General features: G+C 71.3%; 45 protein-coding genes and 3 pseudogenes (2 of these 48 only partly in view). 27 read left to right on the forward strand and 21 right to left on the reverse strand.

Annotation, left to right across the window (positions count from 1 at the left end; all coding sequences use genetic code 11):
• The 3 genes from AB0J57_RS05900 to AB0J57_RS05910 all read left to right on the forward strand — a co-directional run.
• Positions 1-284 carry the 3' portion of an NUDIX domain-containing protein gene (locus AB0J57_RS05900; protein WP_366126743.1) on the forward strand. 193 nt of this gene lie to the left of the window's left edge, so the window shows 284 of its 477 coding nt (coding positions 194-477); its start codon lies beyond the left edge, outside the window; its stop codon occupies positions 282-284.
• Positions 285-344: 60 nt separating this feature from the next.
• Positions 345-1,130 (forward strand): 3-hydroxybutyrate dehydrogenase, encoded by a 786-nt coding sequence (locus AB0J57_RS05905; RefSeq protein WP_366126744.1) that lies wholly within the window; start codon positions 345-347, stop codon positions 1,128-1,130.
• A 74-nt stretch (positions 1,131-1,204) separates the two neighbouring features.
• Positions 1,205-3,169, forward strand: coding sequence for a GAF domain-containing protein (locus AB0J57_RS05910; protein WP_366126745.1), 1,965 nt, complete (start codon positions 1,205-1,207; stop codon positions 3,167-3,169).
• 46 nt (positions 3,170-3,215) lie between these two features.
• On the opposite strand, the gene AB0J57_RS05915 is transcribed toward AB0J57_RS05910, so the two are convergent.
• Complete coding sequence (locus AB0J57_RS05915; protein WP_366126746.1) at positions 3,216-4,574, reverse strand: MFS transporter; 1,359 nt, start codon at positions 4,572-4,574, stop codon at positions 3,216-3,218.
• A 257-nt stretch (positions 4,575-4,831) separates the two neighbouring features.
• Positions 4,832-5,333: pseudogene (locus tag AB0J57_RS05920) on the reverse strand (IS5 family transposase); the annotation flags it as partial.
• 611 nt (positions 5,334-5,944) lie between these two features.
• Here AB0J57_RS05920 and AB0J57_RS05925 point away from each other — a divergent pair.
• Together AB0J57_RS05925 and AB0J57_RS05930 are read left to right on the forward strand one after the other, a co-directional pair.
• Positions 5,945-6,289, forward strand: coding sequence for a MerR family transcriptional regulator (locus tag AB0J57_RS05925; RefSeq protein ID WP_366126747.1), 345 nt, complete (start codon positions 5,945-5,947; stop codon positions 6,287-6,289).
• 1,308 nt (positions 6,290-7,597) lie between these two features.
• Positions 7,598-8,359: pseudogene (locus tag AB0J57_RS05930) on the forward strand (collagenase); the annotation flags it as partial.
• A 341-nt stretch (positions 8,360-8,700) separates the two neighbouring features.
• Here the strand turns inward: AB0J57_RS05930 and AB0J57_RS05935 are convergent.
• The gene (locus AB0J57_RS05935; protein WP_366126748.1) at positions 8,701-9,189 is read right to left on the reverse strand and encodes a hypothetical protein; all 489 of its coding nucleotides are present in this window, start codon (positions 9,187-9,189) and stop codon (positions 8,701-8,703) included.
• A 621-nt stretch (positions 9,190-9,810) separates the two neighbouring features.
• Between AB0J57_RS05935 and AB0J57_RS05940 the strand changes: the two genes are divergently transcribed.
• On the forward strand, positions 9,811-10,296 hold the full coding sequence (locus AB0J57_RS05940) for a TetR/AcrR family transcriptional regulator (RefSeq protein ID WP_366126749.1): 486 nt from the start codon (positions 9,811-9,813) through the stop codon (positions 10,294-10,296).
• 1 nt (position 10,297) lies between these two features.
• Positions 10,298-10,663 (forward strand): hypothetical protein, encoded by a 366-nt coding sequence (locus AB0J57_RS05945; RefSeq protein ID WP_366126750.1) that lies wholly within the window; start codon positions 10,298-10,300, stop codon positions 10,661-10,663.
• A gap of 290 nt (positions 10,664-10,953) precedes the next feature.
• Here AB0J57_RS05945 and AB0J57_RS05950 read toward each other — a convergent pair whose 3' ends face one another.
• Entirely contained in the window at positions 10,954-11,568 is a 615-nt protein-coding gene (locus tag AB0J57_RS05950; protein ID WP_366126751.1) for a helix-turn-helix domain-containing protein, read from the reverse strand.
• Between the two features lie 97 nt (positions 11,569-11,665).
• Between AB0J57_RS05950 and AB0J57_RS05955 the strand changes: the two genes are divergently transcribed.
• Positions 11,666-12,625, forward strand: coding sequence for an alpha/beta fold hydrolase (locus tag AB0J57_RS05955; RefSeq protein WP_366126752.1), 960 nt, complete (start codon positions 11,666-11,668; stop codon positions 12,623-12,625).
• A 385-nt stretch (positions 12,626-13,010) separates the two neighbouring features.
• On the opposite strand, the gene AB0J57_RS05960 is transcribed toward AB0J57_RS05955, so the two are convergent.
• Positions 13,011-13,562: a hypothetical protein gene (locus AB0J57_RS05960; protein WP_366126753.1), complete on the reverse strand. Its 552-nt coding sequence runs from the start codon at positions 13,560-13,562 to the stop codon at positions 13,011-13,013.
• 321 nt (positions 13,563-13,883) lie between these two features.
• Here AB0J57_RS05960 and AB0J57_RS05965 point away from each other — a divergent pair, with 321 nt between their 5' ends.
• Positions 13,884-15,884: a VWA domain-containing protein gene (locus AB0J57_RS05965; protein WP_366126754.1), complete on the forward strand. Its 2,001-nt coding sequence runs from the start codon at positions 13,884-13,886 to the stop codon at positions 15,882-15,884.
• A gap of 1,256 nt (positions 15,885-17,140) precedes the next feature.
• Positions 17,141-17,731, forward strand: a complete 591-nt coding sequence (locus AB0J57_RS05970; RefSeq protein WP_366126755.1) for a dihydrofolate reductase family protein — start codon at positions 17,141-17,143, stop codon at positions 17,729-17,731.
• A 156-nt stretch (positions 17,732-17,887) separates the two neighbouring features.
• Here AB0J57_RS05970 and AB0J57_RS05975 read toward each other — a convergent pair.
• Positions 17,888-18,462 (reverse strand): annotated as a pseudogene (locus AB0J57_RS05975) (BtrH N-terminal domain-containing protein); the annotation flags it as partial.
• A gap of 634 nt (positions 18,463-19,096) precedes the next feature.
• Between AB0J57_RS05975 and AB0J57_RS05980 the strand changes: the two are divergent.
• Positions 19,097-19,585: a hypothetical protein gene (locus tag AB0J57_RS05980; RefSeq protein ID WP_366126756.1), complete on the forward strand. Its 489-nt coding sequence runs from the start codon at positions 19,097-19,099 to the stop codon at positions 19,583-19,585.
• Between the two features lie 7 nt (positions 19,586-19,592).
• Here AB0J57_RS05980 and AB0J57_RS05985 read toward each other — a convergent pair whose 3' ends face one another.
• Entirely contained in the window at positions 19,593-19,919 is a 327-nt protein-coding gene (locus tag AB0J57_RS05985; RefSeq protein ID WP_366126757.1) for a restriction endonuclease, read from the reverse strand.
• 690 nt (positions 19,920-20,609) lie between these two features.
• Between AB0J57_RS05985 and AB0J57_RS05990 the strand changes: the two genes are divergently transcribed.
• From AB0J57_RS05990 to AB0J57_RS06005, 4 genes are all read left to right on the forward strand, one after another.
• Complete coding sequence (locus tag AB0J57_RS05990; RefSeq protein WP_366126759.1) at positions 20,610-21,158, forward strand: Hsp70 family protein; 549 nt, start codon at positions 20,610-20,612, stop codon at positions 21,156-21,158.
• Complete coding sequence (locus AB0J57_RS05995) at positions 21,128-21,319, forward strand: Hsp70 family protein (RefSeq protein WP_366127160.1); 192 nt, start codon at positions 21,128-21,130, stop codon at positions 21,317-21,319. The genes AB0J57_RS05990 and AB0J57_RS05995 overlap by 31 nt, the downstream gene beginning before the upstream one ends.
• Positions 21,264-21,989 (forward strand): Hsp70 family protein, encoded by a 726-nt coding sequence (locus AB0J57_RS06000; RefSeq protein ID WP_366127161.1) that lies wholly within the window; start codon positions 21,264-21,266, stop codon positions 21,987-21,989. Before AB0J57_RS05995 ends, AB0J57_RS06000 begins: the two co-directional genes overlap by 56 nt.
• 366 nt (positions 21,990-22,355) lie before the next feature.
• On the forward strand, positions 22,356-23,387 hold the full coding sequence (locus tag AB0J57_RS06005; protein WP_366126760.1) for a hypothetical protein: 1,032 nt from the start codon (positions 22,356-22,358) through the stop codon (positions 23,385-23,387).
• 196 nt (positions 23,388-23,583) lie between these two features.
• Here the strand turns inward: AB0J57_RS06005 and AB0J57_RS06010 are convergent, their stop codons facing one another.
• Positions 23,584-24,177 carry a VOC family protein gene (locus tag AB0J57_RS06010; RefSeq protein ID WP_366126761.1) on the reverse strand — a complete coding sequence of 198 codons (594 nt, stop codon included), beginning with the start codon at positions 24,175-24,177 and terminating at the stop codon, positions 23,584-23,586.
• A gap of 621 nt (positions 24,178-24,798) precedes the next feature.
• On the opposite strand from AB0J57_RS06010, the gene AB0J57_RS06015 reads away from it, so the two are divergent.
• Both AB0J57_RS06015 and AB0J57_RS06020 read left to right on the forward strand, forming a co-directional pair.
• Positions 24,799-26,166, forward strand: a complete 1,368-nt coding sequence (locus AB0J57_RS06015) for a serine/threonine-protein kinase (RefSeq protein WP_366126762.1) — start codon at positions 24,799-24,801, stop codon at positions 26,164-26,166.
• A gap of 94 nt (positions 26,167-26,260) precedes the next feature.
• Positions 26,261-26,758, forward strand: coding sequence for a protease inhibitor I42 family protein (locus AB0J57_RS06020; RefSeq protein WP_366126763.1), 498 nt, complete (start codon positions 26,261-26,263; stop codon positions 26,756-26,758).
• Positions 26,759-26,821: 63 nt separating this feature from the next.
• On the opposite strand, the gene AB0J57_RS06025 is transcribed toward AB0J57_RS06020, so the two are convergent.
• Together AB0J57_RS06025 and AB0J57_RS06030 are read right to left on the reverse strand one after the other, a co-directional pair.
• The gene (locus tag AB0J57_RS06025; RefSeq protein ID WP_366126764.1) at positions 26,822-27,193 is read right to left on the reverse strand and encodes a hypothetical protein; all 372 of its coding nucleotides are present in this window, start codon (positions 27,191-27,193) and stop codon (positions 26,822-26,824) included.
• Between the two features lie 8 nt (positions 27,194-27,201).
• Positions 27,202-30,582 carry an ALF repeat-containing protein gene (locus AB0J57_RS06030; protein ID WP_366126765.1) on the reverse strand — a complete coding sequence of 1,127 codons (3,381 nt, stop codon included), beginning with the start codon at positions 30,580-30,582 and terminating at the stop codon, positions 27,202-27,204.
• 378 nt (positions 30,583-30,960) lie between these two features.
• Between AB0J57_RS06030 and AB0J57_RS06035 the strand changes: the two genes are divergently transcribed.
• From AB0J57_RS06035 to AB0J57_RS06045, 3 genes are all read left to right on the forward strand, one after another.
• The gene (locus AB0J57_RS06035) at positions 30,961-31,476 is read left to right on the forward strand and encodes a hypothetical protein (RefSeq protein WP_366126766.1); all 516 of its coding nucleotides are present in this window, start codon (positions 30,961-30,963) and stop codon (positions 31,474-31,476) included.
• Positions 31,477-31,538: 62 nt separating this feature from the next.
• The gene (locus tag AB0J57_RS06040; RefSeq protein ID WP_366126767.1) at positions 31,539-33,737 is read left to right on the forward strand and encodes a trypsin-like serine protease; all 2,199 of its coding nucleotides are present in this window, start codon (positions 31,539-31,541) and stop codon (positions 33,735-33,737) included.
• Between the two features lie 94 nt (positions 33,738-33,831).
• A complete protein-coding gene (locus tag AB0J57_RS06045) occupies positions 33,832-34,689 on the forward strand; it encodes a fructosamine kinase family protein (RefSeq protein WP_366126768.1) in 858 nt (285 codons plus the stop codon).
• Between the two features lie 24 nt (positions 34,690-34,713).
• Here AB0J57_RS06045 and AB0J57_RS06050 read toward each other — a convergent pair whose 3' ends face one another.
• Complete coding sequence (locus tag AB0J57_RS06050) at positions 34,714-35,223, reverse strand: hypothetical protein (RefSeq protein ID WP_366126770.1); 510 nt, start codon at positions 35,221-35,223, stop codon at positions 34,714-34,716.
• 64 nt (positions 35,224-35,287) lie between these two features.
• Between AB0J57_RS06050 and AB0J57_RS06055 the strand changes: the two genes are divergently transcribed.
• From AB0J57_RS06055 to AB0J57_RS06080, 6 genes are all read left to right on the forward strand, one after another.
• Complete coding sequence (locus AB0J57_RS06055) at positions 35,288-36,391, forward strand: AI-2E family transporter (protein WP_366126771.1); 1,104 nt, start codon at positions 35,288-35,290, stop codon at positions 36,389-36,391.
• Positions 36,392-36,515: 124 nt separating this feature from the next.
• Positions 36,516-38,336 (forward strand): ABC transporter ATP-binding protein, encoded by a 1,821-nt coding sequence (locus AB0J57_RS06060; RefSeq protein WP_366126772.1) that lies wholly within the window; start codon positions 36,516-36,518, stop codon positions 38,334-38,336.
• A 48-nt stretch (positions 38,337-38,384) separates the two neighbouring features.
• Positions 38,385-38,951, forward strand: a complete 567-nt coding sequence (locus AB0J57_RS06065) for a DinB family protein (RefSeq protein ID WP_366126773.1) — start codon at positions 38,385-38,387, stop codon at positions 38,949-38,951.
• 187 nt (positions 38,952-39,138) lie between these two features.
• Complete coding sequence (locus AB0J57_RS06070) at positions 39,139-40,503, forward strand: DEAD/DEAH box helicase (protein ID WP_366126774.1); 1,365 nt, start codon at positions 39,139-39,141, stop codon at positions 40,501-40,503.
• Positions 40,504-40,692: 189 nt separating this feature from the next.
• On the forward strand, positions 40,693-41,073 hold the full coding sequence (locus AB0J57_RS06075) for a DUF485 domain-containing protein (protein ID WP_366126775.1): 381 nt from the start codon (positions 40,693-40,695) through the stop codon (positions 41,071-41,073).
• Positions 41,070-42,668 (forward strand): cation acetate symporter, encoded by a 1,599-nt coding sequence (locus tag AB0J57_RS06080; protein WP_366126776.1) that lies wholly within the window; start codon positions 41,070-41,072, stop codon positions 42,666-42,668. Before AB0J57_RS06075 ends, AB0J57_RS06080 begins: the two co-directional genes overlap by 4 nt.
• A gap of 54 nt (positions 42,669-42,722) precedes the next feature.
• Here the strand turns inward: AB0J57_RS06080 and AB0J57_RS06085 are convergent, their stop codons facing one another.
• The 8 genes from AB0J57_RS06085 to AB0J57_RS06120 form a co-directional block, all read right to left on the reverse strand.
• Entirely contained in the window at positions 42,723-43,463 is a 741-nt protein-coding gene (locus tag AB0J57_RS06085; protein WP_366127162.1) for a class I SAM-dependent methyltransferase, read from the reverse strand.
• A gap of 118 nt (positions 43,464-43,581) precedes the next feature.
• Complete coding sequence (locus AB0J57_RS06090; RefSeq protein WP_366126777.1) at positions 43,582-45,003, reverse strand: SPFH domain-containing protein; 1,422 nt, start codon at positions 45,001-45,003, stop codon at positions 43,582-43,584.
• A gap of 21 nt (positions 45,004-45,024) precedes the next feature.
• The gene (locus AB0J57_RS06095) at positions 45,025-45,534 is read right to left on the reverse strand and encodes a hypothetical protein (RefSeq protein WP_366126778.1); all 510 of its coding nucleotides are present in this window, start codon (positions 45,532-45,534) and stop codon (positions 45,025-45,027) included.
• Positions 45,535-45,714: 180 nt separating this feature from the next.
• The gene (katG, locus tag AB0J57_RS06100) at positions 45,715-47,904 is read right to left on the reverse strand and encodes a catalase/peroxidase HPI (protein ID WP_366126779.1); all 2,190 of its coding nucleotides are present in this window, start codon (positions 47,902-47,904) and stop codon (positions 45,715-45,717) included.
• A 277-nt stretch (positions 47,905-48,181) separates the two neighbouring features.
• On the reverse strand, positions 48,182-49,774 hold the full coding sequence (locus tag AB0J57_RS06105; protein WP_366126780.1) for a mucoidy inhibitor MuiA family protein: 1,593 nt from the start codon (positions 49,772-49,774) through the stop codon (positions 48,182-48,184).
• A gap of 9 nt (positions 49,775-49,783) precedes the next feature.
• Positions 49,784-51,880: a DUF4139 domain-containing protein gene (locus AB0J57_RS06110; RefSeq protein WP_366126781.1), complete on the reverse strand. Its 2,097-nt coding sequence runs from the start codon at positions 51,878-51,880 to the stop codon at positions 49,784-49,786.
• An 89-nt stretch (positions 51,881-51,969) separates the two neighbouring features.
• Entirely contained in the window at positions 51,970-52,785 is an 816-nt protein-coding gene (locus tag AB0J57_RS06115; protein ID WP_366126782.1) for a lysyl oxidase family protein, read from the reverse strand.
• Between the two features lie 35 nt (positions 52,786-52,820).
• Complete coding sequence (locus AB0J57_RS06120; protein WP_366126783.1) at positions 52,821-54,320, reverse strand: cytosine permease; 1,500 nt, start codon at positions 54,318-54,320, stop codon at positions 52,821-52,823.
• Between the two features lie 191 nt (positions 54,321-54,511).
• On the opposite strand from AB0J57_RS06120, the gene AB0J57_RS06125 reads away from it, so the two are divergent.
• Positions 54,512-56,083, forward strand: a complete 1,572-nt coding sequence (locus AB0J57_RS06125) for a PucR family transcriptional regulator (protein ID WP_366126784.1) — start codon at positions 54,512-54,514, stop codon at positions 56,081-56,083.
• Between the two features lie 43 nt (positions 56,084-56,126).
• Here the strand turns inward: AB0J57_RS06125 and bfr are convergent, their stop codons facing one another.
• Together bfr and AB0J57_RS06135 are read right to left on the reverse strand one after the other, a co-directional pair.
• A complete protein-coding gene (gene bfr / locus AB0J57_RS06130; RefSeq protein ID WP_366126785.1) occupies positions 56,127-56,606 on the reverse strand; it encodes a bacterioferritin in 480 nt (159 codons plus the stop codon).
• Between the two features lie 112 nt (positions 56,607-56,718).
• Positions 56,719-57,311, reverse strand: the 3' portion of a protein-coding gene (locus AB0J57_RS06135) for a DUF2470 domain-containing protein (protein WP_366126786.1). It continues 130 nt past the right edge of the window; the window shows 593 of its 723 coding nt (coding positions 131-723); its start codon lies beyond the right edge, outside the window; it ends in the stop codon at positions 56,719-56,721.

Raw genomic sequence — 57,311 nt, forward strand, 5'->3', positions numbered from 1 at the left:
GGGAGGTGCACGAGGAGACGGCCGTGGAATGCGTCGCCGAACGCGTGGTCCTGGTGGAGACGCTGCCGACGGTCACGTACGACAACGGCGACCAGTGCCAGTACGTGGACATCTGCTTCCGCTGCCGGGCCGTCGGCGGGGAGGCGCGCGTCAACGACGACGAGTCGCTGGAGGTGGGCTGGTTCCCGCTGGACGCGCTGCCGCCGCTGCGCGAGGGCGAACTGTTCCGGATCAAGCAGGCCCTCACCGACGGCCCCACATGGTTCTCCACCATGGCTGAATAGGGCGAAGTATGTGCCCGGGCCACATCGGCCGTGGGCGCCACGCTCCCTAGGGTGCGGAACATGACCGCACCCCACACCGTCACCTCCCTCGACCTCGGCGGCCGCACCGCGCTCGTCACCGGCGCGGCGAGCGGCATCGGCCGCGCCTGCGCGCTGCGGCTCGCGGCCGCCGGGGCGAAGGTCCGGGCCGTCGACCGGGACGCCCAGGGCCTGGACGCCCTGACCCGGACGGCGCCCGCGACGGCCGGGGCGGTCGAACCCCACGTCCTGGACCTCACCGACCTCGACGCCGCCGAGGAACTGGCGGCGGGCACCGACATCCTCGTCAACAACGCCGGGCTGCAACTGGTCCGCCCCATCGAGGAGTTCCCCCCGGACGTCTTCCACACCGTCCTCACCGTGATGCTGGAGGCCCCCTTCCGGCTGATCAGGGGCGCGCTGCCGCACATGTACGCGCGAGGATGGGGCCGAATCGTCAACCTCTCCTCCGTACACGGCCTGCGCGCCTCCCCCTACAAGTCCGCCTATGTGGCCGCCAAACACGGCCTGGAAGGCCTGTCCAAGACCGCCGCCCTCGAAGGCGCACCGCACGGCGTCACCTCCAACTGCGTCAACCCCGGCTACGTACGCACCCCCCTGGTCGAAGCACAGGTCGCGGACCAGGCGGAGGCCCACGGCATCCCGCCCGAGCGGGTCCTGACCGACGTCCTGCTCAAGGACTCCGCGCTCAAGCGGCTCGTCGAACCCGAAGAGGTCGCCGAGGCCGTCGCCTACCTCTGCTCCCCGCACGCCTCGTTCATCACCGGCACCTCGCTCGTCCTCGACGGCGGCTGGACCGCGCACTGAGCGAGGCACGGAGCACCCCGCGAGTTGTCCACAGGGCTGGTGCGACCACCCGTACGGCAGGTATCCCTGTGACCATGTCCGAAGAACAGCTCCGCACGCCGGAGCCCAGCGCCGACCCGGCCGCCTACCTGGGGCTTCTCGCGCGCGGGGCAGCCGTCGAGGCGTACGACCGGCCCGTGCTGCTCGCCCGTGCGAGCGGCGCCGGCCCCGACGCGCTCGCCGCGCTCGAGCACGCCAAGCAGCTCGCGCTGCGCGTCCGCGCCGAGCTGGAGGGACGCCGGCGCCGCGAGGCCGAGCTGTCGGCGCTGTTCGAGACGGCCCACGACCTGGCCGGGCTGCGCGACCTGGACGCGGTGCTGCGCGCGATCGTGCAGCGCGCCCGGTCGCTGCTGGGCACGGAGGTCGCGTACCTGAGCCTCAACGATCCGGCCGCCGGCGACACCTACATGCGGGTCACCGAGGGCTCGGTGTCGGCGCGCTTCCAGCAGCTCCGCCTCGGCATGGGGGAGGGCCTCGGCGGCCTCGTCGCCCAGACCGCCCGGCCGTACGTGACGGAGAGCTACTTCGACGATGAGCGGTTCCGGCACACGAGGGCCATCGACTCCGGCGTACGGGACGAGGGCCTGGTGGCCATCCTGGGCGTGCCGCTCATGCTCGGCAGCCAGGTGATCGGCGTGCTCTTCGCCGCCGACCGGCGCGCCCGGGTCTTCGAGCGGGAACAGGTCGCGCTGCTCGGCTCGTTCGCCGCGCACGCGGCCGTCGCCATCGACACCGCCAACCTGCTGGCCGAGACCCGGTCGGCGCTGGCCGAGCTGGAGCGGGCCAACGGCATCATCCGCGCCCACAGCGGTGTCATCGAGCGCGCCTCGGAGGTGCACGACCGGCTGACCGAACTGGTCCTGCGCGGCGGCGGCGTCCACGACGTGGCGGCGGCCGTGTCGGAAGTCCTGGACGGCTCGGTGGAGTTCACCGAAGGCCCGCTGCCCAGCGAGTGCGTCGACGGCCACGCGACACGCCGGGGCGACGAATGGGTCGCGGCCGTGTCGGCGGGCGGCGAGGTCCTCGGCGCGCTCGTGCTCCACGGCCACCCGGACCTCGACCCGGTCGACCAGCGGACCCTGGAGCGCGCGGCCATGGTCACCTCCCTGCTGCTGCTCGCCCGCCGCTCCGCCGGGGAGGCCGAACAGCGGGTACGAGGGGAACTGCTCGACGACCTGCTGGACGCGCCCGAGCGGGACCGGCGGCTGCTCAAGGAGCGCGCTGCCCGGCTCCGCGCCGACTTCGACGCCCCGCACGTGGTGCTGGCCGCCCGCATCGACCGACCGGACGCGCCCGCCGGACCGTACGCCGACCGGCACACCGATCCGCAGACCGATCCGCACACCGATCCGCACGCCACCGAGCGGGACGGGGCCGACCGGCAGCGCCTCTGGTCCGCCGCCTCGCACCTGGCGGCCACCCGCCACGGCCTCGCCTCCGCCCGCGACGGCGGCACCGTGCTGCTGCTGCCGCTGGGGCCGGGCGACACCGCCGCCGACCTGGCCCGCCAGACCGCCAAGCACCTCGGCGGCACCCTGCGCGAACCGGTCACCGTCGGCGCCTCCTCCCCGGTCGACGCGCCGGCCACCCACCCGGGCGCCATAGCCCCCGCGTACGCCGAGGCCCGCCGCTGCCTGGACGCCCTGCGCCTGCTCGGCCGCTCCGGCGAGGGCGCGGCGGCCTCGGACCTGGGCTTCCTGGGCCTGCTGCTGGCCGACACCCGGGACATCACCGGTTTCGTGACCCGCACGATCGGCGAGGTCGTCGCCTACGACCGGAGCCGTGGCACCGAGCTGGTCCGCACGCTCGACGCGTACTTCGCCAGCGGGATGAGCCCGGTCCGTACGAAGGACGAACTGCACGTCCACGTCAACACGGTGGCGCAGCGCCTGGAACGGATAGGCCGGCTCCTCGGCCCCGACTGGCAGTCCCCGCCCCGGTCCCTGGAGATCCAGCTCGCCCTCCGCCTCCACTCCATGTCCGCCGCGGTGGCACGCTGAAACGGCCGGCCGCCCCGCGCGGGGCGACCGGCCGATCCGTACCGGCTCAGCGTCCCACCGCGACCCCGTCCTGTTCCTCGGCCACATCGGACAGGTCCCGGTGGCGGGTCTCCCGGGCGCACGCGATCGCGACCACGGTGAGCAGCGCCGCCGCGATGACGTACAGGGCGATCGGCGTCGAGCTGTCGTAATCGGCCAGCAGCGCGGTCGCGATCAGCGGCGCCGGGGCACCGGCCGCCACCGACGAGAACTGCGCGCCGATGGAGGCGCCCGAGTACCTCATCCGGGTCGCGAACATCTCGGAGAAGAACGCCGCTTGCGGCGCGTACATCGCCCCGTGCAGCACCAGCCCGACGGTCACGGCCAGCAGCAGACTGCCGAAGCTCCCGCTGTCGATGAGCGCGAAGAAGGGGAACATCCACGCCCCGACGCCGACCGCACCGATCAGGTAGACCGGCCGGCGCCCGATACGGTCCGACAGCGCTCCCCAGGCGGGGATCACCGCGAAGTGCACGGCGGAGGCGATGAGTACGGCATTGAGCGCGGTCTGCTTGCTGAGCCCGGCCGACGTCGTCGCGTACACCAGGATGAACGCCGTGACGACGTAGTAGCTGATGTTCTCGGCCATCCGCGCGCCCATCGCGATCAGCACATCGCGCCAGTGGTACCGCAACACGGCGACCAGCGGCATCCTCTCCACCTGGGCCGTCTCCGCCTTCCGCGCCTCGGCCCGGGCCAGCGCGGCCTTGAAGACGGGCGACTCGTCGACGGACAGCCGGATCCACAGACCGACGATCACCAGAACTCCGGACAGCAGGAACGGGATGCGCCACCCCCACGAGGTGAACGCCGCGTCCGACAGCAGCGCGGTCAGCGCGGACAGCACCCCGGTCGCCAGCAACTGCCCGGCGGGCGCCCCGGTCTGCGGCCACGACGCCCAGAACCCACGCCTCCGCGCGTCCCCGTGCTCCGACACCAACAGCACGGCCCCGCCCCACTCACCCCCGAGCGCAAACCCCTGCACCAACCGCAACACGGTGAGCAGCGCGGGCGCGGCCGTCCCGATCGTGGCGTGCGTCGGCAACAACCCGATGGCAAACGTCGCCCCACCCATCAGCAGCAGGCTGAGCACCAGCAACTTCTTCCGCCCGAGCCGGTCCCCGTAATGCCCGAACACCAACGCCCCGAGCGGCCGCGCGGCGAACCCGACGGCGTACGTAAGAAAGGACAGCAGGGTCCCGACGAGCGGATCGGAGTCGGGAAAGAACAGCCGATTGAAGACAAGCGCGGCAGCCGACCCATAGAGGAAGAAGTCGTACCACTCGATGGTCGTGCCGATGAGGCTCGCGGCGACGATGCGCTTGAGACTGGAGGGGGCTGCTGGAGCGGTCGCGGGGGAGGACATCGGCACCACTTCCTGGCGGCTGACGGGGACGTTTGTGTGTCGCCACACCGTAGGAAGGCGCAGGTCAGAGGCGTATGTGGTGGGACACCACAGTTCTGTCGTTGGGAGTGCGCGGGGCCACCATGGGGACGCTCTCGAAGCCTCGGCGAGACCCTCGACGAGGCCACGAAGGGCACTGCCCGAGTTGCATTATTCGGGCACGATTTGGAGGCGCCGTGCTGACTCCCGTGCTGGTTCGGTGCTGACTAAAAGCCCATTGGGACGGCCTGAAGGAGAGGGATGAACCGCGTGACGTCGTGCGGTTGCCGCTGGTCAGGGTGACTGCGAGCGGAATGCCCGTGGCGTCGGTGATCAGGTGGTGCTTGCTGCCGTTTCTGCCCCGGTCAACGGGGCTTCGTCCGGTCTTGGAGCCCCTTTAACGCGTATGTGAGAGCCGTCGACCACGGCGCGGGAGAAGTCCAGTGCGTCCGCTCCGCGGAGACGAGCGAGGAGAGTCTCGTGTAGTCGCGGCCAGACACCGGCCTCGGTCCACTCCGCCAGGCGGCGCTAGCAGGTCATGCCCGATCCGAAGCCCATTTCCTGCGGGAGGTGTTCCCGGGCGATCCCAGTGTGCAGGACGAACAGGATGCCCTGGAACACCAGCCGGTCCGGATGCCGCTTCCGCCCTGGATGCCGAGCCCGACGCTCCACCCTGGGCAGGAGCGGCTCGGTCACCGCCCAGAGCTCATCGTCCACTTCCCACGGCTTCCGCCGAGCCATCGCGCACCCCCCCGATCAAAGCTCTCAGGGCCATCCAACCAGCCCGAAGATCATTTCGTTAGGGGTTGTAAGTGCGTTGTGCCGCCAGCTTGAGCGTCTGCGCGCTGGGCCCGGGATTCAACCAAGGACAGCACTCTTCCGGGTGTATGCGTGGCAGAACTCCGAGCATCAGCACTGAAGAAAACCTGCCGTGACGGCAGTAGACTTTCGCTTGTCGCAGGGATACTGTTTCCGTCGTACCCAGGAAGTCGAAGTGGGCACGGCAGAGACGACTGCCGTGCGAGAAGGTCAAGCAGGACGCGACCTGGACGAACGGTCGTGAGCCGTACCCGCGGTATCCAGCAGTACAACCGAGTAACCGAATGAGGTAAGGAGCAGAACGCCATCAGGATCGCCCGGGCGAGGAAGACGCCGCCCGGGTACCGCAAGGCCCCGGATTGGAAGGTGGTCCCCGGTCACGCAGCCGCGATCCCCGCAGCCCCGCCCTCCCAGGCGGAACATGCGGACACAGAAGGCCGGCGCAGTCAGCCGGTAGATGGTGTTGAAAGCTCGGGGCCCGGGTGCCGTACGGCACCCGGGCCCCCCGATGCGTCCCCCGAAAGAAGAGGTCTATGCCCCCTCGCAGTACCCGCCCCGTCGACAATCTCGATGACGACGACTACCCCGCCTACACCATGGGCCGGGCCGCCGAAATGCTCGGCACCACCCCCGCCTTCCTCCGCGCCCTCGGCGAACACCGCCTGATCACCCCCCTGCGCTCCGAAGGCGGCCACCGCCGCTACTCCCGCTATCAGCTGCGCATCGCCGCCCGCGCCCGCGAACTCGTCGACCAGGGCACCCCCGTCGAGGCCGCCTGCCGCATCGTCATCCTCGAAGACCAGCTCGAGGAAGCCCAGCGCATCAACGAGCAACTGCGCACCCAAGGCGCCCAGGCGCACTCGAAGACCTCAGCCTGACGGCGCCCGTCGACCCAAGCGCTCGAACGCCGACCGCCAGCGGACGAGGCAGCCGCCACCGGTCTATGGCCCAAGCCCAGGCTGGGCCCGACACCGAGGACCCCGGAACACCTGCCGGGGTCCTCCGTCATTCAAGGGGGCGCGCCGGGCGCACGGCCATGGCCCCATGAGGTCACCCGCCTGCGGGGCGCCCTTGCTTCCTCGGTCACTTCCGCCCACGACCGGCCCCTCACCATCCGTGGCGGGGAGACCGAGGAGGGTCCGCCCGCCACGGCGCCTCTCCGCCGCGTCCCGGATCCGACCTCGGGGATGTGCTGTCGAGCACGCTCCACCGTCTCGGCGGGGTCAGCACTCTGTCGCGGCTGCTGGGCAGCCCTTGGCCGCCACGCAGCCGGGCCAAAGTGCGCGCTGGGTGTGACGATCAGCCGGTTGGGCGCCGCTGCGGGCCGTTTCAGCGGGCAGGGGACCTTGCGTACCAGGTCATGTCCCGCCGGTCGCGGGTGAGCACCGGATGCACGACGAGGCCGACGGCGTGCCGCACGGGTCCTCGAAGTTGCGGACGAGTCCGCCGGCCCCCGGGCTGCGCCCGGGCGGTGGCCACCCGGCCCCCGTCGGCCGCGGCGTGTGCCTGCTTGGCGAAGAAGGTGAGTACGCCGGCCCGGCCACCCGGGCGTGATGCAGACGCGTCGGCCGCTCTTCGTGGTCGGCAGCATGCGGCGGTCAGCCGGACGAGCCGCCGCGAGGGAGCGGCTCCGGGCTGCAGGTGACGCAATAGCCGTCGCCGTACGGCATTCCGACCCCGGCGCCATGGGCGACCGTATGGGCGTGGAGAGCAACGGGCCGAAATGCTCGGCCCGTTCGTCGAGAGGACCGACATCACCACGCCCGTGCGGCCACGACCTGCTGTTCGTCCAGCAACAGGCCGCGTCACGACCATGCCAGCGCATGCGCTGCCTCGGGGCGACGCAACCCGGACTAGATGTGTCCCTGCCAAAAATATTGAAAAGCCATGTGACATGTGCCATTTTACAGCGCACCCCGTCAGTGGACGGGCCCCCCTACTCCCATCCCCAGGAGTCAATCTTGCGCGCCATGGCCGTCGCCACCGCCCTGCTCATAGCCGCCGTCGCGGCTCCCCCCGCACAAGCATCCCAGGCCCTCCAGGTCTCCAAGGCCTCCCAGACCGGACAGGTCTCCCACGCCTCCCACGCCGACCCCAGGCCGGACCACGTCTTCGCGGACCCGGGCATGCGCCCGGCCCACGGGAAGGCCAAGGGCGCTCCCGGCGCTACCGGGACCGCCGGCGGCAAGCTCGAATCGCGAATCCTGCCGATCGTCCACAACTGCAGCCCGACGCTGCGCATCCGCGCCCAGGAGATGACCGCCGACCAGTTGACGGCGACCTGCGTCAGCCTGGCCAACCAGGACGCCTACTTCCACAACGTGGTCAAGGACTCCGGGCCGGTCGCGGACGACTACAACACCACCCTGGAGGTCGACGTCTTCAACTCGAGCGCTGACTACAAGGCCTACGCGGGGAAGATCTACGGCATCGACACCAACAACGGCGGCATGTACCTGGAGGGAGACCCGGCCCGGACGGGTAACCAGCCGCGGTTCATATGCTACGAGCGCACCGACGTGAGCCCCGGCTGGCAGATCTGGAACCTCAACCACGAGTACACCCACTACCTTGACGGCCGCTTCGACCTGTACGGCGACTTCAGCGCCAGCCAGACCACACCCACCGTGTGGTGGGGCGAGGGCATCGCGGAGTACATCTCCTACTCCTACCGCGGCGTCACCTACGCCAGCGCCGTGGCCGAGGCAGGCAAGCACACGTACTCCCTGCGCACGCTGTTCGACACCACCTACGCCAACAGTGACGTCAACCGCACTTACAACTGGGGTTACCTCGCCGCCCGCTACATGATCGAAAGGCACCCGGCCGACATCGCCACCGTGCTCGGCCACTACCGCACCGGAAACTGGGCCGCCGCCCGTGCCTTCCTCACCTCGCTGGACTACGAGAGCGACTGGAACGCCTGGCTGACGGCCGTGGCGGCGGGCGCCTGACCCGTACGACTGCTACGGCCTGGGCTTCCCGCGCACAGGCACCGCACGACTTCGGAAACGACGAAGACCTCGGCCGGTCGAGAAGACCGGCCGGGGTCTCGTCGCTGTTCATGGTCCGGCTCACCGAACCCTTCGGGGAACGCACCACGGTGAACTCACCTGCCAGGGACGGGCCGAGAGCACGGTCCGACGAGTCACCGTGACCAACCAGGGCCGTGCTGCCCGGAACACGCGACACTTCACCATGCGACCTCACCAGCCCGAGACCCGCGAGCCCCGCGGGTCCAGGCACACCGAAGCCTGTTCAGCTGGGCTCGCGGGTGGGTCCGCCTGCGTCATCCGGGCGAATCCGTCGGCTCTGCGAGGCGGCGGCCTTCGGCCCTGACCTCGGCATCGACCTGGTCCACGGTTCTGTCGCCGTATGGGAGGACGTCGTACTCGTCGTCGAGTTCGGCGAGCCGCTCAGCCACGGGCAGCTCATGTCCGTAGCGCTGGTGAATCCGGAACGTCAACTCCCGAGGCGTGAGTTCCCCGACGAGCATGCGACGTGCGAGCGCTCGGGCGGCGGCTTCCTGGCCGGGCTCGCTGGCGACCGGATAGAAGGTGAGGCCGAGTTCGTCGAGTGCCGCGGGAAACAAATCGTGGATGCCGTAGTCCGCCTCGGCGCGGGTGCAGGCGGCGAGAACGCGAAGGCTGGGGGTGTCGAGTCCGGCGACGAGCGCGTCGCAGGCGGCGGTGACCACATCGCTCGCACGGATTTCTCCCGCAGTACAGAGGGCGGCATGGTCCTGTAGAGCGATCGTTGCTGCTTCGGTGGACGTCACCAGCCCATGATTTCCTTCACGGTGGCCCCGGTCGAACGGTTTCATCCACGTTGCTGATCAGCGGCCGGTTCCAGCGGGGCTCGCGCGGAGTCTGCGTTGCGCTGGCGGGAAGCGCCCAAGTGTCGTCCCGGGCCTGGGCTCCTCTTGGCCGTGACGGCGATCAGGGAACGCGCGGCGCCCAGCAGGGTCGTACGTCCAGGTCATGGGCACAGGCCCCGGTGCCGCACCGGTGTCAACCGCTGGCATTGGAGTCACACCCTCATCCAGCCGACAACGCGATCGACATGAGACCGACCCATGGTGCCTCGCCCCGGGGGGGGGGCAACAGTCGGGCGCCGCGTCGGACTGGTGCGGGCGTTGCTCATCGCCCCGCCTCGCCCCGCCTCGTCCCGCCTCCGTACCGACGCCGGTACCGTGCCGACGCTGTGCTCCCGCTTGCCGCCTGCTGCCCCGCAGACTCCAGACCCCGTGCGCAGAGGTTCCCGCCCGCCGGACCCGGAAGCCGCATCACCGCCCCAGGGGCGCCCCCGGACAAGCGCGGCCTTCTTCGACCATCCGGGCCTCCCCATTAAAGAACGCTCGTTCTTGACCGAACGTTCTTTAACGCGTACGGTCATGGGCATGGGACGACCACGCGCCTTCGACACCGAACAGGCCGTCAGTGCCGCGGCCGCCCTCTTCGCCACCCACGGCTACGAGGGCACCTCGGTGGACGACCTGGTCTCAGCGACCGGCATTCACCGAGGCAGTCTCTACAAGGTCTTCGGTTCCAAACGGGGCCTGCATTTGACCGCCCTGCGCAGTCACCTCGACCACGAGATCCACCCGGCCAGCGCCGCCATCGCCACCCTCACCGACCCCACACAGGCACTGACAGCGGCCATCGCCTCGTACGACAACGGCCCGGCCGCCGGGCTTCTCCTGCTCGCCGCCGCCGAACGTGCCCCCCACGACCCGGAGGTCGCCGCGATGGTCGCGGAAGGCATCACCGCGCTGGAGGACGCCCTGCGCCCCTCCCACGGTGATGCCGCCCCTCAACTCGCCTCCACTGTCCTCGGTACCCGCCTGCGCCTGCGCGCCCAGCCGACCGCCCCCAAGGAGCACTGACATGGCCCTGATTTCCATCGACCGCGAACGTGGCCTGCTGACTGCCGAATTCCAGGGCCTCGACAAGCTCTGGACGCTCAAGAGCCGCCTGGACATCCCCCTCACCCACGTACGTGGCGCCACCCACGACCCGGGCATCGCCCGCGAACCGAAGGGCGTGCGCGTCGGCGGCACCTACTTCCCCGGTGTGATCACCGCCGGCCGCTTCCGCCGCGACGGTGAACGCCTCTTCTGGGACGTGAAGAACCCGGACAAGGCGGTCGTGGTCGAGCTCGCCGACGCCGAAAGCTACGACCGCCTCGTCATCGAGGTGGACGACCCCCGCGCCACTGTGGCCCTCATCGAGCAGTCCATCTCCCACGACTGAACCGTGACGTCCGGCCGGTAGGCACTTCTGGGCGCCCTGTGGGACCCCTGTAGGTGTTCATCGACGACCGTGTGCCGCCTCGTCGCCGGACCGGGCCACCGCAGAAGCCGTCGGACGCCGAACCGCTGTGACCGGCCGTGGCGCAAGCGCGGCTGGGCGTCCCGCCGGCCCGGCGCTGGCTCCGGCTCGGCCACGCCCGACCGTGGCACCTGCCCCCTGTCCGCCGGGCCGGCGAGTCCTGTCAGGCGGCCGTCACGCTCGCATTCCCGCCCGGCCAAAGTCGGGCCTGGTCATGGCCGGAGCCTGGAGGCCAGGCCCTCGAAGTAGCTCCGGTGCAGAGCGGTCAGATCCACCTGCTCGGGGTCCAGCAGCCACAGCAGGTGGGCCCCCTCGATGAACGCGGCCGTCTCCGCGGCCAGGACCGACGGGTTCAGTCCGGCGCGGGCCGAACCGTCGGCCACGGCGCGCGCGAACAGGGAGACCAGATGGGTCCGCAGCGCCCGGCTGCGGTCCCGGAACCAGGTGTGGAGCGCGGAACCGGGCTCCAGGTTCTCCGCGGTGAGGGTGGTGTGCAGGGCGGCCAGTTGGCGTTCGGTGGCGGCGGTGTGCTCGGCGTCCCGTATGAACCAGTCGAAGGCTTGGTCCAGGGTGGGTTCGGCGCCCGGCGGGATGGACAGCCGATCCAGGGCGCGCCGGTCGGCCTCCTCCAGGACGGCTTGTACGAGCCCGTCCTTGCTGCCGAAGTGGTGGATCAGGGCGGAGGGGGTGGCGCCGGCGCGCTCGGCGATCGCGGCCACTCCGGTGCCGCGCACCCCTTGCCGCGCGAACAGCTCGATCGCGGCATCGACCATGGCGCGGCGGCGTTCCACCCCCCGCTTCTGCACCTGTCCCTTGACTCCGGCCATGGGGATCAGAGTGCCCCGGACGGGGCGACGGCGTCCAACTCGATGTGCCGGGAAAAACGGATGCGCGGCCGGTGTCGGACCATTATCTTGAATAACCATGCAGGAAAATGAATCGCAGAACGAGCACGTGGTGGCAGGTCGCGAGCGGATGATCCGTGCGGACGGGCTCGAGTTGTGGACCGAGGACTTCGGCAACCCGGACCACCCGGTGGTGCTGCTGGTGATGGGTGCGCAGGCACAGGGCATTCAGTGGAACGACGGCATCGTCCGTCGCCTGGTCGAGGGGAGCCGCAGGGTCATCCGCTACGACCACCGCGACACCGGACGCTCTTCCGTCGTTGACTTCGCCGCCCGGCCGTACACCGTCGCCGACATGGCCTCCGACGCACTCGCCGTCCTCGATGCGTTCGGGATTGAGCGGGCCCATTTGGTGGGTGCGTCCCTCGGCGGCATCATCGCTCAGCGACTGGCCGTCGCGCACCCGCACCGGGTGCTGACCCTGACGAGTCTGTCGTCGCAGCCCGCCGGCACCGACATGGCGGCGGCGGTGCGGCGCGTCCTGGAGGGAGCGCCTCCGCTCCCCGGTGAACTGCCTCCGCCCAAGCCCGAACTGCTGGCCGCGCTCACCTCGGCCTTCCCCCGGTCCGGGACGAGCCTGGAGGACTACCTCACCGCACGGCTGCCGCTGTGGCGTGCGCTGCACGGGCCGGTGCTGCCCTTCCACGAGGACGAGTACGTCGCGATGGAGCGGCGGGTGTACGAGCGGGCGCGCGATCTGCAGGCCTCTCTCAACCACACGTTCGCCGGGGCCGCCGACACGGGCTCCACGGCGGACCTGGCCACCATCACCGCACCGACGCTGGTATTGCACGGCACCGAGGACCCGATGTTCCCGCCCCAACACGCCGAAGCCACCGCCGCAGCCATTCCCGGCGCCCGCCTGGTGATGATCGAGGGCATGGGCCACACGCTTCCCACGGCGCTGGACGGCCGCTTGGCCGGCGAAATCCTCCGCCACATGGGCCGCGACGCGGGCCGCGACACGGGCCGCGTCTGATAAGCCCGTGACAAGGTGGGTCCCGGCCTGGCCCAGGAAGGAGCCGGGCCGGGCCCACCACCCACGGGCGGCGAACGATCGGCCGAGCCCCGGTGGATAACGTCCGCGACCACGTCTTCGCCGACCAGCCCTGGCCGGCCGCGGACCCGGTCCTGACGACGGTCCGACCCTCACCATCGCCCCGGTCGGCCTCCCGGATGTCGGGCTCCCTCAACCATGGCAGACAACCCACCACGCCGCCCGAGCCCGAGCCCGGCCTGAGCGGGAGCTGGGACGCCTCCGGGAGGGCGCTCCCGCCCCGGTGCCGCGAGGAGCCGGCCGATGCTCCAAGGAGCGGAGCGCCGGCACGAAGAACGAGGCGGGCGGTACCGCGTCGCGAGGTCTGTCAGCCCGATGTCGCCGGCCCGCCCACCGGCAGGCGCAGCGCCAGCTCGTCGTCGAGGAGCGCGGCCACGTGCCGGTCCCAGGCGATGGCCAGCGAGGCGGCGGCGGGGCCGGGAAGTGTCGCGCCGGAGGCGAGTGCGCGTACGACGTCCGGGCCCGAGCCGGACGGCCAGGGGACGGACTCCAGAGGGAGCTGGTGGTCCATCTCCACCACGGATTCGATGTCGAACCGCACGAACAGCGGCGGCGTTCCGTCGGCGCTCTCGGGCAGCCCGTGGAGGTTCCGGCAGTAAGCCGGGCCCAGCCGGAGCCACCGGGCTTCCAGTAGCGCCAACCGGTCGGGCGCGTCCGCTTCCACCACGACCCCTCGGGCGAGTACGGACGCCCCGTCCCCGTCCCCGTCCCCATGGATCACGTACGCGAGGTCACCAACGGCGACGTCTTCGTGGCCGCCGACGTACCAGCGATCCGTCCATGGTGTGCCGTCCATCGCGCACTCGAACATGTCGACCGCGTCGTAGAAGACCCCGGCCTCACAGGTCAGCACCCGCATGACCACCGCCTGTCTCCCCTCCCCGAAACGACGGCAAGTGTACGGCCATTGGGGAAGGGCGCGGGAGGTGGCCGTACCGGTCGGCCATGGCCACGTCGTGAGCCGGGCCGCTGCGCCGCGCGCGGTTCCGGCTTCCTCGGAACCGGTTGTTCCACCGGTGGCCAGAGAATGCCTACACGTGTCCAATCGGCTCGATGTCTTGACGCGCTCAGCTCAGATGGGCACGCTCCGTGCGGACAACGGCGGAGTCGGGCACATCGGTGTACTCGTCTCGCTGCTGGGATTCCTAGGGGGGAATCAATGCACGCGTTATCGACGCGAATGCGCACGCCCATACGTGCTCTCCTGGCCGGACTCGCGGTCCTGGCGCTCGCCCTGACCGGCATCGTGGCCTTGGCGCCCAGTGCCCATGCGGTGCCCGTGCCCGACGCCTCGGCCAGTCCCACGGCCGTCGCCCGGTACGGCACCTCGACCGTGACGCTCAGACTCGACGGCGAGTCCAGCACCCAGTCGACACCGACCGACCTGGTCCTCGTGCTTGACGAGTCCGGCAGCATCGACGCCACCGAGTGGGGCCAGCTCAAGGACTTCGCCAAGAGCATGGTCAACGGGGTGGCCGCCCACGGCCTGTTCACCAACGGCGGCAAGGTCGGCGTCGTCGGCTTCGCTGACGGTGTGACACCGCCCGTCAGCTCGCTCAGCGGTGACAAGGACGCCGTCCTGAACGCCATCGACACCAACCCCAAGCAGAACACCGGCACCTGCATCGCCTGCGGCCTGGCCGAGGCCAACGCCGTCATGGGGCCTGACAACCCCGCCCGCAACCAGCTCGTGATCGTCATCACCGACGGCGAGGCGACCAGCGGCAACACGGCCGCGGAGGCCACTGCCCTGCAGGCCAAGGCCACCGTCTTCGCCGTGGGCGTCGGTGGCGGGATCCAGCAGGCCACCCTGGAGGTCATCGCCAGCGGCCCCGGCTCCGACAACACCTTCTCGGCCGGTGACTTCGGTAACCTCGACACCCTCCTGAAGCAGATCGTCGAGGCGGTCGTGGTGCCCGGCGCCACCCACCCGTCCATCGCCGTCACACTCGACGCACCCTGGGAGCTCGTGGCCGGCACCGTAACCGCGAACCTTGCCGGATCGGCCGTGAACAATGTCACCGCCGACGGGTTCACCTGGTCCCGGGCCGATCTCGGCGACGAGAACCTGGAGATCACATACCAGGTCAAACACCGAGGCGCCCCCTGCGGGCCGCTGGACGTGAACAGCTCCGTCGTCTACCACGACGACCAGAACGCCTCCGTGACGTTCCCCAAGGTCGTCGTCACCGTCAACTGCCTGCCGCCCGTCGCCGACGCGGGGCCCGACAAGAGCGTCGACGAGGGCTCCGCGGTCACGCTCGACGGCTCCGCCAGCCATGACCCGGACGGCACCGTCGTCTCGTACGCCTGGAGCGGCGCCGACGCGGGCGTCGGCACGCTGGCGGACGCGGGCACGGTGGCGGCCACGTACAAAGGTCTCGACGACGGCGGCGACGCCGTGACGCTCACCGTGACGGACGACAACGGTCTCACCGACGACGACACCACGACCGTGACGGTCAAGAACGTCGCACCGGACCTCACCCTGACCGCGTGCCCGGTCGATCCCGGCGCGGTCGGCACGGACGTCTCCATCGCCGGTACGTTCACCGACCCCGGCACCCTCGACACTCACACGATGTCGGTCGCCTGGGGCGACGGCACCACCACCGATGTGCCCGGCGTGAACTCCCCGGTGGGCAGCACGCATCAGTACACGGCCGCCGGCATCTACGACATCGCCGTCACCGTCACCGACGACGACGGCGGGTCCGACACCCAGCACTGCGGCTTCGTCGTCGTGTATGACCCCAACGGCGGTTTCGTGACCGGCGGCGGCTGGATCACCTCGCCGGCCGGAGCCTACCCGGCCGACCCGGGAGCGACCGGGCGCGCGAACTTCGGCTTCGTATCGAAGTACAAGAAGGGCGCGACCGTGCCCACCGGAAGCACGGAGTTCCAGTTCAAGACCGGGAACCTCAACTTCCACTCCACCGACTACGAGTGGCTGGTCGTCGCCGGTGACAAGGCCATCTTCAAGGGCACAGGCACCGTCAACGGCGCGGCCGGGTACTCGTTCATGCTCACCGCGACCGACTCACAGCCGGACACCTTCCGGATGAGGGTGTGGAAGACAGCGGACGACACCCTCGTCTACGACAACCAGACGGGCTCGGCGCCCGACGCCGACCCGACGACCGCCCTCGCGAGCGGATCGATCGTGATCCACAAGGGCTGACCCGGCACCCGGCCGGCGGCTCACCACCGCAGGCCGGGGCACGGCCCGCGCCCACTCATTCCTCCTACCGCGTGCGCGTGAACGCGGTGGAATGAGTGGGCGTTTTCGTTACGGTCTGCGACGGCAGCCCGCGGTCTATCGGTACGACTCCGCCGGCTGCACCAACGGAATCACCCGCCACGGCGTCGGCGTCCACCGCGTCTCCACGCCCCCAATGGCCCTGGGCTGCGGCGCCACGGCGCCTACGGCGTCGACTCATCCCAGCCGCGTACGTCCAGTCCGGCGGCCCCCGGCACCTCGATCGGTGCGGGGGACCGCCGGCAGGCGTGTTGAGTCAGGGAGGCCCTGCCGGGGACGGTGTCGCAGTTGTTCGGGCGGTTGAGCGAGCGTGGCCGTGGGCGGTGTTACGGCGCCGGGGCACGACTCCGTTGAACATGCCGCCGCTGTCGGCGAGTCCGCCGGTCACCGTGGCGGGGCGTTCCCCCGCCGGCACTGCGAGTCGAACCGCCAGTCGTGCCGCTGAAGTGCCCGGTCGACCCCGCCTGCCGTGCGTGGCCGGGTGCGCCGGACGGTCGATCACGGGTCCATCGGGACGCTCGTCCCCACCCGGGCGATCCTGCCTCTCGATTCATGACGGCCAGCGCTTCACGATCCACGCGGCGAGAGCGATGCTGCCGAACGTGGCGGTCATGGCAGTGCCGAGTGTCGTGAGAACCACTGAGAGTGACATACCGGAAAGCTAGCCAGTCATGGCGCCGGTGGCCATCCCGCTGCAACCCCTCTTGGTTGCGCAGCTCGCACAAAGCGCCCCCCTGAATCGGGGCGGGGGCCTGCGAAACCCGTTCCCGGCAGGTGGCCGTCGCGCCCCGCATGGTCCGGTGCCTGGTGCCAAGCCGGTGTTCGCCCGTCAGGGCGCCGAGCACAGCTCCTGCCCTGGTGCCCAACGCCAGCTTGTGAAGCGGACATTCACCCGCAACGCACTGGCTCCGCCGCTCGCAGATCCATTGGCCCGGTGAGGGGCGCCTGCCGCCTCAAGGTACGCGCATCACGTGTACGTGTCCATCATCAGCGGACCGAGCGGGAAGGAGGAGCACTCACTCTTTCCATGATCAGGATATAGCGCACAGGGGGGCTTGCGGCAAGACCCCGGGGATGCCGCAGAATCGCCCACCTGACCAAGAAACACAAGGCCGCGCCCGCTCCTACCGGCACTGCCTGATCCGTACTCACATCCCTCTCGAAGGAACGAGCCGCCCTTGCGTAAGCTGACCTACTACATCGCCGCCACCCTCGACGGCTACATCGCCGGTCCGGACGACCAGTACGACTTCTTCCCTTTCGAGGGTGAGGAAGCGGCGGCGATCCTGGCGGACTTCCCCGAGACCATGCCCACGCCCGCACGTGGGCCGCTGGGCATCGCCGACCGGGCCGCCCAGCGGTTCGACACGGTCATCATGGGGCGCGCGACCTACGCCCCGGGCCTGAAACTGGGGTGGACCAGCCCGTACGCGCACCTCAGGCAGTACGTTGTCTCCCGCACGCTCGTCAGTCCCGATCCGGCGGTGACCGTCACCGACGACCCGGTCTCGCTCGTCCGCGAGCTCAAGAAGCAGGACGGCATGGACATCTGGCTGTGCGGCGGCGGCAAACTGGCGGCCGCCTTGCGCGACGAGATCGACGAACTGATCATCAAGCGGCACCCCATCGTCCTCGGATCCGGCATCCCCCTGTTCGACGGCCCGTTCACCCCGACGAACTTCGTCCCCGGCACCACACGAACCTTCGGCTCCGGCCTCACCATCACCACCTTCTCGAAGGTGCCGCCTTCGGCGGGCGAGCGGAGCTGAGGAGGCGTTCGATTTCGCCGTCCGTGATCATTCTTGAGTGCCGGACTCGGCACCTGAACTGACCTGGGCCCGGTGGCTCAAGAGACACGTAGCTGATCGCTCCCTGACGCGCGCAACGCGTGGCGCACTGGGGGTGAGGGCCTGACCAAGTACCAAACCTGCCCCCTCCATGAGCGCGGCGACCCGTGGCAGGTCCTCCTGCGGATTGTCGCTGCGCTGCAGCCATTTCGGCACTTGCTTGGCGGTCATGGGGCCGCGCTCGGCTCTGGCCCTGGCCAGATTGGCGAGGCTGGTGGTGACGGCTCCGCCCTGCAGGTCGGTGTCCACCAGGTACGCGTTCTGCTCGTCGTAGCCGTACATGGCCACGACGTGCCCGCCGAAGTGCACCTTGGTGCTGAAGTAATCCAGGTGGTAGCTGTCGAGCTGAAGCCCGACCGGCCGACCCGCGTCGATGGTTGCGGCCACGTTCTGCCACGCCTTGCGCGGGGAAGTGGTCTCCTCGACCAGCAGCTCAAGCCCGAGTGCGGCGGTCAGCTTCCTGGTGAGCTTGACTCGGCCTCCCAGGAAGGGAAAGCCCATGCGTTTGCTGTCCCAGTAGACGAAGGACAGCCCGGAGCCCAGCCCGAGCAGCATGGGCTCGGACAAGTCGAGTCCCTCATGCCGCAACAGCACAGCGCCGTCGTCTCGCAGTGCTGCATACCGCGGACATCGATGCCTGTCACCATGGTCATGCCGCTCATTCTCCTCCCTCACCCTGCCGACCCGTCTATTGAGTCATGAGGCCATGCCTCTGCCCGGTCGTGCGGGGGAGGCCCACCGTCGCTGCGGACGCTGCAACGCGGAGGCCAACAAGAAGTTCGGGTGGAGGCTCAGTTGCCTTCCTGCCGGGGGCAAGTAGATGTCTGTGCACCGTCAGGCCATGCCGACACTGCTGCCGCCCGCTGGTCCTCGAAGCACGCTCGCTTCGGCCAATTGAGCAATTCCGCTGGGTGACGGCACCTTGTATGTCACCTTGGCGCTCCACTGTCCTACGCGGTCGGCTGAGCTTTGTGCCTGCGCGCTTGTCCCGCGGCGAGTCTCAGCCGTCCCACGGGTGCCTGCGGCACGGGGTGCGAAGCTGGAGGTGGTGCGGGACAGGCCGTATGTGTCGGCGTACTTGTGTCAGCCAGGAGGCTGTACACCAGTGAGTTCGTGGATCGGATGCGGCGCCTCGCGAGTTTTGGCACTTGAACCTTGGCTGCACCTCGTGGGTGAAGTTATGAGAGGCGGCGAAGAAGAACGACAGCCCCGGGGAAGAGGCCGAAGCGGCGCGGCGTCGGCTTCGTCCGGCGCGACGGCCGCGAGCCGCTCGGACTGGGCACCGCGATGACGATGATGACGACCGAGCACTGCACGGTCGACCCGGTCGCCGGCGGATGCGTCCAAGCCCAATGCGACGACATCCTGGCCACGCTGGCGCTAGAGCTGGCACGTCACATCCAGGCCGTGGCGTTCGACGCGGAAGACACCGGCCGCCTGGATGTCACCGCCGAGGCGCGGGCGTACGACAACGAAGCTGCGCTGGAGCGCGCCGAAGCTGGTCCCGGCTGTCAAAGCGCTACCGGCGAGTCGCCGACCGGGCCGAGGCCGGCAACGTCGAGATCGGCTACATCCCGACCAACTGCTTTGTGCTGGCCGGCCCAGGCCCAGTTCACCGCCCTGCGCTACTTCGCCCTCGACGGCACCGACCACTCCACCCACAAGGCCCGGAGCAGCATGATCCGCCGCTACATCATCTGGCGGAACGAGAACCCCATCGACAAGCGCCTCAAAGCCCTCATGACAGGGCTAGTACTGCAACGGTCTTTGCCGTGACGGTTTGTCAGGTGGGGGGCACCTTGGGCAGTCCGATCAGCGCGTCGATGCCGAGGTGTTCGAGGAGCAGGGACTTGAGGCCGCGGCCGTCGATGAGTTCCATGCGGCCGGTGCGGTAGGCGAAGTCCTTGTTGGTCTTTCCAAGCCAGCCGGTGGTGACGAGGATGCCCTTGGCTGTGGCCTTGTCGTGCATCACGCCGGCCAGCGCGCGTACTGCTTCGGCGGGAACGGCATTCTTGGTGCGCTTCGCCTGGATGATGCATAGGCCGCCGGTGATCGGGTCCTCATTGGTGGCGACCGCGTCCACGCCGTCGTCGCGGGAGGCTTGTGTCACCCATGCCTTGAGGCCGATTGCCTCGAACAGCGCCTGATGAGGTGCTCGAATTCGATGGGATTGAGTGCCACGAGGTCGGGTCGACTGTCCAGGCCCGCGACAACGTCGACCTCCGGGGCGAGCTTGTACTTGCTGAGGTCGAAGGTGACCACAGGGCGCACCGGTTCGCGGTCACGCGTCCTGGACGGGCGGCTCAGCACCGAACGATCCTGGTGCTGGTTCGGTGCTGACTTCGGAGGGTCAATGGGGAGAAAACCGCAGGTCGTAGCTCTTCTCGGATGAGTTGTCGTACCACTCAATAGTTGTGCCGATGAGGCTGGCGGCGACAATACGCTTGAGACTGGCGGGAGTTGGTGGAGCGGTCGCGGGGGAGGACATCGGCACCACTTCCTGGCGTGTGACGGGGACGTGTACGTGTCGCCACACCGTAGGAACGCGCAGGTCAGAGGCGTATGTGGTGGGACACCATAGTTCTCTGGGCGGGTGTGCGCGGCGCCACCATGGGGGCACCCGCGGGCGACGGCCGGAGTTCTTCGAGGGGCCCACGTCATCACCTGCTCCCGCCCCTCCCGTGCTGACTTGGTGCTGACTGCGTCGCGCGGAACTCCGGCATGTGCCACAGCTACCTGAAACAGGCTGTCCCACGGCCCTCCGGGCGATCACACTTGACACGCGCACCAGGGACTCGACGTGGCGCTGCTGGAGACCACCCCGTACCCGGACGGCGAGGCGGTCGTCGAGGTCAAGGCCACCAGCGGCGATGGCCGACTGGGTGGCGACGACTGGGACCGAGCCGTGGTGAATTACCTGGTCACCCGGTTCAAGGACCTGCACGGCGTGGACCTGTCCCGGGACGAGACGGCCGTGGAGCGGCTGCGGGAGGCGGCCGAGAAGGCGAAGATCGACCTGTCGTCGTCCTCGGAGACAACGATCGCGTTGCCCTACCTCACGGTCGGTGCGGAAGGCCCACTGCACCTCGAAGAGCGCTTGACCCGCCCGCAGTTCCAGCATCTGACCCGCGGCCTGCTGGAGCGCTGCAAGGCACCGGTCCAGCACGTGCTCGAGGACGCGGCCCTCCCCGTACGGGAGATCGAGCATGTCCTCTTGGTCGGCGGTGCGACACCGATGCCGGCCATCACCGACCTCGTGCGCGAGCTGACGGGGGCAGGGCACCGAGCAGGGCCGCGCATGCCGGCGAGCTTGCCGCGATCGGCGCTTCGCGGCAGGCCGGCCTGCTGACGGGCGTGCCCACAGGGTTCCTGCTGTATGACGCGGTTCAGATGGCCTTCGGTGTGGAGACCGCGGGAGGCGTCCTGACAGAAATCATCACGCGCAGCACCCCCCATACCGGCCAAGCGCTCCGTCGTCTTCACCACCGCAGAGGCCATACCGGCCGGTGACGAGCGTCCCATCGTGCTGCACGTCTACCAGGGCGAGCACGCCGTCGCGGCACGCAACCACCGCCTGGGCACGGTCGAGCTGACCGGGCTGCCGTCAGCCCCACGCGGCGCGCCTCGCATCGAAGTCACCGTCGACGTCGACGCGGACGGTACCGTGGGCGTCCTCGCACAGGACTGGGAAACCCAGAAGGTGTGGCGAATGGTCAGCGCCGAGGACGCCGCACCGCCGCGGGAGGGCATCGCCGTGGTCGAGGTGGTGGAGCCCGAAGCCGAGGCCGAGCAGCCCGAGAACGTGAGCAGCGAGCCTTCTCCCATACGGATGTCGGCGGCGGCCGAGCGCGACCACCTGGGCGGCCACCGGGCCACGTACCATGCGGGCACCCGGGGCTATACGGTCCCTGCCGTCATCGCCACTGTTTTCCTGGTGCTGGCCGGGGTCGGGCTGGCCGTCCCCAACATGGCCCAAGTGGCCGTCTGCGGGACGCTGGCGGCCGTCTTCGGATGCTTCTTCGCGGCGGCACGGTACGGCACCCAGCGATATGCGCAGCTCCCCCTTGCCCTCGCCGCCGTCCGCAGAGGAGAGACCGTCTCGTTCGGCACCATCTCCGTGAGCCGGGACGAGGTGACGGCATACGGCAGATCTCGGTCGAGGCCGGCAACGTCTCGCTGAACATCGCCCGTAAGTGGCTCCCCCTGGTCGACACGAAGGTGAGCCACATCCCGAACTGCTTCGTCTTCCACGCCCTCGCCACACACCTGCACAGGCAGGAATGACCACGCGGCCGCGGCCTCACCCCCGAGCCGCGCGCCAAGCTCATACGGGCCGACCGGCCCTCGGGCAGGCGTTGCGGCGGCCAGCGGCCGCGAGACGCAGGCTCGAACAGCGAGGCGGCGACTGACGACCGCACCACGTTCACGCAGCGAGTGAGTGGTCTGTGTGCAGAGCCGCTTCGCCGCCGACGTCCGGGCTTCTGTGGAAGGGCGGTATGAGGGGGTGCCCAGTCACCGATCTCATCGGGTGTTTAGGGTCGGGTCCATGACCAGAACCACACCGCCGCGGCCGCTGGATGTCGAGGTGCTCTTCCCAGAACTCGCCGCGTACCAGGGCACCACCACCAGGCTTCACCCGAGGCCGGGGGACCCGGACGTGTCGGCCAGTTCGGTGGGTGGGCCGATGCTGTGGCCGGCGGACGAGCCGTGGCCGGTGTGCACCGAGGCCCACGGTCGAGGGCGCGGACGGCGCCCTGCGGATATTCACCGACAGCGAGAGGTCCTGGTCGGTGCGTGGGCCCGCGATCCGCTCTCGGGACCCACGGAGGAGGAGCGGCAGCTCCTGGATGAACTGCGCCGCGAGCACCGGGTCCCGGGCGTCGGCGTGACTGATCCGCTGCCCCTCATCGGCCTCGCGCAGTTGTACCGGCGGGATGTCCCCGACCTGCCGGTCGGCCCGGACGGCTGCGACCTGCTCCAGGTGTTCTGGTGCCCTTTCGACGCGCACGGCCCGAACCGGTACGATCTGCTGCTTCACCTGCGCTGGCGCAGGTCGGCAGAGGTCGGCGAGGTGCTGGTCTCGCCGCCGCAGCCGAGGGTCGTCGGCTCCCCGGGGTACGTGGCCGAGCCTTGCGTGCTGCACCCGGAGCAGGTGGTCACCTACCCGTTCGCCGGTCTCCTGCCCGAGGATCTGTGCGCCCGGATCGACGCGTGGGAGGAGGCCCTTGAGGAGGAGGCCGAGCAGCAGGAGGACGAGGACGCGGACGAGCCGGTCGGCTACCAGTACGACCTGTCCATCCCGCCCGGCTGGCGCGTCGGCGGCTTCGCGTCCTGGCACACGACCGACCCGTCCCCGATGGACTGCCTGGCCTGCGCGACGCCCATGGATCTCCTGCTGACGATCGACAGCTCTGAGTGGGACGGCGGCAGCGAAAGCTGGAAACCGCTGGAAGAAGGAGACCTCCCCGCGCACCGGTCCGCCACGCCCACCAAGGTGATCGTGGGCCGCGCCGGCGAGCTCAACGTCTTCACATGCCCCGCCGATCCTGAACACCCGCACCGCTGGAGCATTCAGTAGGCCGGGGCCCTGCACGGCCACGACATCGCCTCCACCGACAACAAGTCGGTCCACCAGGCGTTGAGCCGGTGGAAGTTCATCGCGGTGGCGGAAGGCCCCTTATTGCAGTCCGGAACCATGGGCGACGCCGCGTCGGGCGTAGCCAACTATTCTGAACGATCAGTAAGACAGGCCCTGGAAGCGGGGCCAGCGGGGGTCAGCACGTGACGTGGAACTCGTTCCCGGCGGCGTCGAGGAACTCGCCGGGTTCCCGGTGGGGGTGAGTGACCTCCAGGCGCAGCCTGTTCCGTGCCGCCTTCGGCGCCGCAGGCGGCCCCATCACCAGCGAGACCGTGCTGGTGGGGCTCCGGCGCAGCCGGACGCCCCAGTCGTGGGACACGACCGCGCGCCAGTCGGCCTGGGACTGCCAGAAGGCCGACTGCGCATGGCGGTCCTCCTCGGCGACGTCGAGGCAGATCGCGACGAGACCGGAGTCGGTGAGCACGCCGGGGTGACCGGGACGCAGTACGCAGAACTCGTTGCCCTCCGGATCGGCCAGCACGTCCCACGGGACATCCCCCTGGCCGATGTCGACCCGCGTCGCACCGAGTGCGAGCAGGCGCGCCACCTCGGCCGGCCAGTCCGGGCCGCCGGCCAGGTCGAGGTGGAGTCGGTTCTTGTGCGCCTGCTTCTGCTGCGAGGTCGGCTCGAACCGCAACCGCAGGCCGCCGGTCCGGCCCTGCGTGGCGTCCCGCCAGAAGCGGTCCATGCGCGCGACATCCAGCGCGTCGATCACGACCCCGGTCAGCATCCTGTTTCCCCCAGCCGTCGAACCCGTCGCTGCTCATTGTCGCTGCCATTGCCGACGTCAGAGCCGGGGGCCCAGGTGGCGAACACGCAGCCGTCCGGGGGAGCGGTCCGCGCCGTTCGGGAGGCGCATCCTTGACGCCTGATCGCCGAACGCAAGACCAGCAGCTCAACTCATTTTGAAGCGAGCAGTAAGACTCACGTGCGCAAGTCCCGCCGTCAGCCGGGGGATTCGGCCCGTCCCTCAATACTCCCTGGGCTCCACCGGCGGGCCGGGCAGAGGAGACACGGGGGAAGCATGGCGGAGGCTGCGGAGACATCGCTGGCGATGGACGTCCTGACCGTGGTCGGACCGGCGCTGGCGCTGCGAGTGGCAGCGGTGCCTCTGCTGACACGTGCCCAGCAGGCCGTGCGGAGGCAGGCGTCGGCGGACCCGGCCGCGCCGCCCCGGACCGTCCCGGGACCCGGTCGCGGGAGAGCTGGCCCTGGGAGTGACGGGTGGCATCGGCCTGTGGGTCCTGCTGAAGCTGGACCTCTTCCCCGGGCAGTACTTCCTGCTGCGCCCGGTCGCCCCGGGCGGCGGGACCTTCCTGTCGCAGTACTACGGCCTGTCCCTGGCGATGGGGTGGACCAGTACGTCGTCACCGTCGCCCTGGCAGCGGTGGTCTGGCCGCTGCTGTGGCTCCGGACGCAGCGCAACCTGCTGTCCACCGGTGCGCCCGCGAGGTCGTGGACCTCATCGCCCCGGGGACGCTTCCGGCTGGGTGGCCTGGCGGCCCTCCGGGGCGCACTGGGTCTCCTCCTGCCGACGGGGCTGGTGCCGGCGGCTGTCACGTGCCAGGTCGTCGCGTACGTGGCGAGCCGGAAGTACCAGGCCGGGGCCGGGATTCCGGCGGGTGGCGATCCGGCCCCGCGCCCCACCACGGGGCAGGCCGTCGCCGACGCGCCGACGGTGGGGCCCGGGGCCGCGGCTCCCGCCCCGCTCGCCGGACCGATCGCCCCGCTCGCCGAGCCTCCGCGGCCGGCTCGGCCCGGCGCCTACGTGCCGACGCGACCCGACGCCGTCGCCGGCGCCGTACCGGCCATCGCCCACCAGCCGCTCCGCCCGGGCGAGCCGGGGACGATCGGCGGCTACCAACTGCTGGGCCGAATCGGCGCCGGAGGGATGGGCACGGTCTACCTCGCCCGGCGGGAAGGGGCGGCGACACAGGTCGCGCTGAAGACCATCAACCCCGAACTCCTCGACAACGCCGACCTGTTGCGCCGGTTCCAGCGCGAGTCCGAGGTGCTGTCCATGGTCCCCGGCGCCTACACGGCCCGTGTCCTCGACTCCGGCATCGACGCCGGACGGCCGTACCTGGCCATGGAGTTGCTGGACGGACGGCCCCTCGACGTCCACCTGGGGGAGCACGGGCCGACCCGGGCCCCCGACGCGCTGCGGGCGCTGGCGCTCGCGCTGGCCGTGGCACTGTCCGGGGTGCACCGGCTCGGCCTGGTCCACCGCGACCTCAAGCCCGCCAACATCATGCTGTCGACCGCCGGCCCGCGCCTGCTCGACTTCGGCATCGCCGACCTGCTCGACGGCACCAGACTCACCCGCACCGGCGTCGGACCGGGGACCCTGACGTACATGGCGCCGGAGCAGTTCGGCGAGGAGCGCGTCGGCCCGGCCGCCGACGTGTGGGCGTGGGCCTGCTGCGTGGTCTGCGCCGCGCACGGCACCAGCCCGTTCGCGGCGACCGGTGCGGGCGCGGTGATCCGCCGGATCGTGGACACCGGCCCCGAGCCGGCCGCGCTGGCGGCGGTGCACGCCCTCGCCCCCGAACTCGCGGCCGCCGTCGGGCGGGCGCTGGCCACCGATCCCGCCGCCCGGCCGTCGGACGGCGCGGCCCTGGTGGACCTGCTCACGTCCCGGGGGACGCACCACGAGCCGGCGCGGATGGAAACCGTCCGCGAGGAGATCACCCGGGGCTGGCGCACCCTGAGCCTCTGACCGCCGGGGCCCGTGAGCACGCCCGGCCCTGCCGCCACGGCAACCCGGAGTCGGGGACCGGGACGACGGCGACCGTGCTAGATTCCCGGCCGACATGATCAAACGCGTGATACCGCCCTCGAAGACGGCCCGTTCCCTGCTTGTCGCCGCCTTGGCCACCCTCGCCTTCGGCCTCGTCCTCGCCGTCACCGGATTCTTCGGCCCCACCGAATACGGCACGGCCGAGCGCCGCATCACCGTGCAGGCCGGCGAGGAGTTCACCCTCAAGGTCCCGGCCCGGCCCTACATGGGCGAACACTGGTACCTGGCCGACCCGAAGCCGGACGCCGACGTCCTCGACTACAAGGGCACCCACGAGGACATCGAAGGCACCGACGAGGACATCGTCGGCGGCGGGGACGGCACGGCGTACTTCGACTTCACCGCCCGCGCCAGGGGCACGACGACGGTGACGCTGCTGCACTGCCCGTTCGCCCGCTGCGCCGGCGTCGCCCAGACCAGGGCCACCGCCGTACCCGTCCCCACGGCCGACGCGACGGACCGGCCCGGCGATGAGCCGGCGTTCTTCCGCTACGAGATCACCGTTCGCTGACGGTCCCCCCAGTCGGTCGCGGTGCGGCGCCGCCGCCCGTGCCGCGGCGCCGCACCCCGTGCGTCAGAGGATGGCGACGCAGAGCACGACGGCGACGAAGGCCGCCATGAAGACCGCGATCTGCTTGCCCGTCATCTCTTCCATCGGCCGCCCCGAGCGCCGCAGGGCGAGCTGGCGCCGCAAGTACCCGGCGAAGACCAGCCGCAGCACCGCCAGCGGCAAGGTGCCCAGGATGAAGAGCTGCAACGCTTGCCGCGCCCCGTCGCCGGACCCGCGCAGGACCGTGCAGAGCCCGGTGGCGAGCACGACGGACGCCGCCGCGATCAGCTTGCCCCTGGTCTTCGGAGCCAGGGACGCGGCCGCCGCCGCGAGGGCGAGGGCCGAGAGGGTCGCGGCGATCCACCAGTGGGTGAGCGTGAAGTGGGCGGTGAGCATGAGCGTTCCTACCAGTCGAAGATGTCGCCGAGGGTGTCCGCCACCTCGGCTGCGGCACCGGCCACGGCGCCCCCGACCTCGGAGATCTTGGCGCCCATGTAGCCGCCCACCTCGTCCAGGTAACCGAGCTTCTCCAGGATCTTGCCCTTGCCGAAGAAGATGCCACCGACCAGGAACCCGGCGAGGTCTTCGTTGAACTTCTTGCTGGGGACGCCCCAGCCAAAGCCGGCCATGACCACCTGCGCGCCGCTGAGACCCCAGGACACCAGGCCCACGGTGCCGGCGACGGCCAGGAGAGGCGGGCACCAGAACGAGGCGATGGCGAGCCCTGCGGAGGCCACACCGGCGGCCATGGACCAGTTGCCGAGGGCGGCGTTCCAGTCCTTGGCGCTCGTGATGTCCGAAGGCAACAGCCAGTACTCGGTGTTGCCCTCTTCCTGTACTTCCTTGTCGACCGGGGTCTTGCCCTCGGTCTTGTAGGCCACGGCCTCCATCGCGATCGTCTGCGCCTTCGCCTCGGCCTCGGCCCGGCGCTTGTCGGCGGCGATCTTCTTGGCCGCGCTGGCGGCGGCCGCGGCCTCCGCGTGGCTCTTGCCGGCCGCGATGGCGTCGGCCTGCGCCTTGGCGGCGGAGGACTGCGCGTCGTACGCGTACGACACGGCCTCCTTCGCGGACGTCAGGGCCTGGCGCATCGAGTAGTTGGCGGTGATGGCCGCGGTCCGCGCGCTCTTCGCGGCGCTCTTCGCGGCCGCGGCGGACTCGGCGGCCTTCTGGGCGGAGGCGTCGGCGTCGTCCGCGTTCTTCTTCGCCTCGTCCGCCGATGCCTGGGCGTCCTTGTAGTGCTGGTCGGCCTGGTTCGACCAGTAGGTCGCGTCGTCCGCCGCGGCGCGGGCCTCGGCCGCGGCCTTGGACGCACGGGCGGCGTCCTCGAGCGCCTTCAGAGCGACGTTCGACGCGTGCGCGATGGACGCGCGGATCGCCGCCACGTGGGTGGCGTGGTCGTGGTCGATGCGGGCGGCGTGGAACTGGCCGGAGGCGACGAAGCTGCGCCGCATTTTGGCGGAGCCCTCAAGGGCGATCTTCGCCGCTGCCTGCATGTACGGGCCGCCGGTGTTGAGCAGGCGCAGCACCTCGACGTTGTCGTCCTCCTTGACCGCCTCGGCCAGTTCGAGGGCGAGGAAGCGGTGCATGGCGATCGCGCTGCCGTTGTCGAGCGCCGCCTGCGCCTTGGTCCTGACGGCGGTGCCCGGGTTCTCGTTCAGGAGCTTGAAGATCTTGAGGCGGTACTCCTCGGCCCCCGCCGCGATGGCGCCGCTGGAGAGGAACTTGGTCGGTGCGTCCTCGTCGGTGCTGGCGAGAGCGGCGTGGGCGGCCTGGGCCACGTCCGCCGTGGACATCCGGGCGACGGCCAGGACGGTCTCGCGGTCGTCGATGCGCTGGGCGAGGCCGCGGTCGGCGTCGATCCAGTTGATGATGTCCTCGTCGTTGCCCGCCAGGGCGAACTCGGCGGCCTCGCGGGTCCACGTACCGCTGGCGGTGAGGAGCTTGGAGGCCGCCTTACGGCCGTCCGTCACGGCCTTCGCGATGTCGCCGGACTTGAGTGCCGTCTCGGCGGCGGCTATCAGGTCCTTGATCTCCGACGACGTCTTGTCCGCCTCGGTGCGCTCCCGGTCGGCGCGGGCGGCTTCGTCCGTCTCGGCCTTCGCCTTCTCCCGGGCCAGGATGATGCCGAGTTCGACCTCCTCGGTGAGCCGGGCGGTCTCCGCGTCACGGGCCGCCTGCTCCACCGCCTTGGCTTCCGTGACCGCGTCGTGGGCCTTGTTCGCGGCGGCCACCGCGGCGTTGGCGTACTCGGTGGAGCGCGTGGCGTACTCGATGGCCTTGCCCGCGTTGACGTACGCGTCCTCGGCCGCTGTCGCTGCCTTGTCGGCGTGGTCGGCCGCGCTGTTGGCGGCGTCGCGGGCGGTCGCGGCCGCGGTGGCCGCGCGGTTGGCCAGGGTCTGGGCGGTGTTCGCGGCCTTGGTGGCGCGGGCCGCCGCGGCGTCGGCCTCGGCGGCGGCCGCCTTGGCCGCGGCCGCCTGGGACTGGGCGACGCCCGCCGAAGCGGCGGCGTCCGCCGAGGCGCTGGCGGCCGCGGCGGCGTTCTGGGCGGCGGACGCCGCGGAGGCACCCGCGGACGCGGCCGACCTGGAGGCGATCGAGGCCTGGTCGGCGGCCTGGGCCGCGGTACGCGCCTTCTCGGCGGCGGCCCTCGCGCCCTGGGCGGCGAGGTTCGCGGCCTCGGCCTTGCCGGCGTCCTTGGACGCGGCGATCGCGGCGTGGTAGGCGCGGGCCGCGGCGTTGCCGGCCGTGGCGGCGGCAGCGGCGGCGGCCTGGGCGGCGGAGGCCGCACGGGAGGCGGCGCTCTGGGCCGTACGGGAGGCGGCGATCGCCCGGTTGGCGGCGGAGGCCGCGCCCTGTGCGGCGGACGCGGCGGCGTTCGCGGCCTTCGCCGACTTGGCCACGTCGTTCTGGGCCGCGCGAGCCTCGTCCGCCGCCTTCAGGGCCGCGGCCTTGGCCTTCTCGGCGGCATCCTTGGCCATGACGGAGGCGGCGACGGCCTGCTCCGTCTTCAGCCCCGCGATCTTGCCCTCGCGCTCCACGATCGCGACCAACTGGTCGATGGTCGCGGCCTCTTGGTCCCGGGCGCGGGCGATGTGCTGGCCGGAGGCGAGGAACGTACGGATCGCCTCGGGCGAGCCGTCGTTCAGGGCGCGCTGCGCGTACACCCTCACCTGGGGCGAGGCGGTGCTGAGGATCCTGAAGACCGCGACGCGGTCGTCCTCCTCCTGCGCGATGAACCGGCCTTCCGTGAGGAAGGCCTTGAGTGCGGCCGGGGTGTCCGTGGTCAGCGCCTCACGGGCCTCGCGCTGCACGCCCTTGCCGCTGTTGTTGAGGACGGTGAACACCGCCTGGCGCAGGTCCTCGTGGTAATCGGCGGCGTAGCCGCCGGCCAGGTAGGCGCTGATCGCGTCGTCACCCGTGCCGAGCGCCGTGTTCGCCGATGCGCGGACGGCCTTGCCCGCGTACGGCAGACCCGAGATCAGCGCGAAACGGTTGTCCTCCGCGCGGGCGACGGGCAGTTCCCTGGTCAGGAAGTCGGTCAGGGCGGCCGGGGTGCCGGTGAGCGCGGCCAGTGCGGCCTGACGGACCGCCTTGCCGCCGGTCTTGAACGCCCAGACCGCCTTGCCGCGATCGGTGTTGGGCAGGTTCTCCGGGGGGCCGTCGGTGGGCAGCGTCTCGGCCCAGGCGGCGGCGCGGTTGAGGACGAGGCTCGAAGTGGCGGCGACGGCCGTGCCGGCCGCGAGCGCGCCGAGAACGCGCCGTCTGCTCCAGAAGATCGTGTTCAAAGCGGTCCCTCGGGAAGAGAAATGGAAATGCGCCCCGTGACCCTAATCAAGTCACCTCGCATTGACCACCTGAGGATTCGCCGCAAAAACAAGCGGAAGCCAGGCAAGTTGACCGAACTCGGAAGTATCGCGGCAGTGCGTCACCAAGCCGTGATCTCTTGGATGTGAACTCTTGACGGAATTCACTACAACCCTTTTCCGGTGTGACGCAGGTCACGGTCCGACCTTGGAGGCTTCTGCCGTTTGGTCCGTCTTTGGCGTTGGACGCCAAGCGGAGCGGGGGTTTTCATATGGGAAATCGCGCCGGGGGGTGTGGCTTTGATGGTGCGGTTTCCTTAACGTTCCGGAATTCATCCGGAACCGACGACGAGGACAGTGATGAAGGCACGTAGCGCAGTAATGCGCATGGTGGGCGCGGCCGTTGCGGCAGGCGCCCTGGCATGGGTCGCGGTGATGGGGGGTCAGGCGGAGGTATCCCCGCGGGTCACTTCCGTCGAGGCCGTCGCCGACGCGGCGCCCGGATACGCGGTCGAGGACTACAACTACCCGCAGGCCGACAAGATCCTCGCCGAGAGGAACATCGTCCTCAAGCGCGGTGACGGCCACATCGTCCTGGCCGACTGCGGAAGCGAGACCGGCCTCATGGAGGTCTGGGCCCGCAGCAAGGACAAGATCTGCTTCAAGGTCACCGGCAAGAGCGGCTGGCTCTCCCTGGAGATCCCCTCCGTCTACGGCATCAAGGGCAGCCTCAACCAGACGGCGCAGGTCGACATGACCGTCGGCACCGAGGAGAAGAGCTTCGACGTCGAGAAGAACACCTGGACCGCGGTCGGCGAGAGCGCGGACGAGCAGGGGCGCGAGCACATGCTCGTGGAGATACGGACCGCCGCGTAGCGCCCGCCGAGCACCTGTTCACCCGTAGACCTCTCAGCAAGGAACCGAAGGACACCACGGTCATGCATCACACCAGACGCCTCCGCCTCGCCGCGCTCGGCGCGGCCCTGGCCGCGGGCCCGCTCGCGCTGTGCGCGACGCCCGCCTCGGCCATCACCGGCGGCACCGCCTCCACCGACACCACGTACGCCTACACCGCGCAGATCACCGTCGGCCCGCACGACCGCGGCTGCTCCGCCGCCCTGGTCGACGCCGAGTGGCTGCTCACCGCGGCCAGTTGCTTCGCCGACGACCCGGCCGTGAGCCTCGCCGTACCCGCCGGCGCCCCGAAGGTGAAGACCACCGCCATCATCGGCCGCGCCGACCTGATGGGCACCCAGGGCGCCGAGCGCCGGGTCGTCGAGCTCGTCCCGCGCACCGACCGCGACGTGGTCCTGGCCCGCCTGAACCGCCCCGTCACCAACGTCGCCCCGATCGCACTCGCCACCACGGCACCCGCCGCGGGCGAGGAGCTGAAGTTCGCCGGGTACGGCCGCACCGGGACCGAGTGGGCCCCGCTCACCCTGCACACCGGCACCTACACGGTGAACTCCGTCGCCACCACCGACGCCACCGTCACCGGCAAGGACGGCGCGGCCGCCTGCTCCGGCGACGCCGGCGGCCCGGTGGTCCGCGGCACCACCCTCGTCGGCCTCAGCAGCACGTCGTACCAGGGCGGCTGCTACGGAATCGACGCCACCCAGACCAGCACCGGCGGCGCCATCGCCCGCGTAGACGGCCTGGCCTCCTGGGTGAACTCCAAGACCGGCGCCACCCGCATCACCGACTTCAACGGCGACGCCATCGCGGACGTCGCCATCGCCGACCCCAAGGCCACGGTCGGCAGCGACACCGAGGCCGGGGTGGTCCGGATCGTGTACGGCGGCGGCAAGGGCACCGCCGAGATCAACCAGGACCTCGACTGGGTGGCCGGCGGTGCCGAGTCCGGCGACTGGTTCGGCGAAGCCCTCGACACCGTCGACTACAACGAGGACGGCTACACCGACCTCCTCGTCGGCACCCCCGCCGAGGACGTCGGCGACGCCGTCGACGCGGGCTTCGCCGACGTGCTGTACGGCGCGGCCGGCGGCCTCGGCACCGGCAGCCAGAAGGCCACCCACCTCGAACAGGGCGCCGGCGCGGGCGCCATCGCCGCGTCCGCCTCCGAGGCGGGCGACCGCATGGGCCACGCCGTGGCCGCGGGCCACACCGCGGCCGGTGAGCCGTACCTGGTGATCGGCGTGCCCGGCGAGGCACTCGGCACCATCAAGAAGGCGGGCAACGTCTTCTACCTGCGCGGCACCAACAACACCTCGGTCCACCAGGACAAGACCGACGTCCCCGGCACCGCCGAGGAGAACGACGGCTACGGCACGTCGGTCGCGGCCAACGCGCACCACATCGCCATCGGCGCGCCCAGCGAGAAGATCGGCACCATCACCGGCGCCGGCGGCGTGGCGCTCTTCTCCCACACGACGCACGCCGACGGCCACCCCAAGCCGCTGGCCGGTCTGGACCAGGAGCTGGGCACCGTCTCCGGCGGCTCCGAGACGGGCGACGCTTTCGGCGCCTCCCTCGCCCTGGTCGAGTACCGCCCGTCGGGTGCCGCGTCCGCCACGGACTCGTTCCTGGTCGTCGGTTCGCCCGGCGAGGGGCTCGCCGTGGAGACCGGTGGCGCCGAGCGGGCCCAGGCGGGCCGCGTCGTGACCTTCAAGGTCACCAACGCGGGCGCGTTCACCGAGGAGGACGTCCTCTGGCAGGGCACCGCCGACGACACCGTGTCGGGCACCGCCGAGGCCGACGACCGGTTCGGCGAGAAGGTCACGGCCATCAACACCGCACCGCGCGCGGTGAGCACCTCCGGCAACCTGCGGGTCGCGGTCGGCGTGCCCGGCGAGGCCGTCGGTACGGCCACCAAGGCGGGCGCGGTCGAGACCTTCCCGCTGCTCGGCACGGCCGGTGACTCCGAGGTCTGGATCGAGGCGGGCAACTCCGCGGGCCTGCCCGGCAGCCCCGGCGCCGGCCAGTACGTGGGCCGCAGCATCCACTTCACCGGCAGCCACCTGTACATCGGCATGCCGTACGGCCCGTCCCTGGGCGCCGTGCACGCGCTGCCCTGGTCCAACGTGAGCGGCGGCACGAAGGCGGCCGTGACCACGTACCAGCCCGGCTCGGGCGGTCTGCCGTCCGTCGGCGCGCGCTTCGGTTACGCGGTCCGCTAGCCGGTACGCGGGCCGGCACGGCCACGGCGGCGAACAGCGCCCCCGGCTCCCTGAGGGAGCCGGGGGCGCTGCGCGTGCGCTTACCCTGGTGTCCGTGCACATCGGACCCGGGGCCTCGGCGGCGCGCCTCACCGGCCGGGCGGTGGTCGGCGAGCGTCCGCTCTCCGGTGCGCTCACCCACGTCACCCTCGACAACGGCCACATGGTGATGGTCAAACGCGGCGACGCCCCCGCCGCCGTGACCGCCGAGGCGGCGGGCCTGCGCTGGCTGGCCGACGCCGGCACCGTCCGCGTCCCGGCCGTGCGCGGCCAGGACCACCACTGGCTGGTGACCGACCATGTGCCGACCGGGCCACCGAGCGCACGGGCGGCCGCACGCCTGGGCCGCGCCCTGGCCGGGCTGCACGCCTCCGGCGCGCCCGCCTTCGGGGCCGCCCCGCCCGGCGGCCCTGAGGCCGCGTACATCGGCCGGGCTCCCATGCGCAATGCGCCCGGGGACAGTTGGCCGCACTGGTACGCCGAGCACCGGGTGCTGCCGTACCTGCGCGCCGCCGTCGACGCGGGCACCGTGCGGCCCGCCGAGGCGGCCCTGGTCGAGGACGTGTGCGCGCGACTGCCCGGCCTGGCGGGCCCCGCCGAGCCGCCCGCGCGGCTGCACGGCGACCTGTGGAACGGCAATGTGCTGTGGGGTGCCGACGGGCACGCCTGGCTGATCGATCCCGCCGCGCACGGCGGCCACCGCGAAACCGACCTGGCGATGCTCCGGCTGTTCGGCTGCCCCCGGCTGGAGCAGATCCTGGACGCGTACCAGGAGACGGCGCCGCTGGCGCCCGGCTGGGCCGAACGCGTCGGGCTGCACCAGCTCTTCCCCCTCCTGGTGCATGCGGTGCTGTTCGGCCGCGGCTACGCCGAGCAGGCCCTCGCGGTGGCACGGGCGGCCGCAGCCCGTTGACCCCGGTGCGCGCCGCGGGAGTGGCTACGACACGTCCGGGCCCGTACGCAGGTGGAAGACCGCGAGGTTGAGGTCCCTCACGGCGTGCCGGGCCGCCTCGGCGTCCTCGCCGTGGTCGATGGCTTCGAGCGCGGCCGCGGCCGCCGTGCGCACCGCATGGGGCAGACCGTCGTCCGCGGCGATGCGGTACGCGACGGTCCGGCGCGCCAACCGCTCGTCGGCGGAGACGCCGCCGCCCGTCAGGGGGAACACGGCGGCTTCGTAGGTGGAGATACCGAGGAGCACTGCTTGCGCCAGCCCCTCGGCGTAGCCGTGGCCGTGGGCGTCCTTCGCGGCCCGGTCGAATCCGGCGAAGACCCGCCGGCGGATGAGGAGGGAGCCGGTCAGGACACCGGCGCTTGTCAGGACGCCCGCGATCACCGCGCCGACGGGCCCGCTCACGAGGAGGCCGCCGAGAGCGGCCAGCACGCCGCCGGCGAGCGTGAGTTCCACGGAGATGAGCAGGTGTACGCGGGCGACGGCGCGGGTGTTCATGCCGGGCATTATGCCGACCGGCGGCGATTGCGGAGCGCGACGGGCGTACCCATAAGGTGCCCCCATGCCTGCTTCGTTGAGTCCCACGAAAACCGCCGCCGCGCTGCGCACATCGGCACGTGTCTCCGTCGAATTGCTGTTGGTCCTCATCGCAGCCTCGGTGGCCCTGTGGCTTCTGGGCCGGATGTGGTCGGTGGTCTGGCCTCTCATAGTGGGCTTGTTCCTCACCACACTGACCTGGCCGCTGGCGCGCCTTCTGCGCCGGTGGGGGTGGCCGCCGGCCCTGGCCGCGTCGGTGGTGACCGTGATGTTCCTGCTCGTGGTCACGGGCATCGTGGCGCTGATCGCGGTTCCGGTGGCGTCCCAGTCCGGCGAGCTGGCCGACGGTGTGGTCGCGGGCATCCAGCGGCTGCGCGAGTGGGCCGCCGGGCCGCCGCTGAACATCGGCGACGACCAGATCACCGGTGCCCTCGACACGGCCGTGGCCCGTATCCAGGACAGCATCGGCAGCATGGTCACCGCGGTGGTCGCCGGAGTGAGCACCGTGGTCAACGGCGTGGTGACCGCCGTCCTGGCGCTCTTCCTGATGTTCTTCTTCCTCAAGGACGGCCCGCGGTTCCTGCCCTGGCTGACCCGTCAGCTCCCCGGCCGGCTGGCCACGGACGTCCCCATCGTGGCCGCGCGCAGTTGGGAGACCCTCGGCGCGTTCGTGCGCTCCCAGGCGTTCGTCGGTCTGCTCGACGCCGTTCTCATCGGCATCGGCCTGTGGATCCTCAAGGTCCCGCTGGTGCTCCCGCTCGCGGTACTGACGTTCGTGTCCGCGTTCGTGCCGATCGTGGGTGCCCTCTTCGCCGGTCTGGTCGCGGTGCTCATCGCCCTGGTCTCCAACGGCCTGACGGACGCCCTGATCGTGCTGGGGATCATCGTGGTGGTGCAGCAGCTCGAAGGCAATGTGTTCCAGCCCATGATCCAGAGCCGCGGGCTCGGCCTGCACGCGGCGGTGGTCCTCCTGGCGGTAGCCCTGGGCGGCAGCCTGGCCGGCATCGTGGGCAGCCTGCTCGCGGTACCGGCGGCCGCGCTGATCGCGGTGGTCTGGAACTACGTGCGCGAGCAGTTGCGGGAACCGGAGGCCGAGGAGTCGCACCCCGGGGCGGCCGTTCCCTCGTAGCGCCCGGCCGCCCGCGCCGGTGGTGGCGTATGCCCGCCACCACCGGCGAAAACGCGTGGACTGTGCGGACGCCCCTGCGGGACACTCCGTTTCCTCACCTGCTGGGGCACTGCACAGGGTTGGGATGGGATTGTCAGACTTAGCCAAAGATCTGCCGAGCAAGGGCTCGGTACTCCTCGCGCTTCGTCACTACGGACGGGAACTGACCCGCCTCCGGTGGCTGACCGTGCCGGCGATGCTGCTGCCGGCGCTGGGCAACATCGGAATCCAGTACATCGCGCCGCTGGTCGTCGCCAAGCTCGTCGGCCACATCGCCGGCGAGGGCGGCGGCGCCCTCGCCGTAGGGCCGATGCTGCCCTACGTCCTGGGCTTCGCCGGTGTACTGCTGTTGGCGGAGGCGCTGTGGCGCATCGGACTGCACTGCCTCAACCGCCTGGACGCCCGTGGCATCGAGCACCTGTACGTGGTCGGCATGGACGAGCTGTTCGCCAAGGACGCCGCGTTCTTCCACGACAACTTCGCCGGGTCGCTGACCAAACGCGTCCTGAGCTTCGCCACCCGCTTCGAGGAGTTCGTCGACACGCTGACGTTCTCGGTCATGGGCAGTTTCGTGCCGCTGGTGTTCGCCTCGGTGGTGCTGTGGCAGTACGACCCGCTGCTCGTGGTCGGGCTCCTGACCCTGATCGCCCTCACCGCGCTGGGCGTGGCGCCCCTGATCCGGCGCAGGCAGGCGCTCGTCGCCCAGCGCGAGCAGGCGATCGCCCGGGTGTCGGGCCATGTCGCCGACAGCCTGATGAACATGGACACGGTCCGGTCGTTCGCCGCCGAGGAACGGGAGGCCGCCGAGCACCGGTCCCGCGTCGCGGAGTCGCGGCGGCTCACGCTGCGCTCGTGGGACTACGGCAACCTGCGCATCGACACGCTGGTCGCGCCGATGTCCGTGCTGACCAACGTGCTGGGCCTGGTGCTCGCCCTGGCGCTCGGCGCGGGGGAGCAGGGCGTGGAGGCGGTCATCGTCGCCTTCACCTACTACGCGAACGCCACGCGGATCATGTTCGAGTTCAACCAGATCTACCGCCGCCTGGAGAGCTCGATGACGGAGGCGGCGCAGTTCACCGAGCTGCTGCTGGAACCGCCGACCGTCCTCGACCCGGCGTCCCCCGAGCCGCTGACGACCACGTCGGCCGACGTGCGCTTCGAGGGCGTGACCTTCGGTCACACGGCGGGGAAACCGCTCTTCGAGGGCCTCGATCTGGCGGTGCCGAGCGGGACGAAGGTCGGTCTCGTCGGCCGCTCCGGCGGAGGCAAGACCACGCTCACCCGGTTGCTGCTGCGGATGATGGACATCGACGCCGGCCGCATCCTCATCGGCGGGCAGGACATCAGCCGGCTCCGCCAGGCCGACCTGCGCGGTCTGATCGCCTACGTACCGCAGGATCCGGCGATGTTCCACCGGACGCTGCGGGAGAACATCGCGTTCGCCCGGCCGGACGCCACCGACGCCGAGATCCGCCGCGCGGCGGAGGCGGCGCACGTGACGGAGTTCGCCGACGCGCTCCCCGACGGCTTCGACACGATGGTGGGCGAACGCGGGGTGAAGCTGTCGGGCGGCCAGCGCCAACGGGTGGCGCTGGCCCGGGCGATCCTGCGCGACGCTCCGATCCTCCTGCTCGACGAGGCGACCAGCGCGCTGGACTCGGAGAGCGAGATCCTCGTCCAGGACGCGCTGTGGCGGCTCATGGACGGGCGGACGGCGCTCGTGGTGGCACACCGGCTGAGCACGGTCGCCACCATGGACCGGCTCGTCGTCCTCGACCACGGACGGATCGTCGAACAGGGAACGCACCAGGAACTGCTCGCCGCCGACGGCTCCTACGCGAAGCTGTGGCAGCACCAGTCGGGCGGCTTCCTCGACGACACCGCCGCCCCGGCCGGCCTGCACTGAAGCGGGGCGGCGCCAATTCGGTGGCGGGCCCGGGCCATTACGGCGAACATGCGACGCATGAGCGACCAACCCGCGCGATGGACCCAGGCGACGGTCTACCCCGACATGTGGGCCGATCCGGCCGACGACCCCCGCAACAACGAGAACACTCCGGAGGGCGAGCTCGCGACGCTGCTGGACTTCCTGGCGAACTACCGCATCACCCTGCGGATGAAGTGCGAGGGCCTGGATGCGGAGCAACTGGCCCGGCGGTCGGTTCCGCCGTCGACGATGTCGCTGCTCGGCCTGGTCCGGCACCTGGCCGAGGTGGAACGCGACTGGCGCAACTGGATCACCGACGGCGACCCGCTGCCGAGGCTGTACGGAGAGAAGGACGCGGACTTCGACGGAGCCGTCGCCGACCAAGCCGTGGTCGACGCCGCGTACGCCGATCTCGAGCGCGAGCAGGCCGCGACCGACGCCGCACTGGCCGGGCACCCGGACCTGGGCGAGCGTGTGGGGAAGGACCGGATCGCTGTCCGGGAGCTGATGGTGCACCGGATCGAGGAGTACGCCCGGCACTGCGGGCAGGCCGATCTGCTGCGGGAGTGCATCGACGGAAGGGTGGGCCAGTGACGGGGCCCGGGGCTCCCTGCTCGTCCCGGGCACGGCGGGGCGTCGTCCGGGCGGCCGGGGTGGACGGTCGACGCAGGTGTCCGGCTGTCCGCTGGTAAAATCGGGGCACGCTTCGACATCGCCGGGGTCCGTACCGAGGGGTACGGACCCCGGCGCGTTCCGGGCGCCCGATCGAGGAAGGTTCCCCATGAACGCGAAGCCGCAGGCCCCTACAGCGCCGCAGACGGTGGCCCCCGGCCTGCCGCCGGCCGAGTCCTTCGACGCCCTCGGGCTGCCGCCGGAGCTGCTGAAGACGATGGCCGGCCTGGGGGTGAACGAGCCGTTCCCGATCCAGGCGGCGACCCTGCCCGACGCGCTGGCCGGGCGCGATGTCCTCGGCCGGGCGCGGACCGGCTCCGGCAAGACGCTCGCGTTCGGGCTCGCGCTCCTCGTCAGAACGGCAGGCCGGCGAGCCGAGCCGAAGCGGCCGCTCGCACTGGTCCTGGTGCCCACCCGGGAACTCGCGCAGCAGGTGGGCGACGCGCTGACCCCGTACGCGCGGACGCTGAACGTGCGCCTGGCGACCGTGGTCGGCGGGCTGTCGATCAACCGGCAGTCGGCCCTGCTGCGGGCCGGCGCCGATGTGGTCATCGCGACGCCGGGGCGGCTGGCCGACCTGGTGTCGCGCCGGGACTGCCACCTGGGTCAGGTGCGGATCACGGTGCTGGACGAGGCGGACCAGATGTGCGACCTGGGGTTCCTGCCGCAGGTCTCGGACATCCTCCAGCAGGTCCGCCCCGACGGGCAGCGGCTGCTCTTCTCCGCCACGCTCGACCGCGACGTCGACCAGTTGGTACGCGACCACCTGCACGACCCGGTGCTCGCCTCGGTCGACCGGGTGGCGGGCGCGGTCACCACGATGGAACACCACGCGCTGAACATCCACGCCGCCGACAAGTACGCGACCGCGACCGAGATCGCCGCGCGGGACGGCCGGGTGCTGATGTTCCTGGACACCAAGGCGGGCGTGGACCAGTTCACCCGCCACTTGCGGGCCAGTGGCGTACGCGCCGCCGGCCTGCACAGCGGGAAGTCCCAGCCGCAGCGCACGCACACCCTCGCCACGTTCAAGGACGGGGAGATCACCGTACTGGTGGCCACCAATGTCGCGGCGCGGGGCATCCATATCGACGCGCTGGACCTCGTCGTCAACGTCGACCCGCCGGCCGACGCCAAGGACTACCTGCACCGGGCCGGGCGCACGGCGCGCGCCGGGGAATCCGGGAAGGTGGTCACCCTGGTCACCCCCAACCAGCGGCGTGATGTGAACCGGATGATGTCCGACGCCGGAATCCGGCCGGTCGTCACCCAGGTGCGCTCGGGCGAGGAGAGGCTGACCGCCATCACCGGGGCGAAGCGCCCGCCGGCCGGGGCGAGGACCGGCAGCGGCAACGCACCCTTCCGCGGTCTCGGCACCCGTCCGGGCCGCCCCGCGAAGGAGTCCCGCAAAGCCGCCGAGGCGCGCAAGACGGCGGAGGCCCGCGCGGCGGCCCGGGTGCGCAAGGGCCGCTGACGCCGGCCGGGCCCGGTACGGGCGGCCGGGCCGGCACCGGCGCGCGGGGTTACTCCGGCGTGGTCCCACCACCCTGCCGTCCAGTCGGTGGAACGCCTCTTACGCCATCTCTGTACTGATGAGTAACATGCGCGCACCAACCGGCACCCACCCGCCCGCCTGCCCCCACCGGCGGCTAGGAGCACGTCGATGACGTACCACCACCGCACCTTTCCTGAGCCACCCCCCTCCCACCCGCCGCAGCGACAGGACCACCGCGAGCCGCACCGCCGTCAGGGCGACCTCGACGCGCTCCGCACCGGCTACCGCAGACTGCGCCGCATCTCGACACTCACCGCGCTCGGGTACTTCACCCTCTTCCTCCTCCTCGCGGCCTTCACGCCCGGGCTGATGACCAGCGAGGTCACCGGCGGGCTCAACACCGGCCTGATGCTCGGGCTCTGTCAGTTGCCGGTGGCGCTCGCGGCGATCGCCCTGTACGAGCGCATCGCCCGCCGCCGGATCGACCCGCTCGCGACGGCCATCCGGGAGCGCGCCGAACAGGCGTCCACCGGAGGTGCCCGGTCATGACCGAGTTCAGTTCCGACGCCCAGACCATGTCGCTGGTCGCGTTCATCGCGGTCATCACCGTCACCCTGCTGGTGTGCGTGATGACCGGGCCGGACCACGGCGACCTGGGCGAGTTCTACACCGGCTACCGCTCGTTGTCGCCCGTACAGAGCGGCCTCGCCATCGCCGGTGACTACATCTCGGCCGGCACCGTGCTCGGCACCATCGGCATCATCGCGCTTCTCGGCTTCGACGGGGTCACGCTCACCCTGAGCACGGTGCTCTCGCTGGTCCTGATGATGTTCCTGCTCGCCGAACCGCTGCGCAACACCGGCCGGTTCACGACCGGCGACGTCCTCACCCGCCGCGCCCCCGGCCCGGCCGTACGGATCACCTCGGCCGTGGTCACCCTCGCCGCGCTGCTGCCCCTGGTGATCTTCCAGCTCGCGGGCGCGGGCGATCTGCTCGCCGTCGTCCTCGGCTTCCACGCCGACGGGTTCAAGACCGGGGCGATCGTGTTCCTCGGACTGCTGATGATCGCGTACGCCGCCATCGGCGGGATGAAGGGCACCGCGTTCATCCAGATCGTCAAGACCGTCGTCCTCCTCGGGGCGGCCACCGCCATCGCGGCGTACGTCCTCGACCGGTTCGACTTCAGCCTGCCGCTGCTGCTGAACGCCGCCAAGGACGGGAGCGGGGCGGGAGACGCGTACCTCGCCTCCGGGCTCCAGTTCGCGGGCGACGACATCGACATGATCGGGACACAGTTGACGGTCGTGCTGGGCGCGGCGGTCCTGCCGCACATCACGATGCGCATGTTCAGCTCGCGCAGTGCGACGGCCGTGCGGCGCTCGATGTCCTGGGCCGTCTCGACCGTCGTCGTCACCTGTCTGCTGCTCGCGGTCATCGGCTTCGGCGCGGCCGCGATCGTCGGGCACAAGGGGCTCGTCGCCGGCGACCCACAGGGCCAGACGGCGTTCCTGATGGTCAGCCAGGCCGTCATGGGCACCGACCCGACCACGTTCGAGACCCTGCTGTTCACGGCGGTGGCCACCGCGGTCTTCCTCACCCTGCTGGCCTCGGTCGCCGGGATCACCCTCGCGTGCGCCAACACCCTGGCGCACGACCTCATCGCGCACGGGCTGCGCAGGACCGCCCTGAAGGCCTCCACGGAGATGGCCATGGCACGGGCCGCCGCGGTCGGCGTCGGGCTCGTCGCGATCGCCATCGCGGCCGGTGTCCGGCACCTCAACCTTCAGGCGCTGCTGACCCTGTCCTTCTGCGTCGGCGCCTCCGCGATCGCCCCGGCGCTCGTGTACAGCCTCTTCTGGCGCCGCTACACCCGCACGGCACTGCTCGCCACGCTCATCGTGGGCACCGCCGCCGCCCTCGTCCTGACCGCCGGGACCAATCTGGTGTCCGGATCGCCGCAGTCCATATTCCCCGACGAGGACTTCAACTGGTTCCCGTTCACGACCAGCGGCATCGTCTCCGTCCCGCTCGGCTTCCTGGCCGGCTGGCTCGCCACGGTCCTCGGCGACCAGGACACGGCGGGCCGGCGCCGCCGCTACGAAGAGGTGGAGCCGGTGATCCTGGCCGGCACTCCCACGACGTGAGCAGAGGCGCCCGGCCTGCCGGCAGGCCGGGCGCCCGTTGTGCCCGGCCGGGCGTCAGGCGCGGCAGCGCAGCATCTCCAGAGGGCGGTTGGCGTGGAAGTCCGCCCAGAAGTCCGCACCGAACTCCCGCACGCCGGCGTCGGACACCTCCATGGGGACCCAGGTCAGCTCGCTGAATCCGGCCGCCTCCAGGCTCTTCTCGTAGACCTCGCGGCGCGGGCGGTTGGCGATGAACGAGACCGGCGGGTCGAGCAGCGCCGTGGTCCGGACCTGCGGCCCGGTCTCGGCCTCCTCGCCGGTCAGCTCGGTGCGGAAGCCGTACTTCTCCGGCGTCGGCCCGTCGAACCGGTAGTCGGGCGACTGGCAGAGCACGAACAGCTCGCCACCGGGCTTCAGGCTTCGGTGCACGTTGCGGCACATCCGCTCCGTGGCGGCGATGTCCTCCGCGTAGTTCAGCAACTGGACCGCCAGGCCGATGTCGAAACGCCGCTCAAGGGGCCGCAGTTCGGTCACGTCCCCCACCTCGTAACGCACACCCAGCGGGTCGCTGTTCTCCAACTGCTGTGCCACGGAGACCATTTCACCGGATATGTCGACCCCGAGTACGTCTCCGGCGCCGCGCCGCCTGAACTCCCTGCTGTAGAAGCCGGTGCCGCACGCCAGGTCGAGGACCGACTTGCCACGCACGTCCCCGACCATGCCCAGGAAGCTGGGCACCACCACGTACTGCTCCAGGGGCAGGGCCTTGAACCCCTCGTACGCCTCACCGATCTCGTCGTACTGCTGCACGCTCATCGTGCTGTCCTCCCCGTGCTGGGTCATTGCCTGGGCAGTCTCTCCACACCCCGGCCGACCTTCGTACTGGCAGAAGCCACAAAGATCCGGACATCGCCCCGGTCTCCTGTACGGAGGGCTAGTCGCTGATCTCGATCTGTCCGTCGGGCGACGCCGTGGCACCGGCACCGGCGGTGCGCGTGGTGATGCCCTTCAGCAGCTCCCCGAGGTCGACCCCCGTGGTGGCACCGATCAGTTCCAGGCCCTGGGCGACGTTGTCGGTGACCGTGCGGGCCAACTTGCCCGCGCCGTCCGTGGAGATGACCGTCATCCTGTCGATCGCTCCCAGCGGTTCGGCGGCCTTGGCGACCACCTGCGGAAGGACCTCGACGAGCATCTGGAGGACCGCCGCGTCCCCGTACTGGGCGAAGGCGCCGGCCTTCTTCCGCATGGCCTCCGCCTCGGCCGCGCCCCTGGCGCCGGTCGCGGCGGCCTCGGCCTCGCCCTCGATGCGTACGGCGTCGGCGAGGGCGGCGCGGTGGGCCTTCTCGCCCTCACCGGTCAGCCGGGCCCGCTGGGCGTCCGCCTCGGCCTCCTTGACCAGGGCGATACGGCGGGCCTCGGCCTCCTGCTCGGCGCGGTAGCGGGCGGCGTCGGCGGGCTTGCGGACCTTGGTGTCCAGTTCGCGGTCGGTCAGCGCGGCCTGCCGTTCGGCGACCTTCTCCTGCCGGCCGAGGATCTCCTGCTGCCGGTCGGCCGCGGCGAGCGGTCCCGCGGCCGCGGCCGTCGCGGCGGCCACGTCCGTCTCGGCCTTGATCTCGGCCTGCTTGAGCGCGAACGTCCGCTGGGCGACCGCGATCTCCTCCTCTGCCTTCAGCCGGGCCTGTTCCGATGCCCGCCGGGCGACCGCCTCGGCGATGTCGGCCTCCTGCCGCGCACGGGCGGCCTCCGGCCGGCCCAGGTCCTCCAGGTAGGAGCCCTCGGTGGTGATGTCCTGGATCTGGAACGCGTCCAGCACCAGGCCCTGCCCCGACAGGCTCGCCTCCGCCTCCTCGGCGACCTGACCGGCGAACGCGGCCCGGTCGCGGATGATGTCCTCGACCGACATCCGGCCCACGATGGACCGCAGGGCACCCGACAGGACCTCCTGGGTGAAGCCGACGATGCCGTCCTGCTGCATCAGGAACCGCTGGGCGGCGGCCCGGATGGAATCCTCGCTGCCACCGACCTTGACGATGGCCACGCCTTCGAGGTTGGCCTTCACCCCGCGCAGGGTGACCGCACCCCGCACGGCGACCGGGATGTGCCGCGAGGACAGGTCGAGGGTGAACTTCTGCTGGACGAACGGCACCACGAAGACGCCACCGCCGACGACGACCTTCTGGCCGCTGTTGTCGGTGACGACGCGGCCCGTCTCCGGATCGGTCGACCTCTTCCCACGGCGGCCCGTGACGATGAACGCCTCACTGGGGCCCGCGACTTTGTACCGTGTGACGACGACGAGGCCCAGCAGGACCAGGAGTACGACGACTCCCACCACCGCGGTGACGACTGGACTCATGATGTGTTTCCCCTCTACGGGTCAGCGCTCCACGGGGCGGACGAGAACGGAACTGGCCGACAAGGCTGCCTCGACCCAGACCTCGCAGCCACGCCCGACGGGCGCGGCCGCCTTCGCGGCGAACTTCACCGGCTGACCGGCCACCCGCAGCAGCACCTCGCCGTAGCCGTCCGCCGGGATGGCGGTGACCACCGCCCCCTCGGTCCCGATGAGGTCGTCACCGCGCGGCGCGGCGCCGCCGCGGTCGCGCATGAGGGCACGGCTCGACTTCCAGGTCAGCCACCCGGCGCCGGCACCGGTCACCACGCCGGCGGCTGCGGCCGGGGCCGCGCCCAGGCCGGTGGTGCCCAGCACGATCGCGCCGGTGAAGCCGAGCATCGACACGAACCCGGCGATCACCGGCAGCGACAGCCAACCGTCCGCCAGGCCGCCGAGGGCCCCGTCGAGGAACCCTTCCAGCGCCCCGTCAAGGACCAGCGAGAGAGCCAGCAGTGCAAGCCCCGCAATGCCGAGACCCAGAAACAAGCCCACGCCCCGCACCTCCCCACCCCGGACGAACGCCGAGGCAAGGGGATGGTCGCACGTGAGTACGACGTCTCTCACTGCCGTTTCCCGGCAATCTTTACGCGCCTTTGATGCCGGGCTCCCGCAGACGCGCGAGCCGCCGGCCCCGTGCTTCACGGGGCCGGCGGCTCGGCGGGGACACCGGGTTCAGCGCAGGTCGAACCGGTCCAGGTTCATCACCTTGTCCCACGCCGCCACGAAGTCACGCACGAACTTCTCACCCGCGTCATCGGACGCGTACACCTCCGAGACGGCCCGGAGCTGGGAGTTCGAACCGAAGACGAGGTCGACGGCGGTGGCGGTCCACTTGACCTCACCCGTGGTGCGGTCGCGGCCTTCGTAGACGTTCTCCGTGGAGGTGGACACCTTCCACTCCGTGCCCATGTCGAGCAGGTTGACGAAGAAGTCGTTGGTCAGAGCCTCCGGCCGGTCGGTGAAGACACCGTGCCGGGACCCCTTGAAGCCGGTGTTCAGGGCGCGCATGCCGCCGATGAGCACCGTCATCTCGGGGGCGGTCAGGGTCAGCAGGTTGGCGCGGTCCAGGAGGAGGGTCTCCGGCGACAGCTTCTCGCCCGCATGGAGGTAGTTGCGGAAGCCGTCCGCCTTGGGTTCGAGCACGCCGAACGACTCCACGTCGGTCTGCTCCTGGGAGGCGTCCGTGCGCCCCGGTGCGAACGGGACCGTGATGTCGTACCCCGCGTTCTTCGCGGCCCGCTCGACGGCCGCGCACCCGCCCAGGACGATCAGGTCGGCGAGCGACACCTTCTTCCCGCCGGACTGCGAGCCGTTGAAGTCCTGCTGGAGCCGCTCCAGCGTCCGTACCGTCCCGGTCACCTCGGGCAGGTCGTTGACCTCCCAGTCCTTCTGCGGCGCGAGGCGGATCCGGGCCCCGTTGGCCCCGCCGCGCTTGTCGGTGCCGCGGAAGCTCGCCGCCGCCGCCCAGGCGGTGGTGACCAACTGGGGGATCGACAGTCCCGAGGCGAGGATCCGGGCCTTGAGATCGGCGATGTCCTCGTCACCGACCAGTTCGTGATCGACCTCGGGGACCGGGTCCTGCCAGAGCTGGGGCTCGGGAATCCACGGGCCGAGGTAACGCGAGACGGGTCCCATGTCACGGTGCAGCAGCTTGTACCAGGCCTTGGCGAACGCCACCGCCAGCTCGTCCGGGTTCTCGTGGAACCTCTTCGCGATCGGCCCGTAGACCGGGTCCACCTTCAGCGCGAGGTCCGTCGTCAGCATCATGGGCGCGTGCCGCTTCGACGGATCGTGGGCATCGGGCACGGTGTCCTTGGCCGAGGGGTCCGTGGGGGTCCACTGCTTGGCGCCGGCGGGGCTCGTCGTCAGCTCCCAGTCGTACCGGAACAGGTTGTCCAGGTACCCGTTGTCCCACTTCGTCGGCTGGGTCGTCCACGCGCCCTCCAGCCCGCTGGTGAGCGCGTCACCGCCCTTGCCGCTGCCGTACGTGTTCCGCCAGCCCAGGCCCTGCTGCTCGACGGGCGCGGCCTCGGGTTCCGGGCCGATGTACGACGGATCGACCGCGCCATGGCACTTGCCGAACGTGTGGCCGCCGACGATGAGCGCGACCGTCTCCTCGTCGTTCATCGCCATGCGCCCGAACGTCTCGCGGATGTCCCGGGCGGCGGCCACCGGATCCGGATTGCCGTTGGGGCCCTCCGGATTGACGTAGATCAGCCCCATCTGCACGGCGCCGAAAGGACCGGTGAGTTCCCTGTCGCCGCTGTAACGCTCGTCCCCGAGCCAGGTGTCCTCGGGCCCCCAGAAGATCTCCTCGGGCTCCCAGATGTCCTCGCGCCCGAAGCCGAATCCGAACGTCTTGAAACCCATCGATTCCATGGCACAGTTGCCGGCGAAGACCAGAAGATCGGCCCAGGAGATCTTCCGGCCGTACTTCTGCTTGACCGGCCAGAGCAGACGGCGCGCCTTGTCGAGGCTCGCGTTGTCCGGCCAACTGTTGAGCGGGGCGAAGCGCTGCGCGCCGCTGCCGCCGCCGCCCCGGCCGTCGGCGACGCGGTACGTCCCCGCGGCATGCCAGCTCATCCGGATGAAGAGCGGCCCGTAGTGGCCGTAGTCGGCGGGCCACCAGTCCTGGGACGCCGTCATCACCTCGAAGACGTCCCGCTTCAGCGCGTCGACGTCGAGGGTCGCGAACTCCTTCGCGTAGTCGAAGTCCTCGCCCATCGGATTGGACTGGGGCGAGTGCTGATGGAGAACCTGGAGGTCCAACTGATTCGGCCACCAGTCCCGGTTCGTCTTGGGGCGGGTCGGGGTGGGGGTCGGGGAGGGGATTGAAGGGTTCTCGCTCTCGCTGCGGGACACGTCCGTCCTTCTTTCTGCTCGGTGCTTCCTTCTGCTGGCTGCTGATCTCGACGTTGTGTGCCTTTGCCTGGTGCCGAGCACCGCGACCCGCGCCCGTGGCGCGCCATGGGCGCCCGCCGACCGGAAACGCCTGCCGGGCCGTCACGTCGGCGTCCGTATGGTCGCGCACCGCGGACCACACTGCTACGAGAACACGCAGGGCCCCCCGCGTAACAAGAACTCGAATGTGAAGATTTTCTGGGATGTGTACCCGCCCACGTGAGAAGCGGGAGCGGGCTCAGAGCCCGGTGACTCTGCCCTTCGCCGACAGCTCGTAGACCAGGGTGACCGTGCGGCGGCCACCGGGCGGGAGGGCGACGTCCCAGCGGACGACGCCGTCGGCGTCGACCGCGTCGGGCACCGGGGAACAGGCTTCCTCGCGGAGGCGTACCTCCACCGCCGAGACCTCGGAGACCGGGATCCGCTCCCGGAGGACGACGACCCGTTCGCCCTGCTCCCCGGGGGCGGAGAACCGGGACACGTGCAGCCGGACCGTGCGGGTGACCACGGTCCGCTGGGTGATCCCCGCCGAGTCGCGGGACTCCTCGGAGGACCGGACCACCCGGTGGTCGTCGCGACTGCCGAAGGCCAGCTCGACGGGGGCGCCGGGAGCGGTGAACTCCAGCGTGCCGCGGCCGCTGAACCCGCTGCCCCGGACCAGGTCCACGGGCCCGGCGAGCAGCGCGTGGCCGGACCGGTTGTCGAACCGCACCACCTGGGTGACCAGCGGGGACAGCTCGGGTGAGCAGGCGTACTCGCTGCTCGCGGCCGTGCTGAAGGCGGAGAGCGGCACGCGGTGGGCGCGGCCGTCCGACGGCACGGAGACCGGGGCGGGGGAGTTCAGCACGCGCGCCTCACCGCCGTCGTCCACCCCCGGCAGGCCGAGCACCGGGGCGGGGCCCAGGTCCCCGGTCTCCTCCTCGCGCAGCTCGACGTCGACCGTGCGGCGCTCCGCCGCGGAGCGGTCCTTGAGCGTCAGCCGGTCCTCGTCCAGCCGCGGCGGTTCGGTGGCCAGTGCCGACCGGGCGGTCGACAGCGTCAGGCGTACGTCCGACCAGTCCTCGCCGGTGCGCTGCCAGACCATCGCGTCGGTCTCCAGCGTCAGGGAGTCCCCGTCGAGCACGGCCCGGTAGGCGGGCCGCCACAGCGCGCACGGGGTGAGGTGGCTCAGGCGCAGCCGGACCGGCCCGGCGACCGCCGCCCGGACGGTCAGCTCGACCTGGCCGGTCAGCTCGGCGGGCTGCTCCTCGGCGAGGTCCATGGCCCGCTGGACGTCCCCCAGCTCGACGGCGAGGGCCGCCAGCCGGGCTTCCACGGTGCGGAGTTCCTCGCCGTACGTGTCGCGCTCGTCGTCCACCCGGTCCAGTTCCCGGGTCCAGCGGGGCGCTTCGGTCTCCCCGGAACCGGCGCCCTCGCCGATCTCCCGCAGCAGGTCGGCGGCGAGGCGGCCGAGCAGGTCAAGACGGGCGCGCAGCCGGTCGCGCCGCTGCTCCAGCGTGAGCCGCTCCTCTTCGAGGGCGTGCACACGGACGCGCAGGTCGGAGTCGTCGCCGGCGGACGGCAGCGGCCCGCGCGGCGTCCAGCTCCGGACGATCCGCACATCGAGCACGGTCGCGGGGTGATCGGCGGTCAGCTCGGCGTGGAGGGTACGGTCGACCGCCAGCGCGCTGACCGGCCCGAGACGCAGCCGCTGGACCCCGGCGTCCAGGTCGAGCACGGCGGTGCGCTCGACGTGGGCGCGGTCCTCCAGGCAGGTGACGGCGGTGACGGGGAGGGGGATCGGCTCCGGGGCCGTGGACGGGACCGGGGCCGTGGACGGGACCGTGGACATGGGCGTGTGTCAGCTCCTGCGGTTGCCGCCGACCAGGGCCTTGCCGGCCGGGATACGGATCTCATAGCCGCCGTCGAGGGCGGCGGTGCCGCCGGCGGGCAGGCCGACCCGCCAGACGCGGGTGCCCGGGGCATGGTGCTCGGGCCCGGCGCCCTCCTCGGGCGCCGTCCAGTCGGCGCGTTCCTCGATCCGGACGTCCGGTTCCGAGGTGACCGGCACCCGCTCGCGGACCTCCACGGTGACGGGCCTCCCGAGCCGGTTGGCCAGCTCCACGTGGACGCGGTGGCCGAGCACGGTGGTGTTGCCGCGCAGGCCCGAGGCCGACTCGTGGAGGTTCGTACGCCGGGTGACCCGGATGCCCTCGGCGGGCCCGAGCCCCACGCGGCGGACACCGCCGGGGGCGAGCGTCGGCAGCGCGGCGGTCAGCAGGAAGTCGTCGTCGACGGTGACCTCCACCGGGCCGGCCAGCAGAGCCTGGTCGGTGGCGTTGGAGAGCACCAGCGTCGCGTACACGGTCTGCTCCACGGACGGCACGCACACGTACTCGGTGCGCAGGCCGACCGGGAGCTCGGCGACCGTGACGGTGTGCCAGGTGCCGTCCGACGGAATGTCGGCGAGGGCGCCGGCGTCGAAGCGGTGGTCGAAGGAGCCCGCCGACTCGCGGGGCCGCACGGCGTGCCCGGGCAGCGGCAGCGCGGCCACCGCTTCGGCGCGCCTCCGGTACTCGGCCGCCACCGCGTCGAAGGGCGAGTCGGGAAACAGCCGCCCCCGGCGGTCGCCCGGCTCATCGGGGCCGCACAGGACGAGCGCGGCGTAGTCGAGCTCGGCACCGCTCGGCCGGGGCGGGCCGGCCACCGGTGCCGGAGGCGGTGGGGGTGCGGCCGCCCCGGGAGCCGCGGGTGCGCCGGGTGCGGCAGGCGCCGGAGGCACGGCAGGCGCCATGGCGGCGGGCGGCCCCGCGAAGGACCTGCCGCCGGTACGCGGCCCGCCGCCCGGGCGCGCCCTGGTCGGCTGCGCGGGGGCGGGCGGCCCGCCGTAGGCCTCGGGGGCCGCGCCACCCCAGCCACCCGCACCGCCGGGCGCCGGGTGCGCGCCGGGCGGCCCGCCGTACGCCTGCGGTGGGGGTGGCGGTGGCGGAACGGAGCCGCCCGCGACGGCCATGGGGAGGGCCTCCGTCGCGGGGCGGGGGCCCGCCGCGTCGTAGCCGGTGAACAGGTCGGCGAGGCCCGCCGGGGGCTCGCGCCAGCCGGAGGGCGCGGGGGCGGGCTGACGGCGCCCGATCCGCAGCGAGCGGAGCCGGGGCAGGTCGGTGCGGCGCCGCAGGTCGGCGGTGGCCAGGCCGATGCGCACGCCGGTCCAGTCCTCGCCGGTGCGCTGGGCGACCGAGGCACGCATCACCAGACGGCCGCTGCCGTCCCCCTGACGGTGGCTGAGACGGTAGGCAGGCACCCAGACGGCGCCCGGCACCCCGTACTCCAGTTCCACCTCGACCTCCGCGTCCCCGGCGCCGTCGAGGGTCAGCACCGCGCACACCGTGGTCTCCACGTGCGCTGACGGTGCGTCGGTGGAGGCGCGCTCCAGCCTGTCCGTGGCGACGGCCAGCTCGTGCTCCGCGCGGCTCAGCTCCTGCTCCAGCTCGACGAGGCGGGCGTGCAGCCGCGTCAGCCGCTCGTCGACGAAGCCGGCCAGTTCGAGCCACGCGTCGACCGGGGTGCGGCGGTGCGGGTCCTCGCGCTTGCGGCCCGGCGGCACCGGATGCAGGGCCCTGATCTCCTCGATGCGGCTCAGCTCCCGGTCCCGGCGGCCGCGCGCCGCCGCGTACGCGTCGCCCAGCCGCTCGACCTCGCGGCGCAACTCGTCGGCCGTACCGGTGCCCAGCGGCTCGGCCTCGACGTCCACCCGGGCCTCGGCCACGCGCACCCCGGCGCCGCCGAGGACCCGGGCCCGCAGTGAGCCCGGGTCCAGCGAGCGGGGCAGTCCCGTCACCCGCACCCGGCCGTCCGGCGGCACGCTGCCCCGGGCCAGGCGGCGGCAGACCGCGCCCTGCGCGTACACCACGACCGAATCGAGGGTCGATCCCCACCTCTGCGCTGCCCCAGCCGTCATGTGCTCCGCCCCCCGACGTCTCCGTGTCGAGCGAAGCCTACGCGGGGGCGGCGGGAGAGGTCTCCCACCGCCCCGTACGGTGCCGCCGGTCAGACGCCCGGACGTGGTCCGCCGACGCCCACCGGTACGCCCTGGCCGATCGTGACCTTCACCGATGTCGTCCTGGGGGCCGCCCGGTGGGACTCGTGCAGGAGACCGAGCGGGTTCGTCGTCATCTCCAGCGTGTACTCCCGCGGCGGGAGTTCCATCAGCGCGCTGACGTCGAAGGACTGCCCGTCCAGCGCCTTGTCGTAGACGTCCGCCCAGCCGACGGAGATGCCCATCGTCAGGGTCGTCGCGTTGGCGTTGTGCGAACACGAGTTGTAGACCGGGTTGACGGGGGCGCCGGGGAGCGTGGAGTCCACGACCTCCAGGTCGACCAGGCAGAACGCGACCTTCGGCGACTCGCGCACCACCTGGCCGCCGGCGTCGATGAGCCGGTAGCGGGAGATGCCCTCCATGTGGAAGTGCTTGTGCTCGTCGTGGTACGTCATCAGGCCGACGGGCACCTCGTAGGACGACCCGTCGGAGCGGGTGATCCGCTGGTACGCGGGCAACACGTTGTTGCCGGGCGTGGCGGCCGCGGCCTCCTCCTTGGTGCGCCGCCCGGTGACGTGCAGGGCCCCCGAGCCCAGGTTCGCGGGCGCGCCGGTGAAGCGGAGCCAGGTGATACCGGTTTCGGGCTCCCGGACCAGGTCGTTGTCCGCGAGCTCCCGCTGGAGCGGTTCGAGGGCGGGCAGCCGGTCCGTGGGGGTGTCGGTGGCCGAGGCCGGGCCGGAGCCGGTGGCCAGCAGCGTGCCGAGCGCCATCACGGCCACGGCCATCCAGGTGCGGGCGGTGGGCCGGCGTCGTCGTGTGCGTCTCATGACTGTCCTTCCGGTTGTTGTGGATACCTCGGTGGTCAAGATCCGGGCGCGCGGTTTACGGCCGGGAGGTCGTCCCCGCTCGGCGCCCCGTCCCCGGTCGCCCCGGCGATCGGGTCGCCGAAATCCCCGTCCCGCTCCGCCAGTTCGCGTTCGCTGGCGGCGACCGCGGGTTCCTCCGCCGACAGGTCCATGCCGCGGGTCAGGGCGTGGTAGAGCGCTCCGGAGACGGTGAGGCCGACCATGAAGGCCACGTCGACCCCGCCGAGCGCCTCCGCGACGGGCCCGGTGAAGGGGCCCACCACCATGAACGGCACCATCAGGAGCAGGCCCACGCCGTAGGCCAGCAGGCCGCGCCACGCCCAGGCGCCGTAGATGCCGTCGGGGCGGAAGAGGTGGGTGATGGCGTAGTGGCCGCGCCGGACGAAGAAGTAGTCGACCAGGTTCACCGCGGTCCACGGGATCAGCAGGTACAGCATGAGCAGCAGGGCGTTGCCCAGCGCGGTGGAGAAGTCGGCCGACACGCCGAGTCCCACGGCGCACCAGACGACGGCGAGCCCGCTGATGGTCAGCACCCGGGCCCGCCGGCCGGGGCGGATCGGGCGCACCGAGTCGATCCCGGTGAGGACCGTGAGCATGCCGCTGTAGGCGTTGAGTCCCATGGTGGCCACGAGCGCGAGCACCGACAGCAGGGTCAGGACGGCGCCCAGGCCGTCCACCACCTGGTCGCCGGCGGCGCGGGTGCCGGCCAGCGGGTCGTTCACGCCCAGGGCGGTGGCCATCCAGGCGCCGATCGGGATGAGCCACATCGGTGACCCCGCCGCGCCGCCGAAGACGGAGGCGACGATCCGGGACGTCGGGGTGGAGCGGGGCAGGTAGCGCGAGTAGTCGGAGACGTACGGGGCGTACGAGATGTTGTATCCGGCGGCGGCGGTGAACTGCACCATGAAGGCGACCAGCGTGAACCCGCCCGCGTCCGTCACCGCGTCGGCCTGGCCGGTCACCCGGCCGGTGAGGATGCCGGTCGACAGCACCAGCCAGCAGGGCGCCGAGCACCAGAACAGCACCTGGAACGCCCGGTGCAGCCAGTCGTGCCCGTAGACCGCCAGGACCACCGCGACGACGGTGATGCCGATCCCGACCGCCGTCACGTCCCAGCCGAACACCGCCTCCAGGCCGTGGCCGATGATGATGGTGTCGACGACGTTGAAGCCGACGAAGGTGAACAGTGTCGCCGCCAGGGGCACGATCACGCCCCGGTACCCGAACTGGCCGCGTGACTGGATCATCTGCGGCAGCCCGAGCCGCGGGCCCTGGCTGGCGTGGAACGCCATGAAGAACGTGCCCACCAGCAGCCCGAGCGCGCCGGCCAGCACCGTCCATCCGATGGACAGACCGAGCCCGGGGCCGATGAACCCGAGCGACAGGGTGAAGGGCTGGAAGTTGCCCTGGAACCAGAAGGGCCCCTGCTTCCACAGCCTGCCGTGCCGCCCGGCGAAGGGGACGTGCTGGATGGAGAGGCTTTCGATGACCTCCACGCGGCTGGGATCGGGGTTTGAGCGATGGTCAGGCCGGACCGCCATGGACCCTCCCGTTCTCGTTCGCTCCGGGACGGAACAGCCCGGAACCGGAGGCCCGAGTGTGCGGTCACCACGAACGGGACGGCAATTGTGCGGCACTCAAACGCGACCTCTTCCTTTGTGGCGCGCCACGATGCAGCATGTGCGCGATGACAGCACCGACAGCCGCTCTCCGGGTCGGCGACCTCGTGCGTTCCCCCGCTCTCCAACTGCGCGTGCTGGCGGGCGAGGAGGGGCTGCACCGACACGTCTCATGGGCACATGTGAGCGAGCTGGAGGACCCCACCCCGTGGCTGCTCGGCGCGGAGCTGATCATGACGACGGGGATCGCGGTTCCCCGCACCGCCGTCCGGCAGCGCGCCTACGTCGAGCGGCTGGCCGACGCGGGCGTCGCCGCGCTCGCCCTCTCCGCGCACCTGCACGTCCCCCCGCTGCGCCAGGAGTTCCTGGCGACGGCCGACGAAAGGTCCCTTCCGGTACTGGAGTTGCCGTTGCAGGTGCCCTTCATCGCCGTGGCGCAGGAGGTGGCCGCCGCGCTCCAGGCCGGTGCACGGCGGCGGCTCGGCACCGAGCTCCAGGTCTTCGGCGCCCTGCGCTGGCTGGCCGCCGGGGACCTCACCGCGGCGGAGCTCTTCCGCAAGCTGGAGAAGCTGTCCGGCTACGCCCTCTACCTGTGCACGCCCGCCGGAGGCCCGCTGCTGCCCGGCGTCCCCGTACCCCCCGGCCGGCACGCGGCGCTGCTGCCCGGCTCCGCCGACCCCGCCCCGACCGTCCCCGGCGGGTACGTCCTGCCCGTGCCCGCCCCCGGCAGACCGGCCGGCTACCTGCTGGCGCTGGAACGGCAGGCCGACCGGCGAGGGGAGGGCGGGCCGCGAGGGGAGGCAGGCGCGCGAGGCGAGGGCGAGCCGCGGGGCGAGGGCGCGGAACCGGCCGGGCTGGGCGTCGTCCAGCACATAGCGACCGTCGCGGCCCTCCAGGTCTCCATGGTGCGTCACGAGCGTGAGACGCTCCGCCGCCAGGGGGCGGAGACGCTCGCGGAACTCCTCCAGGACGTCCTGGACCCGGACACCGCCCGCCGCCACCTCAGCCGCCTGGGGCTGGCCGCCGGCGCGCCCGTCCTCCTCGCCGTCCTCGACGGTGGGGACGACGGGCCGCTGGACGACGCCGCGGTGGTGCAGGCCCTGGACGACTCGGCCGTGCCCCACCTGGTGCTGCGCCGGCACGAAGGGCTGTACGTGCTCCTGACCGACTCCCCGGACGCGCGCTCCGCGCTCACGGCCCTGCCGCGCACCAGAGCCGGCGTCTCACGCCCCTTCGCCCCCGGCGGCAGCCTGGGCCTCGCGCGGCGCGAAGCCGTGCTGGCACTCCGGCGGGCGGGCGCCTCCGGCGCGTCCCTGGTGGTGTTCGGGGACGACATGACGGAACGCTGGCTGCACGACGACCCGTCCGTCCTGCACGGGCTGGTGGACCAGGTGCTCGGCGCGGCGTTGCGCTACGACGCCGAGCACGGCAGCGCGCTGGTGCTCTCGGCGCTGACCTGGCTGGAGCGGGACCGGTCCACCGAGGAGGCGGCGCGGGCGCTGCACATCCACCCCAACACCCTGCTCTACCGGCTGCGCCGCTTCTCCGGGCTCAGCGGGAAGGACCTGTCGTCGACGGCGGACCTCACGGAGGTGTGGCTCGCGCTGCGGGCCGCGCACCTGTGCGGACGGTTCCCTTGATGCCAGTGATGCCGGTGATGCCGGTGATGCCGGGTGCGGGACGTCAGCTCGTGGACTGTTCGATCCCCTGGGCGAGGTACAGCGGTTCGCCCAGCTTCTCGATCAGATCGAGCTGGGTGTCCAGGTAGTCGATGTGGTGCTCCTCGTCGGCGAGGATCGACTCGAAGAGGTTCGCGGAGGTGATGTCGCCCTTGGCGCGCATGACGTCGATGCCGCGCCGGAGGCGGTCGATCGCTTCGACCTCGATCTCCCGGTCGGCCTCGAACATCTCCTTGGCCGTCTGTCCGACGCGGACGTGGAACAGCCGCTGGTAGTTGGGCAGGCCGTCCAGGAAGAGGATGCGGTCGGTGAGGACCTCCGCGTGGTTCATCTCCTCGAACGACTCGTGGCGGGTGCGCTCGGCGAGATGCGTCCAGCCGAGGCTCTGTTGCATCTTCGCGTGCAGGAAGTACTGGTTGATCGCCGTCAATTCGGCGGTGAGCTGCTCGTTGAGGAATTCGACGACCTCGGAATCGCCCTTCATGGCGGGGCTCCTTCCGCACGTGGGCGGGCGGACTCCTCCATCGTGGCACCGTGGAACTGATCGGTTCCAGGAAGTTAGGCCTTGCTTGGTCGGCTCGGAATTGTTGCTTTTTCTACGGATGTATTTCCACGGATGTGTTTCTGCGGACCAGCTCGCGGATACGGTCGCCCGCCTGGGCGGCCTCGTACGCGGGGGCCGGGAAAAGGATGCGGACGTCGCGGTGGTTCGTGGCGTATTCGCAGCGCAGCGTGATGCCGTAGCGGTCCAGGGCGAGGGGCTGTACGCGGACGACACCGTGCGGCAGGCGCGGTCCGGCGAGCCGGGTCAGTCGGGTGACCACGTCCTGGTGGGCGTCGGCCAGGTGCGTCAGCATGGCCGCCTCGTCGACGGCCAGGGGGTCCGCCTCCGCCCGGGCGAGTTCGTCGAGGCCGACGTCCACCGTGTGCGTCGCCGTGTCCGTCACCGTCGTGAGGGTGGCCCGTGCGGTGTCGAGGCGGAGGCGGTTGTCGTCCGGCGGCCCGGCCGGGGTGAGCCATCCGGAGAGGGCCACCTTGGCCCGCACCCGGTCGCGTACGGAGATGGGGGCGATGTCGGTGAACTCCATGAGCGCGGCCAGGGCGCCGCGCGGCGCGCACGCGGCGTGTGCCGCGAGGGGGCTCTCGGCCGGCGGATGGAGCGTCACCCGGCCCTTCCTGTCGACGGCGT

Origin of the sequence: Streptomyces sp. NPDC049837 (genome assembly GCF_040674455.1) — a bacterium.
Taxonomy (GTDB): domain Bacteria; phylum Actinomycetota; class Actinomycetes; order Streptomycetales; family Streptomycetaceae; genus Streptomyces.

What these genes read in the sequence shown, in the direction of transcription:
- AB0J57_RS05905 (WP_366126744.1), top strand. Translation starts at nt 345, where the DNA reads ATGACCGCACCCCACACCGTCACCTCCCTCGACCTCGGCGGCCGCACC.
- AB0J57_RS05910 (WP_366126745.1), top strand. Translation starts at nt 1,205, where the DNA reads ATGTCCGAAGAACAGCTCCGCACGCCGGAGCCCAGCGCCGACCCGGCC.
- AB0J57_RS05915 (WP_366126746.1), bottom strand. Translation starts at nt 4,574, where the DNA reads ATGTCCTCCCCCGCGACCGCTCCAGCAGCCCCCTCCAGTCTCAAGCGC.
- AB0J57_RS05925 (WP_366126747.1), top strand. Translation starts at nt 5,945, where the DNA reads ATGCCCCCTCGCAGTACCCGCCCCGTCGACAATCTCGATGACGACGAC.
- AB0J57_RS05940 (WP_366126749.1), top strand. Translation starts at nt 9,811, where the DNA reads ATGGGACGACCACGCGCCTTCGACACCGAACAGGCCGTCAGTGCCGCG.
- AB0J57_RS05945 (WP_366126750.1), top strand. Translation starts at nt 10,298, where the DNA reads ATGGCCCTGATTTCCATCGACCGCGAACGTGGCCTGCTGACTGCCGAA.
- AB0J57_RS05950 (WP_366126751.1), bottom strand. Translation starts at nt 11,568, where the DNA reads ATGGCCGGAGTCAAGGGACAGGTGCAGAAGCGGGGGGTGGAACGCCGC.
- AB0J57_RS05955 (WP_366126752.1), top strand. Translation starts at nt 11,666, where the DNA reads ATGCAGGAAAATGAATCGCAGAACGAGCACGTGGTGGCAGGTCGCGAG.
- AB0J57_RS05960 (WP_366126753.1), bottom strand. Translation starts at nt 13,562, where the DNA reads ATGCGGGTGCTGACCTGTGAGGCCGGGGTCTTCTACGACGCGGTCGAC.
- AB0J57_RS05965 (WP_366126754.1), top strand. Translation starts at nt 13,884, where the DNA reads ATGCGCACGCCCATACGTGCTCTCCTGGCCGGACTCGCGGTCCTGGCG.
- AB0J57_RS05980 (WP_366126756.1), top strand. Translation starts at nt 19,097, where the DNA reads ATGACGATGATGACGACCGAGCACTGCACGGTCGACCCGGTCGCCGGC.
- AB0J57_RS06005 (WP_366126760.1), top strand. Translation starts at nt 22,356, where the DNA reads ATGACCAGAACCACACCGCCGCGGCCGCTGGATGTCGAGGTGCTCTTC.
- AB0J57_RS06010 (WP_366126761.1), bottom strand. Translation starts at nt 24,177, where the DNA reads ATGCTGACCGGGGTCGTGATCGACGCGCTGGATGTCGCGCGCATGGAC.
- AB0J57_RS06020 (WP_366126763.1), top strand. Translation starts at nt 26,261, where the DNA reads ATGATCAAACGCGTGATACCGCCCTCGAAGACGGCCCGTTCCCTGCTT.
- AB0J57_RS06025 (WP_366126764.1), bottom strand. Translation starts at nt 27,193, where the DNA reads ATGCTCACCGCCCACTTCACGCTCACCCACTGGTGGATCGCCGCGACC.
- AB0J57_RS06035 (WP_366126766.1), top strand. Translation starts at nt 30,961, where the DNA reads ATGAAGGCACGTAGCGCAGTAATGCGCATGGTGGGCGCGGCCGTTGCG.
- AB0J57_RS06040 (WP_366126767.1), top strand. Translation starts at nt 31,539, where the DNA reads ATGCATCACACCAGACGCCTCCGCCTCGCCGCGCTCGGCGCGGCCCTG.
- AB0J57_RS06050 (WP_366126770.1), bottom strand. Translation starts at nt 35,223, where the DNA reads ATGAACACCCGCGCCGTCGCCCGCGTACACCTGCTCATCTCCGTGGAA.
- AB0J57_RS06055 (WP_366126771.1), top strand. Translation starts at nt 35,288, where the DNA reads ATGCCTGCTTCGTTGAGTCCCACGAAAACCGCCGCCGCGCTGCGCACA.
- AB0J57_RS06060 (WP_366126772.1), top strand. Translation starts at nt 36,516, where the DNA reads ATGGGATTGTCAGACTTAGCCAAAGATCTGCCGAGCAAGGGCTCGGTA.
- AB0J57_RS06065 (WP_366126773.1), top strand. Translation starts at nt 38,385, where the DNA reads ATGCGACGCATGAGCGACCAACCCGCGCGATGGACCCAGGCGACGGTC.
- AB0J57_RS06070 (WP_366126774.1), top strand. Translation starts at nt 39,139, where the DNA reads ATGAACGCGAAGCCGCAGGCCCCTACAGCGCCGCAGACGGTGGCCCCC.
- AB0J57_RS06075 (WP_366126775.1), top strand. Translation starts at nt 40,693, where the DNA reads ATGACGTACCACCACCGCACCTTTCCTGAGCCACCCCCCTCCCACCCG.
- AB0J57_RS06080 (WP_366126776.1), top strand. Translation starts at nt 41,070, where the DNA reads ATGACCGAGTTCAGTTCCGACGCCCAGACCATGTCGCTGGTCGCGTTC.
- AB0J57_RS06085 (WP_366127162.1), bottom strand. Translation starts at nt 43,463, where the DNA reads ATGAGCGTGCAGCAGTACGACGAGATCGGTGAGGCGTACGAGGGGTTC.
- AB0J57_RS06090 (WP_366126777.1), bottom strand. Translation starts at nt 45,003, where the DNA reads ATGAGTCCAGTCGTCACCGCGGTGGTGGGAGTCGTCGTACTCCTGGTC.
- AB0J57_RS06105 (WP_366126780.1), bottom strand. Translation starts at nt 49,774, where the DNA reads ATGTCCACGGTCCCGTCCACGGCCCCGGTCCCGTCCACGGCCCCGGAG.
- AB0J57_RS06110 (WP_366126781.1), bottom strand. Translation starts at nt 51,880, where the DNA reads ATGACGGCTGGGGCAGCGCAGAGGTGGGGATCGACCCTCGATTCGGTC.
- AB0J57_RS06115 (WP_366126782.1), bottom strand. Translation starts at nt 52,785, where the DNA reads ATGAGACGCACACGACGACGCCGGCCCACCGCCCGCACCTGGATGGCC.
- AB0J57_RS06125 (WP_366126784.1), top strand. Translation starts at nt 54,512, where the DNA reads ATGACAGCACCGACAGCCGCTCTCCGGGTCGGCGACCTCGTGCGTTCC.
- bfr (WP_366126785.1), bottom strand. Translation starts at nt 56,606, where the DNA reads ATGAAGGGCGATTCCGAGGTCGTCGAATTCCTCAACGAGCAGCTCACC.